Source organism: uncultured Dysosmobacter sp., from assembly GCF_947631635.1.
GTDB lineage: Bacteria > Bacillota > Clostridia > Oscillospirales > Oscillospiraceae > Oscillibacter.
Map to the genome: position 1 here is coordinate 1 of NZ_CANRMB010000004.1, position 55,894 is coordinate 55,894.

At 59.6% G+C, this 55,894-nt stretch carries 53 protein-coding genes and 1 riboswitch (1 of these 54 cut by a window edge); of the genes, 26 read left to right on the plus strand and 27 right to left on the minus strand.

Annotated elements, in window-relative coordinates; genetic code table 11:
• Positions 1-424 precede the first annotated feature (424 nt).
• Positions 425-1,081: an AAA family ATPase gene (locus Q0Z71_RS03310; RefSeq protein WP_298018207.1), complete on the plus strand. Its 657-nt coding sequence runs from the start codon at positions 425-427 to the stop codon at positions 1,079-1,081.
• Between the two features lie 262 nt (positions 1,082-1,343).
• Positions 1,344-1,502 carry a hypothetical protein gene (locus Q0Z71_RS03315; RefSeq protein ID WP_298018210.1) on the plus strand — a complete coding sequence of 53 codons (159 nt, stop codon included), beginning with the start codon at positions 1,344-1,346 and terminating at the stop codon, positions 1,500-1,502.
• Between the two features lie 321 nt (positions 1,503-1,823).
• Here the strand turns inward: Q0Z71_RS03315 and Q0Z71_RS03320 are convergent, their stop codons facing one another.
• Positions 1,824-2,288 (minus strand): DUF4304 domain-containing protein, encoded by a 465-nt coding sequence (locus Q0Z71_RS03320; RefSeq protein ID WP_298018213.1) that lies wholly within the window; start codon positions 2,286-2,288, stop codon positions 1,824-1,826.
• Between the two features lie 810 nt (positions 2,289-3,098).
• On the minus strand, positions 3,099-3,473 hold the full coding sequence (locus tag Q0Z71_RS03325) for a winged helix-turn-helix domain-containing protein (RefSeq protein ID WP_298018216.1): 375 nt from the start codon (positions 3,471-3,473) through the stop codon (positions 3,099-3,101).
• Between the two features lie 225 nt (positions 3,474-3,698).
• Here Q0Z71_RS03325 and Q0Z71_RS03330 point away from each other — a divergent pair, with 225 nt between their 5' ends.
• Entirely contained in the window at positions 3,699-4,136 is a 438-nt protein-coding gene (locus Q0Z71_RS03330) for a hypothetical protein (protein ID WP_298018218.1), read from the plus strand.
• A gap of 38 nt (positions 4,137-4,174) precedes the next feature.
• Here the strand turns inward: Q0Z71_RS03330 and Q0Z71_RS03335 are convergent, their stop codons facing one another.
• The 4 genes from Q0Z71_RS03335 to rsmA form a co-directional block, all read right to left on the minus strand.
• Positions 4,175-4,840, minus strand: a complete 666-nt coding sequence (locus Q0Z71_RS03335) for a manganese catalase family protein (RefSeq protein ID WP_298018222.1) — start codon at positions 4,838-4,840, stop codon at positions 4,175-4,177.
• Between the two features lie 55 nt (positions 4,841-4,895).
• Positions 4,896-5,414, minus strand: a complete 519-nt coding sequence (locus Q0Z71_RS03340; protein ID WP_298018225.1) for a hypothetical protein — start codon at positions 5,412-5,414, stop codon at positions 4,896-4,898.
• A gap of 91 nt (positions 5,415-5,505) precedes the next feature.
• The gene (gene pckA, locus Q0Z71_RS03345; RefSeq protein ID WP_298018228.1) at positions 5,506-7,074 is read right to left on the minus strand and encodes a phosphoenolpyruvate carboxykinase (ATP); all 1,569 of its coding nucleotides are present in this window, start codon (positions 7,072-7,074) and stop codon (positions 5,506-5,508) included.
• 177 nt (positions 7,075-7,251) lie between these two features.
• Complete coding sequence (rsmA, locus tag Q0Z71_RS03350) at positions 7,252-8,112, minus strand: 16S rRNA (adenine(1518)-N(6)/adenine(1519)-N(6))-dimethyltransferase RsmA (protein ID WP_298018231.1); 861 nt, start codon at positions 8,110-8,112, stop codon at positions 7,252-7,254.
• Between the two features lie 116 nt (positions 8,113-8,228).
• Here rsmA and Q0Z71_RS03355 point away from each other — a divergent pair, with 116 nt between their 5' ends.
• The gene (locus Q0Z71_RS03355; RefSeq protein ID WP_298018234.1) at positions 8,229-8,918 is read left to right on the plus strand and encodes a YjjG family noncanonical pyrimidine nucleotidase; all 690 of its coding nucleotides are present in this window, start codon (positions 8,229-8,231) and stop codon (positions 8,916-8,918) included.
• 104 nt (positions 8,919-9,022) lie between these two features.
• Here the strand turns inward: Q0Z71_RS03355 and Q0Z71_RS03360 are convergent, their stop codons facing one another.
• A complete protein-coding gene (locus Q0Z71_RS03360) occupies positions 9,023-10,054 on the minus strand; it encodes a G5 and 3D domain-containing protein (RefSeq protein WP_298018237.1) in 1,032 nt (343 codons plus the stop codon).
• A gap of 563 nt (positions 10,055-10,617) precedes the next feature.
• Between Q0Z71_RS03360 and dpaL the strand changes: the two genes are divergently transcribed.
• Entirely contained in the window at positions 10,618-11,832 is a 1,215-nt protein-coding gene (gene dpaL / locus Q0Z71_RS03365; RefSeq protein ID WP_298018239.1) for a diaminopropionate ammonia-lyase, read from the plus strand.
• Between the two features lie 278 nt (positions 11,833-12,110).
• Here the strand turns inward: dpaL and Q0Z71_RS03370 are convergent, their stop codons facing one another.
• From Q0Z71_RS03370 to Q0Z71_RS03390, 5 genes are all read right to left on the minus strand, one after another.
• A complete protein-coding gene (locus Q0Z71_RS03370; protein WP_298018242.1) occupies positions 12,111-13,325 on the minus strand; it encodes an alanine racemase in 1,215 nt (404 codons plus the stop codon).
• A gap of 93 nt (positions 13,326-13,418) precedes the next feature.
• On the minus strand, positions 13,419-14,453 hold the full coding sequence (locus tag Q0Z71_RS03375) for a DUF4179 domain-containing protein (RefSeq protein ID WP_298018243.1): 1,035 nt from the start codon (positions 14,451-14,453) through the stop codon (positions 13,419-13,421).
• On the minus strand, positions 14,453-14,917 hold the full coding sequence (locus Q0Z71_RS03380; RefSeq protein ID WP_298018246.1) for an RNA polymerase sigma factor: 465 nt from the start codon (positions 14,915-14,917) through the stop codon (positions 14,453-14,455). Before Q0Z71_RS03380 ends, Q0Z71_RS03375 begins: the two co-directional genes overlap by 1 nt.
• Positions 14,918-14,921: 4 nt before the next feature.
• Positions 14,922-15,251: a hypothetical protein gene (locus Q0Z71_RS03385; RefSeq protein WP_298018249.1), complete on the minus strand. Its 330-nt coding sequence runs from the start codon at positions 15,249-15,251 to the stop codon at positions 14,922-14,924.
• A gap of 109 nt (positions 15,252-15,360) precedes the next feature.
• On the minus strand, positions 15,361-16,722 hold the full coding sequence (locus Q0Z71_RS03390) for an MATE family efflux transporter (RefSeq protein WP_298018252.1): 1,362 nt from the start codon (positions 16,720-16,722) through the stop codon (positions 15,361-15,363).
• A 178-nt stretch (positions 16,723-16,900) separates the two neighbouring features.
• On the opposite strand from Q0Z71_RS03390, the gene Q0Z71_RS03395 reads away from it, so the two are divergent.
• From Q0Z71_RS03395 to Q0Z71_RS03405, 3 genes are all read left to right on the plus strand, one after another.
• Positions 16,901-17,236, plus strand: coding sequence for a hypothetical protein (locus Q0Z71_RS03395; protein WP_298018255.1), 336 nt, complete (start codon positions 16,901-16,903; stop codon positions 17,234-17,236).
• Positions 17,237-17,386: 150 nt separating this feature from the next.
• A complete protein-coding gene (locus tag Q0Z71_RS03400) occupies positions 17,387-18,670 on the plus strand; it encodes an aminotransferase class I/II-fold pyridoxal phosphate-dependent enzyme (RefSeq protein WP_298018559.1) in 1,284 nt (427 codons plus the stop codon).
• On the plus strand, positions 18,667-19,536 hold the full coding sequence (locus Q0Z71_RS03405; protein ID WP_298018260.1) for a radical SAM protein: 870 nt from the start codon (positions 18,667-18,669) through the stop codon (positions 19,534-19,536). Before Q0Z71_RS03400 ends, Q0Z71_RS03405 begins: the two co-directional genes overlap by 4 nt.
• A gap of 535 nt (positions 19,537-20,071) precedes the next feature.
• On the opposite strand, the gene Q0Z71_RS03410 is transcribed toward Q0Z71_RS03405, so the two are convergent.
• The 10 genes from Q0Z71_RS03410 to Q0Z71_RS03455 form a co-directional block, all read right to left on the minus strand.
• Positions 20,072-20,500, minus strand: a complete 429-nt coding sequence (locus Q0Z71_RS03410; protein WP_298018263.1) for an aspartate carbamoyltransferase regulatory subunit — start codon at positions 20,498-20,500, stop codon at positions 20,072-20,074.
• 13 nt (positions 20,501-20,513) lie between these two features.
• Positions 20,514-21,434: an aspartate carbamoyltransferase gene (pyrB, locus tag Q0Z71_RS03415; RefSeq protein ID WP_298018266.1), complete on the minus strand. Its 921-nt coding sequence runs from the start codon at positions 21,432-21,434 to the stop codon at positions 20,514-20,516.
• Positions 21,435-21,866: 432 nt separating this feature from the next.
• On the minus strand, positions 21,867-22,508 hold the full coding sequence (gene pyrE, locus Q0Z71_RS03420) for an orotate phosphoribosyltransferase (RefSeq protein WP_298018270.1): 642 nt from the start codon (positions 22,506-22,508) through the stop codon (positions 21,867-21,869).
• Between the two features lie 46 nt (positions 22,509-22,554).
• On the minus strand, positions 22,555-23,388 hold the full coding sequence (locus tag Q0Z71_RS03425) for a hypothetical protein (RefSeq protein WP_298018273.1): 834 nt from the start codon (positions 23,386-23,388) through the stop codon (positions 22,555-22,557).
• Between the two features lie 35 nt (positions 23,389-23,423).
• Positions 23,424-24,170 carry a TraX family protein gene (locus tag Q0Z71_RS03430; protein WP_298018277.1) on the minus strand — a complete coding sequence of 249 codons (747 nt, stop codon included), beginning with the start codon at positions 24,168-24,170 and terminating at the stop codon, positions 23,424-23,426.
• Between the two features lie 3 nt (positions 24,171-24,173).
• Positions 24,174-24,878 (minus strand): orotidine-5'-phosphate decarboxylase, encoded by a 705-nt coding sequence (pyrF, locus tag Q0Z71_RS03435; RefSeq protein WP_298018280.1) that lies wholly within the window; start codon positions 24,876-24,878, stop codon positions 24,174-24,176.
• Positions 24,879-24,928: 50 nt separating this feature from the next.
• Positions 24,929-25,846 (minus strand): dihydroorotate dehydrogenase, encoded by a 918-nt coding sequence (locus tag Q0Z71_RS03440; RefSeq protein WP_298018283.1) that lies wholly within the window; start codon positions 25,844-25,846, stop codon positions 24,929-24,931.
• Positions 25,840-26,577, minus strand: coding sequence for a dihydroorotate dehydrogenase electron transfer subunit (locus Q0Z71_RS03445; protein ID WP_298018287.1), 738 nt, complete (start codon positions 26,575-26,577; stop codon positions 25,840-25,842). Before Q0Z71_RS03445 ends, Q0Z71_RS03440 begins: the two co-directional genes overlap by 7 nt.
• The gene (locus tag Q0Z71_RS03450) at positions 26,574-27,860 is read right to left on the minus strand and encodes a dihydroorotase (RefSeq protein WP_298018292.1); all 1,287 of its coding nucleotides are present in this window, start codon (positions 27,858-27,860) and stop codon (positions 26,574-26,576) included. The genes Q0Z71_RS03445 and Q0Z71_RS03450 overlap by 4 nt, the downstream gene beginning before the upstream one ends.
• A gap of 126 nt (positions 27,861-27,986) precedes the next feature.
• Positions 27,987-28,631, minus strand: a complete 645-nt coding sequence (locus Q0Z71_RS03455; RefSeq protein ID WP_298018294.1) for a superoxide dismutase — start codon at positions 28,629-28,631, stop codon at positions 27,987-27,989.
• Positions 28,632-28,918: 287 nt separating this feature from the next.
• A riboswitch (FMN riboswitch) is annotated at positions 28,919-29,035 on the plus strand.
• Between the two features lie 148 nt (positions 29,036-29,183).
• Here Q0Z71_RS03455 and Q0Z71_RS03460 point away from each other — a divergent pair.
• Positions 29,184-29,831 (plus strand): ECF transporter S component, encoded by a 648-nt coding sequence (locus tag Q0Z71_RS03460; protein WP_298018297.1) that lies wholly within the window; start codon positions 29,184-29,186, stop codon positions 29,829-29,831.
• Positions 29,832-30,135: 304 nt separating this feature from the next.
• Here Q0Z71_RS03460 and ygfK read toward each other — a convergent pair whose 3' ends face one another.
• On the minus strand, positions 30,136-33,087 hold the full coding sequence (gene ygfK / locus Q0Z71_RS03465) for a putative selenate reductase subunit YgfK (protein ID WP_298018300.1): 2,952 nt from the start codon (positions 33,085-33,087) through the stop codon (positions 30,136-30,138).
• Positions 33,088-33,263: 176 nt separating this feature from the next.
• On the minus strand, positions 33,264-34,607 hold the full coding sequence (ssnA, locus tag Q0Z71_RS03470; RefSeq protein ID WP_298018303.1) for a putative aminohydrolase SsnA: 1,344 nt from the start codon (positions 34,605-34,607) through the stop codon (positions 33,264-33,266).
• Positions 34,608-34,906: 299 nt separating this feature from the next.
• Here ssnA and Q0Z71_RS03475 point away from each other — a divergent pair, with 299 nt between their 5' ends.
• The 4 genes from Q0Z71_RS03475 to Q0Z71_RS03490 all read left to right on the plus strand — a co-directional run bounded on the left by Q0Z71_RS03475 (position 34,907) and on the right by Q0Z71_RS03490 (position 38,864).
• Positions 34,907-36,130, plus strand: coding sequence for an immunoglobulin-like domain-containing protein (locus Q0Z71_RS03475; protein ID WP_298018306.1), 1,224 nt, complete (start codon positions 34,907-34,909; stop codon positions 36,128-36,130).
• Positions 36,131-36,564: 434 nt separating this feature from the next.
• On the plus strand, positions 36,565-37,257 hold the full coding sequence (locus Q0Z71_RS03480) for a hemolysin III family protein (RefSeq protein ID WP_298018309.1): 693 nt from the start codon (positions 36,565-36,567) through the stop codon (positions 37,255-37,257).
• A gap of 220 nt (positions 37,258-37,477) precedes the next feature.
• Complete coding sequence (locus Q0Z71_RS03485; protein WP_298018312.1) at positions 37,478-37,891, plus strand: DUF3788 domain-containing protein; 414 nt, start codon at positions 37,478-37,480, stop codon at positions 37,889-37,891.
• An 88-nt stretch (positions 37,892-37,979) separates the two neighbouring features.
• Complete coding sequence (locus tag Q0Z71_RS03490; protein WP_298018316.1) at positions 37,980-38,864, plus strand: hypothetical protein; 885 nt, start codon at positions 37,980-37,982, stop codon at positions 38,862-38,864.
• Positions 38,865-38,979: 115 nt separating this feature from the next.
• On the opposite strand, the gene upp is transcribed toward Q0Z71_RS03490, so the two are convergent.
• From upp to tsaE, 3 genes are read right to left on the minus strand one after another with little or no spacing between them, the layout of a single operon-like run.
• Positions 38,980-39,612: a uracil phosphoribosyltransferase gene (gene upp / locus Q0Z71_RS03495; protein ID WP_298018319.1), complete on the minus strand. Its 633-nt coding sequence runs from the start codon at positions 39,610-39,612 to the stop codon at positions 38,980-38,982.
• A gap of 36 nt (positions 39,613-39,648) precedes the next feature.
• Complete coding sequence (tsaB, locus tag Q0Z71_RS03500; protein ID WP_298018322.1) at positions 39,649-40,338, minus strand: tRNA (adenosine(37)-N6)-threonylcarbamoyltransferase complex dimerization subunit type 1 TsaB; 690 nt, start codon at positions 40,336-40,338, stop codon at positions 39,649-39,651.
• Positions 40,335-40,778 (minus strand): tRNA (adenosine(37)-N6)-threonylcarbamoyltransferase complex ATPase subunit type 1 TsaE, encoded by a 444-nt coding sequence (gene tsaE, locus Q0Z71_RS03505; RefSeq protein ID WP_298018562.1) that lies wholly within the window; start codon positions 40,776-40,778, stop codon positions 40,335-40,337. Before tsaE ends, tsaB begins: the two co-directional genes overlap by 4 nt.
• Positions 40,779-41,022: 244 nt before the next feature.
• Here tsaE and Q0Z71_RS03510 point away from each other — a divergent pair, with 244 nt between their 5' ends.
• From Q0Z71_RS03510 to Q0Z71_RS03570, 13 genes are all read left to right on the plus strand, one after another.
• A complete protein-coding gene (locus Q0Z71_RS03510) occupies positions 41,023-42,222 on the plus strand; it encodes an FtsW/RodA/SpoVE family cell cycle protein (RefSeq protein ID WP_298018325.1) in 1,200 nt (399 codons plus the stop codon).
• A gap of 106 nt (positions 42,223-42,328) precedes the next feature.
• Positions 42,329-43,309, plus strand: a complete 981-nt coding sequence (locus Q0Z71_RS03515) for an Ig-like domain-containing protein (protein ID WP_298018566.1) — start codon at positions 42,329-42,331, stop codon at positions 43,307-43,309.
• A 167-nt stretch (positions 43,310-43,476) separates the two neighbouring features.
• Positions 43,477-44,532 carry a D-alanine--D-alanine ligase gene (locus Q0Z71_RS03520; protein WP_298018329.1) on the plus strand — a complete coding sequence of 352 codons (1,056 nt, stop codon included), beginning with the start codon at positions 43,477-43,479 and terminating at the stop codon, positions 44,530-44,532.
• A gap of 4 nt (positions 44,533-44,536) precedes the next feature.
• Positions 44,537-45,910, plus strand: coding sequence for a UDP-N-acetylmuramoyl-tripeptide--D-alanyl-D-alanine ligase (gene murF / locus Q0Z71_RS03525; RefSeq protein WP_298018335.1), 1,374 nt, complete (start codon positions 44,537-44,539; stop codon positions 45,908-45,910).
• Entirely contained in the window at positions 45,903-47,804 is a 1,902-nt protein-coding gene (locus tag Q0Z71_RS03530; RefSeq protein WP_298018338.1) for an ABC-F family ATP-binding cassette domain-containing protein, read from the plus strand. Before murF ends, Q0Z71_RS03530 begins: the two co-directional genes overlap by 8 nt.
• Before the next feature lie 30 nt (positions 47,805-47,834).
• A complete protein-coding gene (locus tag Q0Z71_RS03535; protein ID WP_298018341.1) occupies positions 47,835-48,626 on the plus strand; it encodes a YdcF family protein in 792 nt (263 codons plus the stop codon).
• Between the two features lie 12 nt (positions 48,627-48,638).
• Positions 48,639-49,127 (plus strand): hypothetical protein, encoded by a 489-nt coding sequence (locus Q0Z71_RS03540; RefSeq protein ID WP_298018344.1) that lies wholly within the window; start codon positions 48,639-48,641, stop codon positions 49,125-49,127.
• 38 nt (positions 49,128-49,165) lie between these two features.
• A complete protein-coding gene (gene prfA / locus Q0Z71_RS03545) occupies positions 49,166-50,233 on the plus strand; it encodes a peptide chain release factor 1 (protein ID WP_298018347.1) in 1,068 nt (355 codons plus the stop codon).
• 92 nt (positions 50,234-50,325) lie between these two features.
• Positions 50,326-51,996: an L-threonylcarbamoyladenylate synthase gene (locus tag Q0Z71_RS03550; protein ID WP_298018350.1), complete on the plus strand. Its 1,671-nt coding sequence runs from the start codon at positions 50,326-50,328 to the stop codon at positions 51,994-51,996.
• A gap of 41 nt (positions 51,997-52,037) precedes the next feature.
• On the plus strand, positions 52,038-53,441 hold the full coding sequence (locus tag Q0Z71_RS03555; protein ID WP_298018353.1) for an aminopeptidase: 1,404 nt from the start codon (positions 52,038-52,040) through the stop codon (positions 53,439-53,441).
• A gap of 544 nt (positions 53,442-53,985) precedes the next feature.
• Complete coding sequence (locus Q0Z71_RS03560; RefSeq protein WP_298018356.1) at positions 53,986-54,903, plus strand: carbon-nitrogen hydrolase family protein; 918 nt, start codon at positions 53,986-53,988, stop codon at positions 54,901-54,903.
• A 300-nt stretch (positions 54,904-55,203) separates the two neighbouring features.
• Positions 55,204-55,644 carry an ACT domain-containing protein gene (locus tag Q0Z71_RS03565; protein WP_298018361.1) on the plus strand — a complete coding sequence of 147 codons (441 nt, stop codon included), beginning with the start codon at positions 55,204-55,206 and terminating at the stop codon, positions 55,642-55,644.
• Positions 55,645-55,662: 18 nt separating this feature from the next.
• Positions 55,663-55,894 carry the beginning of a homoserine dehydrogenase gene (locus tag Q0Z71_RS03570; RefSeq protein ID WP_298018363.1) on the plus strand. Its footprint extends 962 nt past the window's final position, so 232 of the gene's 1,194 nt are visible here — the first part of the coding sequence; the start codon lies at positions 55,663-55,665; the stop codon falls past the right edge of the window.

A 55,894-nucleotide genomic window follows, 5' to 3' on the forward strand; every position in this document is an offset into this window, starting at 1 on the left:
CCGCGCCTTGAGGCGCGGCAAATATCACGCCCTTATAGGGCGAGTGCAGGCCACCCGTTATACGGGTGGTCCTGACTGACTGCACCCTGATTTGCATATGAACTGTTTACATAAAGCAGATGCCTCAGGCTGAATGCGAAAGGATCGCCTGGGAATGGGAAGTACAGGTTCGTATTGCTGGATCCAGAATCACAGTTTCTCGCAAAAACTGCTGTCCCAAAAGCTGGGAGCGGGAAAGAGACGGGCGGCAAAGGAAGGGAGGACCGCCATGACACACTGGATCTATGCAGAGGGAAATCAGGCCGCTGTCCGGCAGGTGCTGCCGCTGAAGGGATTGAGGGCGTTTCAGCACAAAGCCCCGCTTTCATTTGACGCTTTTGCCAAAGTATGTTATTATATAAACACAAAGAGAGGAGGAATCTCTATGAAGACCATCATCACCATCGGACGGCAGTTCGGGAGCGGCGGCAAGGAGGTCGGCATCCGGGTCGCCAAGGAACTGGGTATCCCGTTTTATGATAAGGAGCTCTTGCAGGAGGCGGCCAAGAAGAGCGGCCTGTGCGAGAAGATCTTTGAGAATTTTGACGAGCGGCCCAAGAGCCTGCTGTATTCCATCGCCATGGACTCCTATATGTTCGCCCTGCCGGGCACCGGCGCCGGCGATTCTCTGGAACAGCAGGTGTATCTGGCCACCTTTGACACCATCCGCCACATTGCTGAACAGGGCCCCTGTGTCATGATCGGCCGCTGCGCGGACTACGCGCTGGCGGACAATCCCGACCACCTGAGCCTGTTTATCCACGCGCCCATGAACGTGCGGATCGAGCGGGTCGCCAAGCGCCAGAAGGTGACGCCTGAGGAGGCCCGCAAGCTCATCATCAAAACCGATAAGCGCCGCGCCTCCTATTATGAGTACTACTCCTCCCAGAAATGGGGCGCGGTGGAGAGCTATGACTTCTGCCTGGATTCCAGCTATCTGGGCCTGGGCGGCACTGTGGAGCTGATCCGTGCCATGGTGGAGCACAAGGAGCACCCCGTCCCAAGCCCCACCGAGATCGATCCCACCCAGCCCAACGGATAAAGATCCGGTATCGGAAATGTGCGATGGCGGCAGAGGCAGGTGGCTGCGGTGGTGCGGTTCCTGTGGCTGCTCCCGCTGATGTGTGCGGATATAATTAAATAATTTGAAAAGTGGCAAATCCACTTTTCAAGTGTCACAGCGCATGTGCGCTGTGACAGGCCGCGGACCGCGGCCTTGATTTGAATTTCATAGTCAATCACTGTGCGCTTTACGCACAGCGGGCATCGCCCGCTTGAAAAATCGCACACGATTTTTCAAGTGAATGGACTATATCATCGGCCACATGACCTGCCAGCGGCACCTGATCCCAGACTGCCTCCATACAGGACTGCTGCCGGAGGTTTACCTGCCGGAGATCCTGTTTGCCGCCGAGACCCTGGGCCTTCCACTCACTACGGATAAAGAAGCAGCAAGAGATTAAGAGCCTATCCCGAAATTGTGTGCACACCGCTTGCACCTCTAATTCCGGGATAGGCTCTAAAATTTTTTGCTGCTCCCCTCCTCGGTGGGGGCGGCGCCGCAACACCGGCGCTCTGCGCCGGTCAATCCTGTTGGGGCTGCAGCCCCAACAGGATTGACCGGGGGAACAAATGAGCAGGAAGGGAAATGTTAATTGGAAGTTATAAGATTATCCATATAATTATCTACTAACGAAAAGTCCATATTGGAATTTTCAGTTTGATAAATTGAAAAATATCTTTTTGCAGTTATCTTATCTCTCTCCATCAATGCACAATAGCTTTTAAGCAACCAAAACTCTTTTCTCCATATGATAGGAGCTGCTGAAAATAATTTGGATATTTAACGGTAAATCAGCAGACAAAATCGTTCTGTATGAACCCCATTTACTTAGCCAAGCCTCCATATCGGGCATAACAGAAAAAAGCAGTCCCTTTAATGTTTCGATTTCTTCCATATAACCAATTTCCTTTTTAAATGAGCCTGCTTTAATTGAAATTTGCTCCGCTCTTTCTCGCAGCACGCACTGGCTTTCTTTGGGCCTTTCTAATAAACAAAGTTGTTTGGTGCAAAGTATTGACAATCCATTGGGATGCAATCCAACATTGATAAAGAAATAGTTTCCGTATGTACCCTTTTGAAAATTGATTAGTTTATAAAAACCATTTTCGCTTTTCCAAAAAGAATTGCCGCTCTTTTTGTATCCATATTGGGCCAGCATTGGTCTGACTTCGCTTAATATTTTCATGCGGAACACCTTTCAGGTCTTGTTACAAAATAGGTAATATGCCCAAACAGCGGAAAAAAGCCCCGCTGTTTGGGCGTGTTGACTATTTTTTAAACAAGGCCTAATATCTCACCAGTTTTCACTTTGGAACATTTCAGGTTTTTCACTCTGATTATAATAATAACAAAGCTGATGTCCCCGTTTCACCCCAATTATAAATTGCCTTTGCGCTTTTTTCAAGCAGTCGGAATAGTGTGGGGGGCGGCCGTCACTTCGACAAAGTTTTCCTGTGATACGTTACCGCACATGAGTATTTCTGCTGGTCCTGCCACGCCCGAAAGGAGGGGCGCCTGCTCCCCAGCCGGCAGTGGCTGCCGCCCTGCCGGCTCCTGATTCTATATGGCCTGTTTCTCCAGGCGAGTGGTTTCAGGACGCAATGGGCATCTGAGTCAGGACCACCCGTATAACGGGTGGCCTGCACTCGCCCCTATAAGGGGCTTTTACTGGCAAAGCCTAAAGGCTTTCGAATTTTATTTCTACTGCATCTGTGCCCTGCTGCCGATTTTTATCGGCGGTGGGGTGCAGTCTTTTTCGTCTCTCCGAGACTTTTTCTTGCTTGGGTTCTTTTCATTTAGTTCCAATGTCTATATTCGTGCTTGTACTCAACCTGGTTGCTTTCTTTGGTCTCTTTTCTTCTCATTTTTCTCCGCATAGGCTTAGCCTTTTTAGAACCACGGGCATAGCCCGTGGTTTTCATTTATACAATGAAAACAGACCGCCGCATGGTATCACCATGCGGCGGTCTGTTTTTCAATCCGGTATAGATGCTTTTCAGAGCTTGTGGTGGTCCAGCTCCCGGTAGAATCCGAAGCTCTCCTCAAATTTTCCCTGGCAGTATGCCTCCACATCGGCGACATACGCTTCATAGGCCGCCAGGATCTGTTCCGCCTCCGCCGTCAGCACCGCGCCGCCGCCGTGCTGGCCGCCGATGGTGGAGTCCAGCAGCTTGCAGCCAAAGACGTCTTCCGCGGTGCGGATGATGCGCCAGGCTTTGGAATAGGCCATCTCCATGGATGCCGCCGCGGCCCGCAGGGATTTGTGCTCCCGTATACGGACCAGCAGGGTGGCAATGCCGGGGCCAAAACAGCGCCGGTTATCGTCCGTGAAAAGCCGCACCGTCAGTTTTAAATGCAGTTCCTTGTCCATTTCGTCCCTCCGTCCAGCGGGCCGCCCCCGGAGGAGACAGCCGCGTAAAATTCCGGCGATACGAGCGTGGTCCGTCCCAAAGGACGGTTTCCCGGAAATTTTCTTTATTTTACCACACTTGCCCGCATTTGCAAACAGGAGAAAGTGTGCTACAATGGCTTCGGAAGAAAAAATTTCGTGATGTCCGGCAAAAACAGGAGACCATCACGGAGAGGGAGCGACGATATGCTGTTTCAAAACGAGGAGTCCAGCCTGAAGCTGGACATTGTGAACTATGAGCTGCCCGCCGACGGCGGCGATCCCGCCAGCGACGACCGGAATTGGCTGGTCCTGCGGTGCACCTGGGTCAACGAGGACGGGGTGATCGTCAAGGACACCAACAGCTGTCTCTTGACCTATGAGCTGAAGGAGATGACCGCGGGGCTGAAGGTCCTGAACGCGGGCATCAGGGACTCCTACGAAAGCGATTTCGCGGAGCCTTATTTTGCGCTGTCCGCCTGGGCGGCGGGAGAGGATTTTCAGGTGGGGGTGTCCTTCTTCCTGCCCAACACCATGGACGGCGACGACATCGCCGAGGTGTCCTGCACCATGACCAAGGCGGACCTCACCGCCCTCATCGGCGAGCTGGACCAGCTCTGCGCCAGATTTCCGGACCGCGCCTGACATGCGAAGCGCCCGCCATTCCCGGCGGGCGCTCTGCGTTATTTGGAAAAAGAGGGGGCTTTGACGTCGTTCCCGGCAAAGGTGTTGGGGCCGGGATTGGACATGGAGAAATACATTTTGGCGGCCTTGGTGGTGCCGAAGTCCCGGTTGGACCCGCTGTCCTGCACCTTGTTGAAGGCGTCCCGGAACATCTGGTTGTGGGCCTCCTCCCGGTTCAGCAGGAAGTCGATGGTCTCCCGGACCTTTTTATCGTCGATCTGGCGGTAGAGATACTCATACACCACCTTGGCCCGCTGTTCGGAGGCGATGTTGCTGAGGAGGTCGGCGCACAGGTCCCCGGTGACGGTGACGTAATCGCCGGTCCAGGAGTAGCCGGAGGCGTTGATGAGGCCGGGATTCAGGCCCAGGATGACGTGGCTCTGGATCTCCCCGGCTTTGACATTTTCAGCGTCCACATCGTGGCCGTTCAGCAGGTTGATGGTCTGGGCCACCATCTCCATGTGGCCCAGCTCCTCGGCGGCGATATCCAGAAACAGGTCCTTGATCTCCGGGTCCTTGACGCGGAAGCTCTGGGACATATACTGCATGGCGGCCTTCAGCTCGCCGTTGCCGCCGCCCAGCTGCTCTTGAAGCAGCGCCGCGTACTGGGGATTGGGCTTCTCCACACCCACAGGATGGAACAGCATTTTTTCGTGTTTGAACATCAGCGGGACACTCCTTTGGCTGGATTTGCCATTAGAGTGTCCCGCTTTTGCGATTTTATACGGCCTCTTCAACGGCTCCGACCTGCCGGGAGCCGCGCTTCCCCAGCAGCAGATACAGATAGGGAACGAACAGACTGGGAAGGACCACCGGAACGGACACCGTGTCAAATATCCGGATCAGGATCTGCGTGGCCCACATGTTGGCCTCTGTGGTGGCATAGAAGCGATAACACCATAGGGAATACCCGCCCAGCTTCTGACTGAGCTGTTCCCAGATCAGCAGTGCGGTGCACCAGACCACCATGATGGTGGCGGAGAAAAAGATCGTTTTCCGCTCCAGTCCCCGCACGAATTTCCAGCCAGCCGCCCAGAACACCACAAAAGAGATGACGGCCATGATCTCCGTCACATATCCGCTGCTGATGCTGTAAGCCCCGGTGACCGGGTCCGGCCCCTGAGCCGTTTGGAGCCGCACGGAGATGAAGGCGGCGATGTAGGTCAGGAACCGAAGGACGATCCCTGCGATGCCCAGCACCAAAGGTACCCGCAGCAGCGGTTTTTTCAACAATTCCATACATTCCTCCTTTTTATTGCCGGTATGGCAGGACCGGGGGAGATCATCGCAAAACATGCGCCGGCAGGGGCGCCTTTCGCATCGCTTAAACTTATTCGGCCTTGGGACCGGCCGCCACCACCTCGGCGCCCATGTGGGCGTACTTCTTGAAATTCTCCGTAAAGCCGGCCGCCAGCTTCTTGCAGCTTGCCTTGTAGGCCGCCTTGTCCGCCCAGGTGTTCTCGGGGATCAGCAGCTCGGAGGGCACGCCCTCGATGGAGGTGGGCACCTGGACGCCGAAGGTGGGATCGGTGACGAATTCGCCTTTCTCGATCTCGCCGGTGAGGGCGGCAGTGACCATGGCCCGGGTGTAGCGCAGCTTCATGCGCTTGCCGGTGCCGTTCCAGCCGGTGTTCACCAGGTACACATTGGCGCCGGACTTCTCCACCTTTTCCGCAAGCATCCCGGCGTAGACGGAGGGGTCCAGGGGCAGGAAGGGCTCTCCGAAGCAGGTGGAGAAGGTGGGGACCGGTTCGGTGATGCCGATCTCCGTACCGGCCACCTTGCTGGTGAAGCCGGACACGAAGTAGTACATGGCCTGGTTCTTATCCAGCTTGGAGATGGGGGGCAGGACGCCGTAGGCGTCGGCGGTGAGGAAGATGACGGTCTTAGGCACGCTGGGGCTCATGCCGGACAGCTCCGCATTGGGGATATACTCCACGGGATAGCCCACCCGGCTGTTGACGGCCAGAGAGTCGTCGTCAAAGTCGAATTCCCGGGTCTCCTCGTCCATCACCACATTTTCCACCAGCGCGCCGAACTTGATGGCGTTGTAGATCTCCGGCTCCCCCTCGGGGCTGAGGTTGATGCACTTGGCATAGCAGCCGCCCTCAAAGTTGAACACGGAGTCGTCGGCCCAGCCGTGCTCGTCGTCGCCGATGAGCATCCGGCCAGGGTCGGCGGAGAGGGTGGTCTTGCCGGTGCCGGACAGGCCGAAGAACACAGCGGAATCACCGTCTTTGCCGATGTTGGCGGAGCAGTGCATGGGAAACACGCCCATCTTGGGCAGGACGTAGTTCATGACGGAGAAGACGGACTTCTTGATCTCACCGGCATACTGGGTGCCGCAGATGACCACCAGCTTGGCCTCATAGTCCACCAGAATGGCGGCCTCGGACCGGGTGCCGTCCACCTCCGGGACGCACTGGAAGCCGGGGGCGGCGATGATGGTGTAGTCGGCCTTGAAATCCTTCAGCTGTTCCGCAGTGGGACGGCGCAGAAGCTGATGGATGAACAGATTCTGAGAGGCCAGTTCATTGACGATACGGAAAGACTGGGTGTATTTGGGGTCCGCACCGGCAAAACCGTCAAAAATAAACAGCTCCCGGTTTTGCAGATAGGCGGTGACCTTGCTCCTGATGGCCTCGAATTTTGCCTTTTCAATGGGGCGGTTCACCTTGCCCCAGGCGATCTCATCGTGGACGGCGGGGGTGTCCACGATAAATTTGTCGTTGGCGCTGCGGCCGGTGTATTTGCCGGTCTTGACCACCAGGGCGCCGGTGCTGGAGAGCTTTCCCTCACCACGGCGAAGAGCGTGTTCCGTCAATTGGGCGGGAGTCAGGTTCCGGTATACGGCAGAGGCATTGGTGATGCCAAGTGCTTCCAAATCATAGGTTTCCATTATAAAGTTCCTCCTTTGCTGCCGCAGGGCCAGATGTACGATCCCATGCGGTGTGTGGCCTCACAGCCGGACTACTCCGACTGAAAAAGAAATTACCAAATATTTTACGCCGCTTTTCGGGAAAAGGCAAGAAAATTTACGTAAATTGCGCAAAAAACAGAAAGCGGCCTGAGGAGATCAGGCCATTTTCGCAAGCAGGGCGTGGGACAGCCGGGCAAAATCTTGAAGCGTCAGCCGCTCGCCCCGCAGGTCTGGAGAGAGGCCGCAGTCCGCCATGGCGGACTGGATGGCAGCTTTGTCAAAGTCCGGCAGCGCGGCGGCAAGACTGTTGGACAAGGTCTTTCGCCGCAGCAGAAAGGCGCCCCGCACCACCTGAAAGAAAAACGCCTCGTCGTCCACCTGGACCGCGGGCTGCTTCCGGCGGACGCACCGCAGCACGGCGGAGGTCACCTTGGGGGCGGGCAGGAACTTCTCCCGGGGCACGTCAAAGAGATATGCCGTCTCCATATAGTATTGCAGAAACAGAGAAAAGGAACCGCCGTCCGGGGAGCCCTGGGCGGCGGAGAGCCGCTGGGCCACCTCCTTTTGAATGAGGACCGTGATGGTCTCAAAGCAGGGGGATTCGATGAGCCTTGTCAGAACCGGGGTGGTGATGTTGTAGGGCAGGTTGGCGCAGACGATGGGGGTCAGTCCCTGGAATTTCTCCGCCGCCAGGGCGTTCAGGTCCAGCTTCATCACATCGCCGGAAATGATCTCCACATTGGGATAGGGGGCCATGGTCTCGGCCAGCACCGGGAGCAGGGAACGGTCCAGCTCAATGGACACCACCTTGCCCGCCCGCTGGGCCAGCTCCGCCGTCAGGGGGCCGATGCCGGGGCCGATCTCCAGCACGCCGCACCCCGCGTCCGCCTGGGAGGCGTCCGCGATCCTGGCGGGGACCTGGGCGTCGATCAGAAAATTCTGCCCCATGGATTTGGAGAAATGAAATCCGTGCCGCCCCAGCAGGTCCCGGATGGTATCGTAATCACAGAGATTCATGGAAATTCCGCCTTTTCAAGAAATGCCAATAGTATACCAAAAAAAAGAATATTTGAAAACCCCCGGCAGATACGATATGATAGATCTATCCTATTTGGCAGGAGAGGAGCACCCTTATGCTGAAAACGATCTTTCTTGATCTGGACGATACCATTCTGGATTTCCGGGGCGGCGAGGCCCACGCCCTGGGCCGGGCTTTGCAGGAGATCGGCGTGGAGCCCACAGCCGCCGTTTTGGAGCGGTATCATGTCATCAACATGCGCCAATGGGAGCTGCTGGAGGAGGGGAAACTCACCCGGGACCAGGTGTTGGAGAGCCGGTTTCAAATCCTCTTTGGAGAGCTGGGCGTGGACCATTCCGGCAGGGAGGTCTGTGACCGCTATGAATCCTATCTGGCGGAGGAGCACGGCTTCGTCCCCGGCGCGCCGGAGCTGCTGAAAGCGCTGTCGGCCCGGTATGCGCTGTACATCGCCTCCAACGGCTCCGCCGCAGTGCAGCACCGCCGTCTGGAGGATGCGGGCATCCTTCCGTATTTCCGGGGGATCTTCATCTCGGAGGAGCTGGGGGCCGATAAACCCAGTCCGGTATTTTTCCAGCGGTGCTTTGATGCCATTCCCGGCTTTTCCCGGGAAACGGCCCTGATGGTGGGGGACAGCCTGACCTCCGACGTCCGGGGCGGCATCAACGCCGGAATGCGGACCTGCTGGCTCCGTCATCCGGGCAGGATGCCCCGTCCGGACATCGTGCCGGACTATGAGATCAGCGCGCTGGACCAGCTTCCCGCCCTGCTGGCGGCACTGGCATAAAACATGATCCCCCGGCGGCCGTCAGACCACCGGGGGATTCCATAGGAGCGGTGAAAAACTCCCCGGCGCGGATGCGCCGGGGAGAAACGTTGCATACGAAAGGCTTATTTCAGAATATAGACCGTGCAGCTCCGGCGGCCGAAATTGATACACTGCTGATAGGTATCATAATATAGATCGACCTTGTTGCCCCGAACGCCGGTGTCCTCCGCCGTAGCCAGGCCGTAGACCACGCCGTCGTCGGTGACGATATACATCTTGGTCCCCAGAGGGATGACGTTTTTGTCCACGGCCACAGTGCCCACCCGGACAAAGGTGCCCGTGGCGGTGGTATAGTCCGCGCCGTCATAGCCGGCGGTATAGGCGGTGGCGGTCATGGACTTTGCGCCGGAGAACTCCAGCGTGGTGCCGGACTGGAACACCAGGGTGCCGCTGCCGTCCCCGTTTTTCACAACGTTGACAATGCGGTCCGTGTCATCCATGAGCACAGGCTCCGTGGCCGTGCCGTACTCCACGACCTGATCCACGGCGGTGCTGTCCACCTCTTCCACGAACTGGCGGGAGACCTGTTCGCCGTTGGACCAGACGACCTCGTAGATCGAGGTCCGCACGCCGTCGGCTCCCTCCTGGACCACCTTTTCGGTGCCCTTTTCCATATTGGGATTGGCCACCCGAAGGGTCTCAAAGGTGACGGTCTCCGTCACCTTGTCATAGTAGGTGATATCGGAGGAGACCGTCAGCTCCACGCTGGAGCCGGACAGGTCCACTGCCACCATTTCCAGGGGACTGGGAACGATGTGCAGGCGGTTCAGCAGCTTGGAGATGCTCTCCCGCTTGGAGTGGACCGATGTGGTGGCGCCGTCGTGATGGACGGTAACGGTTTGTCCGGCGGACAGGACCACGTCGTAGCCCTTGCTGCCGGAGGAGACATAGAGAAGCTGGGAGGACAGGTCCGGCGCGCTGGAGCCCTCCTCCAAGACAATGGCGTCGTCCTCCACGCCGGTGAGGATATACAGGGCGTCGGCCCAGGTGGTCGCGGAGAGGCTGGTGATCACCACGAACAGCAGGGAACAGACAAAGGTGGCGCGGTGATTCCAGATCGTATGCAGTTTTTTTCGCAGGTCATGTGTTTTCAAAACCATACCTCCTGAAAAAGGTTTTTCAGCCCCACGGGGGGAACGTTGCGCGGTCGTTTTTCACAGGAAAAACAACTTGTAACTTTTGTTACCAACTGAAAAACTGGGCTTAGTATACACCGTGGTCCCACTTTTGTCAAGTTTTCAGCTTGAAAACGGTGTTATGTCTCCCACTTTAGACGAAAAAGGACAAAATAAAATTGGAAATAACTGTAATGAAAAACAAAAAGAAACAAAATGGTAACAAATTTTAAGACTTCAAAAAACATGTATGAATTTGGCACATATAGGACGCTTTTTTCTTGAAAATTGGATATGTAGAAATTTTTTAAGAATTTTGAGATGTGGGAAACGGACGGCGGACGGCCTGTGGGTCCGGTGTTGAGCAGCAGGCGCCGCTGATCGAAATGGGGCGGCCCGGTTCCGCTCCGCATTTCAGAGAAAAGAACGGGATCTTATGAAAATTTGGGAAAATGCCTTGACTTCCGCATAAACTGTGATATGATGGCAATAGGAACTAACAAAAAATTTGATAAACTAAAAATTTTTGTATGGTGAGGGCTATGAAAGAGACGATCAAATGGGTCAAGAACCGTATGCCGGCCAGCGAGGACCGGCAGCTGCGCGTAATGTCTTTGGACCATGTGGCAAAGGCGCGCGCCTTTCACAACAGCTTTCCGCAGTATTCCATTACGCCTTTGGCGCGGCTGGACGGCATGGCGGAGCACCTGGGTCTGGGCGGCCTTTTTGTGAAGGATGAATCCTACCGCTTTGGACTGAATGCGTTCAAGGTGCTGGGCGGCTCCTTTGCCATGGCCCGCTACATCGCCCAGCAGATGGGCCGGGATGTCTCCGAGATGACATATGACTATCTGACCAGCGAGGCCTTCCGCAAGGAATTCGGCCAGGCGACGTTCTTTACCGCCACCGACGGCAACCATGGCCGCGGCGTGGCCTGGGCGGCCAACAAACTGGGGCAGAAGGCCGTGGTCCACATGCCCAAGGGCAGCAGCCGGTCCCGGTACGACAACATCGCCAAGGAGGGCGCCAAGGTCACCATCGAAGAGGTGAACTACGACGACTGCGTCCGCATGGCGGCGGCGGAGGCCGCCGGGACGGAGCACGGCGTGGTGGTGCAGGACACCGCATGGGAGGGCTATGAGGAGATCCCCGCCTGGATCATGCAGGGCTACGGCACCATGGCCAGCGAGGCTGCGGAGCAGCTGCGGCAGCTGAGCGTGAACCGTCCCACCCACGTGTTCGTGCAGGCGGGCGTGGGCAGTCTGGCCGGCGCGGTGGTGGGCTATTTTGTCAACCGCTTCCCCAACGATCCCCCAAAGTTTGTGGTGATGGAGGCCGGTGCGGCGGACTGCCTGTACCAGGGCGCTCTGGCGGGCGACGGCGCGTCCCGCACCGTGGGCGGCGACCTCCAGACCATCATGGCGGGTCTGGCCTGCGGCGAGCCCAACATCATCTCCTGGGATATCCTGCGCAACCATGTGTCCGCCTTTGTCTCCTGCCCGGACTGGGTCAGCGCCAAGGGGATGCGGATGCTAGGCGCTCCTGTGAAGGGCGATCCCCGGGTCATCTCCGGCGAGTCCGGCGCGGTGGGCATGGGCCTGATCGCAGCGCTGATGGAGGACGGCGAGTACCGGGAGCTGCGGGAGGCTATCGGTCTGGACCGTTTCAGCAAGGTGCTGATGTTCTCCACGGAGGGAGACACGGACCCTGCCAAGTACCGGCGGATCCTGTGGGACGGCGAATATCCCACGGTTTAAAAATTTTCTGCCTGAAAGGCCGCGGGACACCGCGGCCTTTCAGCATCTGTTGGACATATCTATCACAGAAGAGACAAAAGTCCCGGCGGAGCAATGCTCCGCCGGGACTTTTTTAGCCGGTCCGCTCTATATGTTTGTGAAAGCCCGGACAGGTGTGTTCCGGCGAGACGTCCCGCCGGGGACAGGCAGCATGTACCGTCGTTTGAGTGTGGATGCGCCATGACCACCGCGCCTTTTACAGGCGCTTCATCACAGCAGCTGCCGTGTGCGAGACAGGATCAGGCGTTCACCACCCGGCCGTCCATGGTCAAAAGCAGTTGGGCCGGAGGCGTCAGAGAGGCGAACTGCATGGGGGTCATCACAGCGGCGTAGCATCCGGCATTGGTCAGCGCCAGACCGTCCCCGATCTCCATCCGGGGCAGGGTGATGTCCTGGGCGATGATATCCGCGGCCGTGCAGAGGTTTCCGGCCAGGGTGACGGTCTCCTGCTCCGCCCGGTCCGTGAGAGGGATCAGCGCCTCCGACCAGGGGCAGGTGAACAGCGGCTCACAGGGGGCGGGGGAGTCCGTGTAGCTCCGGACCATCCGGCTGACAGCAGGGCGGGCGAAGGCGTTCAGGGTGCCGCACAGCAGGAGGAAGGTCTTGCCGCGGGAGACCTTCTTGTCCAGGACCGTGGTGACATAGGTCCCGCTCTTGCCCACCACATAGCGGCCTGTCTCAATCAAGATCCGGGTGTCCGGCGCGGTCTTGCGGAAGTCCGCCAAGGCGGCGCGGAAGCTGGCGCCCACGGTCTCCAGGTCCAGCGGCGCGTCGCCTGCGGCAAAGGGGATGCCCAGACCGGAGCCGAAGTTCACAAATTGCAGCGGCGTGCCCAGCAGCGTCTGGACCTGCTCCGCAAGGCGGAACATCTTCCTATGGTAACCGGCCAGCGCGGCGGCGTCCAGCTCCTGGCTCTTGGCGTGGACGTGGATGCCCACGAGCCTGATGCCGGGAAGGGCGGCCAGAGCGGGGGCCTGGGCAAAGAAGGCCTCCTGGTCGATGCCGAATTTTCCGGGAACGCCCTGGTCTGCCGTGAAGGTGAAGTCCGGGTTCAGCCGGACGCCTACCTCCGCCGCATCGCCCCGTTCCGCGGCGATGCGGGAGATCATCTCCAATTCGTGAAGACTGTCGGCGATCAGGACGCAGCGGCCCCAGACACGGCGGAAGTCCGCCTCCGTCCGGCCGGGGGCGGAGAAATAGATGCGGTCTTTGGGGACGCCCCGCTGCCAGGCGAAATCCACCTCGGCGGCGCTGGCGGCGTCGGCTCCCAGGCCCTGGGAAAATACGGTGTCCAGCACCCGTCCGGCGGGGTTGCATTTCACGGAGTATAGAAACTGCGCGCTGGGGAACTGGGTATGCAGGGCTTGAATGGCGTCGCGGATGACGGACTCCTCATAGAGATAGAAATTGTGATGGAACCGCAATTGCTCCATCAGGATCGAGCGGTCTGCCATTTCGGATACCTCCTTAGTCATGTGATCAAGACCATCATACCATATCTGGACAAAATAACAAGGCCCCGGAGCGATTCTCCAGGGCCTTGTGTGTCAGGTGTTTTCCAGAGGGAAGGTGATGCGCCAGCTCCCCTCCGTCAGGGTAGAGGCGGTGTAGAAATCCCCGTGGAGCGTGCAGCGTGCCAGCTTCTCCGGAGCGATGTCGAATACATCCTCGGTGTAGTCCAGGCGGCTGGTGTTTTCAGCGAAATTGGAGAATCCCGCACTGTATAAGGAGTCCAGACGCTCCCCGTTCTCATCCACCAGCCACAACTGACAGTGGTTGTCCAGCTTCGCGGCGTCGCCCCGGCATGTCTGCACATGGAACAGTCCACCGGCATAGCCCATGGCGGTGATGGAGAGCCCTTCCACAGGGACGGCGATGGGAACGTCCGGGCGGAGCATGGGAGAGGCGTGCATGAGGGCTTCCCCGGCCTCATCCGAAGCCCCGCCGCCGGTGCGGGCATACGCGTCCGACGGCGCTCCCGCAGGGACGGTCTCCGCCTCCAGAGCATAGTCCGCCAGGGACAGGTCTACCGCCAGGTCCTTGGCGACCTCTTTGCCGGAGAGGAAGCATCCCAGGGAGAAGGTCATCTTTCCGCCTGTGGGGATGGGGTTGCCGTCCATGGTCTCTGTGGAACAGAGGAAGGTGGCGGTGCGGGTCTCCGTGTCATAGTCCACCCGCTCACAATGGCTGATCTGGTCAAAGGGGAGGTGGAAGTTATAGCTGTCAAACAGGTCGCAGGTCTCGTCCACGGCATCCCCGGTGAGGGTGATATACGCCTGGGCGGCGCTGCCCGCCACTTGGACAGCCACCACCTCCATGGTCACGCCGCTGTCGGTGCAGGACCGCTGCACGGGCTGGAAAAACTGGGCGGCGGCGGGGGACAGGGCATACAGGAGCTGGTAGCCCGGCTCTGTTTGCGCCGCCAGGACCGGAGTGGCGATGCACAGGACCGCCGCGGCGGCGACAGCGGCTGCGCGGCGCAGGGGAAAGCGGCGCCGCCCTGTCTGGGCCAGGGTCTGCTCCACCAGAGCAGGGGAGGGAGTGATAGCGTCGTTCATCTTGCGATAAGTATCAGAAAACATCAGAGTTCCTCCTTCAGCAATTCCTTCAGTTTCTGCCGGGCACGGGTCAGCTGTGCCCGGACGGTAGAGGGAGGCCGGTTTAAGATCTCTGCGATCTCATCCGTGCCATAGCCTTCGTAGTAATAGAGATGGATGACAGACCGGTATTTTCCAGACAGCCGGGCCAGCGCCATGTCCACCGCCGACGCCTCCGGGTCGGTGCAGGCATAGACGTCCTCCAGCGGTACGGCCCTCTGCCGCCAGGGGGCTGTGAACAGGCTTCGGGCGCGGTTGACGGTGACGCGCAGCAGCCAGGCCTTCCGGTGCTCCTCGCTTTCAAAGACCGGGGCGGAACGGTGATAGCGGAGGAAAACGTCCTGAAAGATGTCGTCGGCGTCCTGCCGGGAGCGGGTCTGGGCGCAGGCCATACGGTAGACCACGGCGCCGTATCGGTCCACAGCGTCCGCGGTGTCTGCTGGGATCATGTGATCACCTCCTTCTATCAGGAATACTTTTCAGAAGGGCGGATCGCTTCAGGGAGGAAAAATTTTTTTGAAATTTTATGCCGCTGGAAGCACAGCGGGCCTTTTGGGCAACAGAACAGCACAAAGCCCGCGCTTCTGCCAAAACGCGGGCTTTGTGCCATAGAAGGAAAGGAGAAACAGAAACGCAAAAAGATGCGTTGCGGGGGAACATGATAACGCAAACGTTTTCGATAGAATTTGAAAGAAAAGGTCCAGGATTTTCACTTGGACTGCTTATACTATGAATTATAAAAGCAAAGATGTCAAGAGGCACTGAAAAACTTCGTTGTTTCATACAGTTTTATCCTTTTAAAATATATATTTTCACGAAACAAAAGACAAACGTTTGCGTAAAAGGAGAGAAAAAGCCGCTCCCAGGCTGTGCCGGGAGCGGCTCTGGACTGTCAGGCCGAGGCCTTTGGCGGCGCGGACATCTCCCGCAGGACTTTCATTTGGATGGGAATGGCGCAGGCCAATGTCAGGATGTCGGAGACCATCTGCGTCATCTGGACGCCCAGCATCCCCAGGGAGGCGGACAGGATCCAGACCAGCGGGATGAAGAAGATGCCCTGCCGGGCCATGGCCAGGAAGGTGGCGGGAATGGTGCGGCCGATGGTTTGGAGCATCATATTGCTCATGACCACCCAGCCCTGGAAGCAGAAGGTGATGCATTGGAACCGCAGAGCGGCGGCGCCATAGGCGATGACGTCCGGATCGTCCCGGAACAGGGACACCAGCTGGGGCGCGAAGGCAAAGCCCACAGCGGCCACCGCAAACAGAAAGACCGTGGAGGTCTTGACGCAGAACCAGAATCCCTCCTTCACCCGGTGGTAGAGCTTGGCCCCATAGTTGAAGCCGCAGACGGGCTGGAAGCCCTGGCCGAAGCCGATCATAGCGGAGCCGCCGAACATCATGATGCGCTGCACGATGCTCATAGCGGCGATGGCGGCATCTCCAAAGGGGCCGGCGGCCTGGTTCAGGCAGATGGTGGCCACAGAGGCCAGCCCCTGCCGGGCCAGGGAGGGCAGGCCGCCTTTGATGATCATCTTGTAATAGGACCACTTCAGCTGGACCCGGGAGATGTGGATGTGCAGGTTGCCGCCCTTGCTGCAGCCCACCAGCAGCAGGCAGAAGCTGACGAACTGGCTGATGATGGTAGCCCAGGCCGCACCGGCCACGCCCATATCGAATACAAAGATCAAAAGCGGGTCCAGGCCGATGTTCAGCACCGCGCCGCTGGCAATGCCCACCATGGCATAGGCGGCGCTGCCCTGAAACCGCAGCTGGTTGTTCAGCACCAGGGAGGAGGTCATCCAGGGCGCGCCGAAGAGGATGACCCGCAGATAGGCCTTGGCATAGGGCAGAATGGTGTCGGTGGAGCCCAGAAGATAGGCCAGCGGCTCCAGAAAGACCTGTCCCAGAACACAGATCAGAAGTCCCGCGCCCAGCGCGGAGAAAAAGCCGGTGGCGGCCATGTTGGAGGCATCCTCAAAGTTCTGCCTGCCCAGCTCCCGGGAGATGAAATTGCCGCTGCCGTGGCCGAAGAAAAAGCCCACCGCCTGGATGATGGCCATCAGGGAAAAGACCACACCCACGGCGCCGGTGGCGCTGTTGCTCTTCAGCATCCCCACAAAAAAGGTGTCCGCCATGTTGTAAAAGGCGGTGACCAGCATACTGATGATGCAGGGGAGCGCCAGACGGCCGATCAGATGGCTGACAGGCTCCTCCGTCATTTGATGAAATTTTTGTTCCTGCTTTTCGTCCATGATGCATTCCTCAAAATCTTCATAATTTTAACAAAATTATAACATGCTTGGACGAAAAGGAAAAGCTCCTTTTTCAAAATTGCTGTCCGGCGGCAGGCGGACCAGAACGGCCCCGCCTGCATAGGATGGATTGTATCCGGTGTACTGGATACAATCTCATAGAAATGAGGGAACTGTTTTGCATATCAGTGCGGCCTACGAGCATGAACCGATCCTGCCCTATCAGGCGGAGGACGCCTGCCAGCTGAATGGCTGCAATAAAGTTGGTACACAGTGCGTAGATGTCACCGCCCCCATGACGCTGACGCCCACCGCGGCGGTGGGGACCGTCACCGTGGCCTGCCAGGGCGTGCCGGACATCACCTGCGTCACAGACGCCAGCGGCACCAGCTGCACCGTGACCATGACCCAGCAGGTCCGCGTATCCGTGCCCATCCGCTATGGCGTGACCTTGACCTCCGGCGAGCCCACCATCGCCTGTGCCGACAATTGCGTCGGCCGCGGCTGCTGCTGAGGCGCGCCGGCCCGCCTCCACCGGGAACAAAGGTGGGGGCGGGCTTTTTGCGATGTTTATATATTTATACAAGGGATTTGCCCTTGCAAGCGGCGGGAAAACTGGGTATACTGTATGCAACAAAATTTGCGGAAGATCACAGTGGAAAGGATGATGGTTGTGACCGCTTATCCCAAAATGACCGCGGAGGAGCGCACCGCGGCATATGCCTGCCTGCAAAAGGAATTTGATGCGCTGAAAGCCAAGGACATGAAGCTGAATATTGCCCGGGGCAAGCCCGGTAAGACCCAGCTGGACCTGTCCAGCGATATCTTCCAGCTGATGCAGGATCCGGAGGACTATGTGTCCGACGGCATCGATGTCCGCAACTACGGAGAGCTGACAGGTCTGCCCGCCGCAAAGCGCCTCTTTGCCGAGCTTTTGGGCTGCAGGCCGGAGCAGGTATTCGTGGGCGGAAATGCCAGCCTTCAGCTGATGTACGACACCATCTCCCACGCATATACCCATGGCATGCTCCACAGTGAGCGCCCCTGGTGTAAGGAGGAGAAGGTGAAGTGGCTGTGCCCGGTCCCCGGATATGACCGCCACTTCAAGATCACGGAGTTCTTCGGCTTTGAGCTGGTCGCGGTCCCCATGACTGACAACGGCCCGGACATGGACGCGGTGGAACAGGCCATTCAGGACCCCGCGGTCAAGGGGATGTGGAACGTGCCCAAGTACTCCAACCCCGACGGCATCATTTACACCGATGAGACCGTCCGCCGGATCGCGGCCATGAAGCCCGCCGCGCCGGACTTCCTGCTGATGTGGGATAACGCCTACTGCCTCCATGAATTCGAGGGCGAGCACGTGCCCTTCCTGGATATCATCAGCGAGTGCGAAAAGCGCGGCAACGCCGACATGCCCATCGAGTTCTTCTCCACCAGCAAGATCACCCTGCCGGGGGCCGGTGTGTCCTGCTTTGCCTGCTCCGAGGCCAATATGGCGTATATGGAGAAGTTCCTGACCGTGCAGACCATCGGCTTTGACAAGGTGAACCAGCAGCGGCATGTCCTGTACCTGAAGAATAAAGCCCACACGCTGGAGCTGATGCGCCAGCGGGCCGCGATTATGGGCCCCAAGTTCCGCACCGTGGCGGATGTCCTGGACCGTGAGGTGGGCGCGCTGGATATCGCCTCCTGGCGGCGGCCCAAGGGCGGCTACTTCGTGTCCCTGAACGCCATGCCGGGCACCGCCAAGCGGACGCTGGAGCTGTGCAAAGAGGCGGGGGTCACCATGACCGGCGCCGGCGCCACCTTCCCCTATGGCAGGGACCCTGCGGACAGCAACATCCGCATCGCCCCGTCCCTGCCTCCCGTGGAGGAACTGGAACAGGCCATGACCATATTCTGCACCTGCCTGAAAATGGCGGCGCTGGAGAAGCTGGGCGTATGAGATACTTCGGAAGCGTTTACCGCCCGCCCTCCGAGGCGTACAGCCTGATCATCCAGGTGACCTATGGGTGCAGCCACAATACCTGCGCCTTTTGCAGCATGTATAAAGAGAAGCGGTTCGCCCTCCGCCCGCTGGACGAGATCTTAGAGGATTTCCGCATGGCCCGGCAGACCTACCGCCATGTTGACAAGGTGTTTCTGGCGGATGGCGACGCATTGGTCAGGAAAGCATCTGAGCTTTACATCATCCTGGATACCGTGCGGGAGCTGTTCCCGGAGTGCCAGCGTGTCACCAGCTACGCATCTCCCGCCAGCATCCGCATCCGCACGGATGAGGAACTGCGGACCCTGCGGGAAAAGGGACTGACCATGGTCTATATGGGCCTGGAATCCGGCTGCGACGAAGTCCTGAAGCTGATGCGCAAGGGCCATCCGGCGGCGGAGATCATCGAGATGGGCCAGAAGGTGCGCCAAAACGGCATCGCCCTGTCCGTCACCGCCATCACCGGCCTGGGTGGACCGGACCTTTTGGAGCAGCACGCCGTGGATACCGCCAAGGCCTTCAACGCCATGAATCCGGAGTATATCGGCATGCTGACGCTGATGGTGGAACCGGAGACGCCGCTGTACGACTGGGTGCATGCGGGGAAGTTCCGGCTTTTAAACCAGTCCCAGGTGCTGGAGGAGACCCGCCTGCTGGTGGAGAATCTGGACAGTCCCGGCAGCGTGTTCCGCATGAACCACGCCAGCAATTATCTGGTGCTGAAGGGCACCCTCAACGGCGACCGGCAGGCCATGCTGCGGACCATCGACGCGGCGGAACACGATTTGAGCCGCCTGCGTCCGGAGTCCTGGCGGGGCCTGTAAAAAGGGGAGGCGCGGGATGCGAAAAAGCGGAAAGGTGATCGCTGCGGCGGTCCTGCTGCTGGCATTGGCGGCTGGCGTATTCCTGTACCAGCGGGACCGGGCAGCCCACTATCCGTTTGATTTTACCCGGGATGAGATCGTGTCCGCCGTCATCAGCACGCCGGCTGAGCGTTTGACCTTGAGAGGGCCAGAGGAGATCGACACCCTGTGGAAGGCCCTGACCCGGATGCGGATCAAGGGGGAGGCGGAGACCGCGGGCGGCGAGCGGAACCTGAAATTAGGCGGCGCCCGCTATACGCTGGAGATCGAACTGACGGATGACCGCAGCCGGACCTTTCAGGTCAACAGCGACGTTTTTTTCCAGCAGCGGCCATCCGGCCTATACCGTGCGCAATCTGGACTTGACAGAGCTCTGGTGGTCCATCACCGGCGCGTATCCCGAAGCAGTCTGCTGAAAATGAAAGATACCGGGACATGTTCGATCGAACATGTCCCGGTATTTTTGCTATCCGGCAGCCCATGTGAAAGGGAGAGGTCAAAACTTCTTCTTGTCCTTTGCCGTCTCGCAGTAAGCGCAGCGGTAGGTGTGCTTCGCCGGGTCGCTCAGCAGGAAGATGGCGTCCAGCTGGGGTTCTGCCACGGTGATGCACCGGGGATTTTTGCAGTGGATGATGTTCACCAGCTTTTGGGGCAGCTCCACATGCTTTTTCTCCACCCGCACGCCGTTTCGAATGACGTTGACGGTGATGTTGGAGTCGATGTAGCCCAGCACGTCCAGATCCACCTCCATGGGGGAGTCGATCTTGATGATGTCCTTTTTGCCCATGCTGCCGCTGCGGGCATTTTTGATGATAGCCACGGAGCAGTCCAGCTGGTCCAGGTGCAAATATTTATAGATTTCCATGCTCTTGCCGGCCTGGATATGGTCCAGGACCACACCGTTTTGGATGCTGTCGATATTCATACGTCGTTCCTCCTTAAACCTCGATGCCCAGCAGCTTCATGATAAGGGCCATGCGGATGAACTTGCCGTTTTTCACCTGCTTCCAGTAGGCGGCCCGGGGGTCCTTGTCCACCGCCACGGCGATCTCATTGACACGGGGCAGGGGATGGAGGATGGACAGGCTCTCCTTGGCGTTCACCAGCTTCTCCGGCGTCAGGATATAGCTGTCCTTCAGGCGGAGGTAGTCCTCCTCATTGAAGAACCGTTCCTTCTGGACGCGGGTCATGTAGAGAATGTCCAGCTGGGGGATGACGGACTCCAGGTCCGTGGTCTGGGTGTAGGGGATGCCCTTCTTTTTCAGGGCCTCTTCCTTCACATAGCGGGGCAGCTTCAGCTCCAGCGGGGAGATCAGAACGAAGTTGATGTTCTGATAGCGGCTGAGGGCGTTCACCAGGGAGTGGACCGTGCGGCCGAATTTCAGGTCGCCGCAGAAGCCGATGGTGAAGTTGTCCAGACGGCCTTTTTCCCGGTGGATGGTCAGCAGGTCCGTTAGCGTTTGGGTGGGGTGGTTGTGGCCGCCGTCTCCGGCGTTGATGATGGGCACCTCGCTGAACTGGGCGGCGGCATAGGGCGCGCCCTCCTTGGGGTGGCGCATGGCGATGATGTCGGCATAGCAGCTGACGGTGTGGATGGTGTCGCCCACGGTCTCACCCTTGGCGGTGGAGCTGGAATTGGCCTCAGAGAAGCCCAGCACGCTGCCGCCGAGAGAGAGCATAGCGGATTCAAAAGACAGCCGGGTGCGGGTGGAGGGTTCAAAGAACAGCGTGGCCAGCTGCTTGTGGGCACAGGCGCTCTGGTATTTGGCGGGATCTGCGATGATGTCCTCCGCCGTGGCGATCAGCTGGTCGATCTCCTCCACGGAGAGATCAACGACATCGATGATATTTCTTGGCATGATGCGACTCCTTTCGGAAGAAAGATACTGGGGGATCCCCGCCGTGCCCCGCACGGTGGGGAAAGGAGAAATGAATGGAGCGGGCGAAGCTTTCGGCGATAGCCGGAAGCGGAGCAGAGCGGAATTTATATAAGGGGGCCCCCGCCGTGCCCTGCACGGTGGGGAAAGGAGAAATGAATGGAGCGGGCGGAGCTTTCGGCGATAGCCGGAAGCGGAGCAGAGCGGAATTTATACAAGGGGCCCCCGCCGTGTCCCGCACGGTGGGGAAAGGAGAAATGAATGGAGCGGGCGGAGCTTTCGGCGATAGCCGGAAGCGGAGCAGAGCGGAATTTATACAAGGGGCCCCCGCCGTGTCCCGCACGGTGGGGAAAGGAGAAATGAATGGAGCGGGCGGAGCTTTCGGCGATAGCCGGAAGCGGAGCAGAGCGAAATTTATTTCGACGCTATCCAGGATTCATCACTGGGATCGGCCCGGAATTTTTTCAGCCGGTCGATGTCCTCGGGCTGGATCCTGCCCTCGCTGGCGGCCACCTCGCACACGGCGTCGAAATTGGACAGGCTGAAATTGGTGACTTTGGCGGCGGCCATGCGGTCCAGGCCCTTTTGCAGGCCATAGGTGAAGATGGACACGATGCCCAGCACCTCGGCGCCGGCCTCCCGCAGGGCCTCGACCACCTCGATGCAGCTGCCGCCGGTGGAGATCAGATCCTCCACCACCACGACCTTCTGGCCGGGGAGCAGCTTGCCCTCGATGCGGTTCTGGCGGCCGTGGTCCTTGCTGCCGGAGCGGACGTAGCCCATGGGAAGGCCCATGAGGTGGCCCACGATGGCGGCGTGGGCGATGCCGGCGGTGGAGGTCCCCATCAGGACCTCCGCATTGGGATAGTGCTTGCAGATGAGGTCCACCAGGCCCTCCTCCACATGGGTGCGGACGGCGGGAGCCGTCAGGGTCAGGCGGTTGTCGCAGTAAATGGGGCTTTTGATGCCGCTGGCCCAGGTGAAGGGCTGGTCGGGCCGCAGAAAGACGGCGCCGATGGACAGCAGGTCATAGGCGATGGTGCGTTCGAGAGACATATCTTAATTCCTCCTTGGTGATTTGATAAGCAGATTTAGATGCAGTTCAATGGACCGGCAGAGCAAAGTCGGTATTGATCCCCCGGGTGTAAACAGCCAGGGAGATGTCACGGTCCGCTGGGGCGCCTTCCTCCCAACCGATCTGGGTACCGGATTCATCGTACAGGCCCTCCGTCCAAAGGGCGGTGGGGTCAAAGAACAGCCCGGCGGATTCCTGCTCCCAGCCGTCAACAAAAACAGAGACAGAGAGACCGATATAACTCTCCTGCCGGATACCATCCTTGGAGGGCTGGTCCCATTGCAGGCAGAGCAGGTAGTTTTTTCCCTCCCAGGAAATAAACATCGGAAGACTCATGCAGTTTTCTGTAAAATAGGCGCTTTCATAAGTTCCGTCTGAAAGGCCCCTGTAAAATGAAGAACGGAACATTCCCATACTGCCCATTCCCATCCGGCGGTGCACATAGATATCCTCAATGCCGTCATTATCGAAGTCCACGGCATAGTAGGTACTGTAAATGGCATGTTCCGCATAGACACTGGTCAAAAGCTCCGGAGCCAATGCGGCAGTCTCCTCTTCAGAGAGCTCCCGCTCTGCCAGCAGGGGTTCAAAATCCTCATAGGTATCGGTACCGTTCAGCATGCGGGTGTACAGATCTTGAATCAGGCTTTCCGGCAGGTAAGTGACTGTTTCCAACGGACCGCTTTCCAAATCATCCGCCGCAGCCTCTTCTTCCGGCAGGGGCGCTTCTGCTGGGAGGATTTCTTCCGCCGAAGCTGTTTCTTCTCTGGAACTGGCAGCTGCCTGTTCCGGGAGTACCTCCCGGATAATCCCGCAGCCGGACAAGAGGAGCAAAAGCCGCTCTGGATGCATCGTTGACATATCAGCTTTCTCCTTTCAGGAGTGGCATATGGATGTCAGAGCAGGGAAAACAGCAGGTACAGGACCAGCATGTGCACTGGATAGAAGGCGTAAGCGCCATATTGCAGGATGCGGCTTTTGCGGCCCAGATGGCCGTTGTACAGCCAGATGGGAAGCAGGGCAAATACCGCGAAGCCCTGGGCAGGGACCTCCCAGCCCAGCAGAGGCAGCAAAAGGCCCCGGAAGCCCACGATATTCAGCAGCACCATGGCGGCCAGCTGGGCCAGCCACGCGCCGGGGAAGCCCCGCAGGGCATAAAACGCCGCAATGGTCAGCACACCCCGCCAGCCATAGTCCACCATGCCAATAACAGCCAGCAGCAGCGTCCCCAGAAGAGCCAGGCCCGCCAGCAAAACGGACTTGGCCGTCCGCTCCCGCCGGGCCCGGTCTATGGCGGAGACCGCCAGCAGGCCCAGCAGCAGGGTGAACATCACGTTCTGGTGGAAGGGGTAGAACACGGTGCTGCCGTACATGAGGTCAAAGGGAATTTCGGAGATTAAGGCGAACAGCAGCAGCCGCCTGGCGTAGCGCCTGCGGTCGGCGGTGTGGAAAAATCCCTCGGAGATCTGGAAGGCGAAAATGGGGAAGGCCAGCCGTCCCGCGCAGGTCATCCAGAAATTTCCGGGTATCAGGGTGGCCCACAGGTGGTCCAGGAGCATAAAGAACAGGGCGAGGCACCGGAGCTGGTTGGCATTGATGCCGCCGAAGGGCTTGCGTTTCAGGGGGGAGGGGATATCGTACATGGCTTATCCCAGGAAGTCCTTCACCGCCCGGCGGTAAGCGGCCACAGGGTCCGCCGACTGGGTGATGGGGCGGCCTACCACGATGTAGTCGCAGCCGGACTTGCCCGCCTTTTCCGGGGTCATGATGCGCTTCTGGTCGCCTGCGGCGCTGTCCGCAAAGCGGATGCCGGGGGTGACAGTGACGAAGTTCCCGCCGCAGCGCTCTTTGACGAGGGCCGCCTCCAGGGGAGAGCAGACCACACCGACCAGGCCGGAGCCGGCGGCGTTTTTGGCGTAGGCCATGACGGTCTCCGCCATGGGGGTGTCGATGAGCAGTTCATTTTTCAGAGCCGCCGCGTCGGTGCTGGTCAGCTGGGTGACGGCGATCAGCAGGGGTCTGGTGCCGTCTGGCCGGGTCAGGCCCTCCAGGGCAGCTTTCATCATCTCGGACGCGCCGGCGGCGTGGAGGTTCACCATGTCCACGTCCAGCCGGGAGAGGACCGCCATGGCCCGCTTCACGGTGTTGGGGATGTCGTGGAGTTTCAGGTCCAGGAAGATCTTGTGTCCCCGGGCCTTGATCTGGCGCACCACGTCGGGGCCTTCGGCGTAGAACAGCTCCATGCCGATCTTCACAAAGGGCTTTTCCCCGGCGGGGAACTGGTCCAGAAACCGCAGGGTCTCCTCTTGGGTGGGGAAGTCCAGAGCAATGATCACGTCTTTTGCGCTCATAGTAAAAACAGTCCTTTCTGTTGAGTTTCCAAAGCAGGGTCCGGATCGCGCTATGATCTGTGGGCCGCGCCGGTCAGGTCGGCGATGCGCTCCACGCCCATCCGCTCACACACGGCGGGCAGGCTTTCCACGATGGTCTTGCAGGCGTAGGGGTCCTTCAGATTGGCGGCGCCCACCTCCACGGCGGAGGCGCCTGCCAGCATCATCTCCGCGGCGTCCTCGGCAGAGGATACGCCGCCGCAGCCGATGATGGGGATGTCCACGGCCTCATACACATCCCACACCATCCGCAGCGCCACCGGAAACACGGCGGGGCCGGAGACGCCGCCGGTGCGGTTGGCGATAACGGGCTTCCGGGACTTCAGATCGATGCGCATTCCCAGCAGGGTGTTGATGAGGCACAGACCGTCGGCCCCCGCGTCGGCGCAGGCCCGGGCGATCTCGGCGATGTCGGTGACATTGGGGGTCAGCTTCATGAACACCGGCTTTTTCGTGACGGCCTTCACCGCCTTGGTGACCTCCGCCGCGGCCCTGGGGTCGCAGCCGAAATTTTTGCCGCCCGCGTGAACGTTGGGGCAGGAGATATTCACTTCCAAAATGGCCACCTGGTCGATCTCATTCAGCTTCCGGCAGTTCTCGGCGTATTCCCCCATGGAAAAGCCGCCCACATTGGCGATGACGGGCCCCTGGAAGAGCTTGGCGATGTTGGGGACCTCATTGGCGATCACCGCGTCGATGCCGGGGTTCTGTAAGCCCACGGCGTTCAGCATCCCGCCGGTCATCTCCGCGATGCGGGGCTGGGGATTGCCCAACCGGGCCTGGCCGGTGGTGCCCTTCCAGGAGAAGCTGCCCAGAATATTCAGGTCGTACAGCTCCGCGTACTCCCGGCCGTAGCCAAAGGTGCCGGAGGCAGGGATGATGGGATTTTTCAGTTCCACGCCCGCCAGGGAAACAGACAGGTTCACCATACGATCTCCTCCTTGTAAAGGACCGGGCCATCCTTACAGACCCGCTTATATCCGTCCTTTGTGGGCACTGTGCAGCCCATACAGGCGCCGAAGCCGCAGCCCATCCGGGCCTCGAAGCTGAACTGTCCGCCCTGCAGCTGGGGCAGGGCGTGAACGGCTTTCAGCATGGGCAGGGGACCGCAGGCCAGCACGTAATCACATGCGGGGACCGCTTTGATGCAGTCCGTGACAAAGCCCCTGCTGCCAAGGCTCCCGTCCTCGGTAGCTGTCAGCAGGCGGCAGCCGAGGGCCGCGAATTCATCCAGATAGAAGGCGTCCCGCGCGGTGCGGAAGCCCAGGGCCACGGTGGGCGTTTGCCCCAGCGCCAGCATCCGCCGGGCCAGGCCGTACAGCGGCGCGATGCCAATGCCGCCGCCCGCCAGAACAGCGTGTGCTCTGGCAGAGGACAGGTCAAATCCGTTGCCCAGGCCGCTCAAAACGTCCAGCTGTGTGCCGGGGGCGCAGCGCACCAGTTGATCGGTGCCGCCGCCCACCACCTTCACCAGCAGCGTCAGAGTGTCCGGGCCCCAGTCGCAGATGGAGATGGGCCGCCGCAGGAATTTTCCCGGCAGCTCGATGTTCACGAACTGCCCCGGCGCAGTGACGGCAGAGGTGTCGCCGGAGAGGGTCAGCTCATAGATGTCGCCCGTCAGCTGCCGGACGCGCTCTATGGTAAAGAGGGATTTCTTCATACTTCCTCCTGTTCCCGCAGGTCGGCGTGGACGATCCCGCCGCCGCAGATGGTCATGGCGACGGCGGCGGAGACGCCCCAGCCGTCAAAGGGGGTGGCCCGGCCCAGGGAGCGGAAGGTGCCGCTGTCGATGACATGGGGCCGTTCCAGGTCCAGTACCGCCAGGTCGGCGGGCTGGTCTGGAGCGATCTCGCCGCCGGGAAGGCCAAACAGCCTCCGGGGATTCAAGCACAGGGCCTTCAAAATGGTCTCCAGAGGCACGGCGCCGGTCTGGACCAGATTCGTATAGAGGATGGGGAAGGCTGTCTCCAGGCCCACGATGCCGTTGAGGCTGCCCCGCAGTCCCCTGGATTTCTCTTCCGCACTGTGGGGGGCGTGATCTGTGGCGATGCAGTCCACGGTGCCGTCCAGCAGGCCCTCGACCAGGGCCGCCCGGTCCGCGGCGGAGCGGATGGGGGGATTCATTTTGAAGCGTCCCTCGTCCTGTAGATCCTCGTCGCAGAGCACCAGGTAGTGGGGGCCGGTCTCACAGCTGACCGGCAGGCCCTCCGCCTTGGCGGCGCGGATGAGGGCCACGGACTCTTTGGTGGAGATGTGGCACACGTGGTAGCGGCACCCGGTCTCCCGGACCAGTTGGAGATCCCGCTCCACCTGCCGCCACTCGCTGGCGGGATCGTTGCCGGGAAGGCCGTGACTGCGGGCGAAGCTGCCGTCATGGACGGCCCAGCCCCTGGCCAGCAGGGACTCCTCCTCACAGTGGGCCACAATGGGCCTGTCCAGCGTTTTGGCAAGAGTCATGGCCTCGCGCATCCGCTCTGCAGACTGCACGCCCCGGCCGTCGTCGGAGAATCCGGCCACATAGGGCGCCACGGCGGCAAGGTCCGCCAGGGCCTCGCCCCTCTCCCCGCAGGTGATGGCGCCGTAAGGATAGACATGGACCTTGGCGTTTTTGCGGATCAGGTCCAGCTGGATCTGCAGGTGTTCCAGGGAGTCCGGCACCGGAGACAGGTTGGGCATGGCGCACACCGCCGTATAGCCGCCTGCCGCGGCGGCGGCGGTGCCGGAGAAGATCGTCTCCTTATAAGAAAAACCAGGCTCTCGAAGATGAACATGCACATCAACGAAACCTGGAACGATCAACTGGTTATGCAATTCAATGACGGAAAAACCTTCCTGGGGAAGAGAAGGGGCAACAGAAACAATACGGCCCTCGGAAATAGCGACGTCCATATTGTGAAAACTGCCGTTCAAGAAAACGGCTCCGCCGGTCAACAGCAGATTCATGTGATCTCTCCTTCCTCTGCGATTCATTCAACATCATATATTATCGAAAAAACGGGTGGTTGTCAATGCCGCCGGATGCACAAAAAGCGGGCCGTTTTTTTGGCCCGCTTCTGCATCATCAACAATTTATGGCTGGGGACACCGGGGGCGGCAGGACAGACATTTGGCGTAGGCCTGGGAGACCTGAGGCCAGTCCACCAGAAGCCACCAGCTCTCAAAGTAATCGGCCCGGCGGTTTTGGTATTGGAGGTAGTAGGCGTGCTCCCATACGTCACAGCACAGCAGGGGACGCAGGGGCAGGGGCGTGTCCTGATTGGCGGTCTTGTGGACGGCCAGCCTTCCGTCGCAGTCGCTGACCAGCCAGGCCCAGCCGGAGCCGAACTGCCCCAGGGCGGCGGTCTTCATGGCGGATTTCAGGGCGGAGAGGCCGCCGAAGTCCCGGGCGATGGCGCCTTCCAGCTCGTGAGAGGGCGTGGTGGCCGGTGTGGGGGCCAGCGTCTGGAAATACAGGTCATGGTTGTAAACGCCGCCCGCGTTGTTGCGGATGCCCTGGCGGACCTCCTCCGGCATCTCCGGCCACCGCTGGCAGAGCTGCTCCAGAGACAGGCTCTGGTACTCCGGGCGGCTTTCCAGCAGTTTGTTCAGATTGTCCACATAGGCGGCGAAGTGCTTGTCGTGGTGGAAGTGCATGGTGCGCTCGTCCAGCTCCGGCAGCAGGGCGTCATAGCCAAAGGGCAGAGGCGGCAGGGTAAAGGGATAATGGGCTTCCATGGTGCGTCATCCTTTCCAGTCGGGTTCATAGAGTGCCGTCTCTAGTATATGCGGGCCGCCTGGAATTATCAGAAGATGCGGGGGTGAAAAGGCCATAACTGGACCGGATTCCGCAAAGAAGGGCATGCGCCCAAGAACAAGCACCCAAGAGGAGGCAATTTCCCGCTTCTTAATACGGAGAAGATTGAAAATGCCAAGCGGCGTTATTGACAATCGAGAAAAAACACCTTATACTTGTGGAAGCTGGTAAATAGATTTTGCCGGCCACAGAAACAACTGAATAGGAATGATGTCTTCAGGGCAGGGTGAAATTCCCGATCGGCGGTAAAGTCCGCGAGCATGAACATGCTGATTTGGTGAAAGTCCAAAACCGACAGTATAGTCTGGATTTGAAGAAGGTGTGTTGAAAATGTTAGGGGAACCCTAACTTTATGCACTCTTTTTCTGTCGATTTGCAGGCTGCCCTGGTGACATTTTCAATACACCTAAAATTCAAACACCTAAAGGCATTTCATTGCGTTTAGGTGTTCATTTTTTTAGGAGGTATTGCAAATGAATCGTAAGACAAAAGAAATCACAACCGTAGGTATGTTATGCGCCGGTGCTTATGCGGCAGTAGTTGTTGGCCGCATTCCGCTGATCCTCTTCCTGAAATACGACCCCAAAGATATTGTTATCGCAATGGGCGGCTTGATTTTTGGCCCCCTCACCTCGTTTGCAGTCGCGCTTATCGTGTCCTTGGCAGAAGTGTTTACGATCAGTGAAAACGGCGTTCTGGGATTTATCATGAATGTTATTTCAAGCTGCTCCTTTGCGTGCACAGCCGCGCTTATCTACAAAAAGAAACCCAGGCCGTCCGGGGCGATGATCGGACTTTTTTGCGGCTGGGGATGCATGGTCTGCGTCATGCTGCTTTGGAATTATCTGATCACGCCGATTTATATGAGCTGTCCAAGGGAAGCCGTTGTCAAGCTGCTGCTCCCCGCGTTCCTTCCTTTCAATTTCATCAAGGGCGGACTGAATACAGCGATCACGATGCTGCTCTACAAACCTGTTATTACAGCACTCAGACATTCTTACCTCATAGAACCGACCCAAGCGGCGGGAAAAGGCCGTATAAATATCGGCGTTATATTAGCTGCTTTACTCATAATCACGACTTGTATCCTGCTGATTTTATCTCTGAAAGGCATATTGTGAATATGAATAAAATCTGATGAGATCAGAAAACCGCTGCCCGTTTACGGGAAAAAACGCTATGCGGGCAGTGGACAGTGGAGAATGAGGGAAAAGGGCTATAAAGCGTATTGGTATTCACATAAGAGACTGGATAAATCAAGTCGAAGCATACCAGTTTTTTGAAAAAATAAGCGAGTGTATCATTTGACAATTGAAATGATACACTCGCTTTTGCAGCCGCGTTTACCAGCCGTAAAGACAATGTGTTTCCAGCACGTTCTTATCGGCAGTTATCCAGCGATGCACGCCAATCTTGTTGGGATTCTTACCCGATCAGATAGCTGTACTTGGTCAGCACGGTGAGGATGAACACCTCCACATCCGCGGGGAGGTCGTTGGGCTGGTCCAGGTCCACGTTCAGGACCTTGCCGTTCAGCCGCACCAGGACCTTGTGTCCACCCAGAGGCAGGAACCCGGCGTTTTGCTCGCTCTCGGAGAAGCCGTTGCCGTCCAGGAACAGGGTGAACTTATCCCGGTAGGGGGCGGAGTCATAGGGGCAGAAGATGGCGCAGTTGCCGCACTCGTTGCACATGCGGTCCACGTGCAGGATCTGGTGCCGCCCGTCGGGCAGCTCGATGACCACGTTGGCCCGGTTGGGGCACACGTCGGCGCAGACCTGGCACACCACATTGCAGGTGAGGCAGCGGTCGCCCTCGCACTTGGCGGACTCGCACAGGATGCCCTTCTTGGCAATGGCCGCCTCCCGGGCGGCCTTGGCGTGGCCGGGAATGGCGAACTTGTGGGCCTCGCCGATGACGGCGTTGGCAAAGCCCTGGGCGTCGGCAATGCCCTCCACCACGGTGGCGGGACCCCGCATGGCGTCGCCGCCCACATAGACATTCTCCAGGTTGGTCTTGAAATCGGGGATGCCCCGGGCGCCCACTTCGATGCCGTTGGCGGTGAACAGCTCGGACTCCACCTTCTCGCCCACGGCGGAGATGACGGTGTCGCAGGGGATCTCCACGAACTCACCGGTGGGAACGGGCTTGCGGCGGCCCTTCTCGTCAGGCTCGCCCAGCGCCATCTTTTCGCACCGCAGCACGCCGTCCTTCTGCTCCGCGGGAGCCACCAGCTCCAGGAACGCCACGCCGTCGGCGATGGCCAGCTCCAGCTCCTCCGCGTCGGCGGGCATGTATTTCTTGGTGCGGCGGTAGACCAGGGTGCTGGACTTCGCTCCGGCCCGCAGGGCGGCCCTGGCGGCGTCCATGGCGGTGTTGCCGCCGCCCACCACAGCCACATGGCCCAGGGAAACAGCCTTTCCGGCCTTCAGATCCTTCAGCCAGCTGATGACGGGCACCACGTTTCCGGGGATATCCAGCTTCCCGGCTTTCCAGGCGCCCACGGCAAAGAAAATGTGGGTGTAGCCCTGGGCTTTCAGCTCGGGCACAGAGGGCGCCAAGGTGTTCAGCTTTACATCCACACCCATCTTCTCCATCAGGGCCACGTCCTTGTCGATGGCCTCGTCGCTGATGCGGAAAGCGGGGATGACCTGCCGGACGATGCCGCCCAGCTTGCCGGACCGTTCAAAGATGGTGACGGGGATGCCGGCCCTGCCCAGGAAGTAGGCCGCCGCCATGCCGGTGGGGCCGCCGCCGATGACGGCCGCCCTCCGCCCGTCGGTGACGGGGACGGGAGCCCTGAGCTTTGCCATGTAGGCATCATAGCCCTTTTCGGCGGCCACCAGCTTGGTGGCACGGATCTGCACGGACTGGTCGTAGAAATTCCGGGTGCACTTGGTCTGGCACCGGTGGGCGCAGATGGTGCCGGTGATGAAGGGCAGGGGGTTTTTCTCCGTGATAAGGCGCAGGGCGGAGGCGTACTGGCCCTTGCGGCACAGCTCGATATACTCGGGGATGTCCTGCTGGATGGGGCAGCCTCCCTTGCAGGGGGCGGTGAAGCAGTCCATCAGGGGCACCTTTTCATAGAGCTTCCGGCGGGGCAGAGGCTTCACGGACTTGACGTGGTATTTGTCGGACCGGGCGGAGAGGGCCAGGGCCTCGACGGCGTCCACATCCACGCCGGTGAAGGGCTTGAAGTCCATCGCGTCCAGCTTGTCGCCGATCTGGACGAACCGCTGATAGCCGCCGGGCTTCAGCTCCGTGGTGGCCATGGTGATGGGCCAGATGCCGCAGGCGAACAGCTTGTCGATGTTGAAGGCGTCGGCGCCGCCGGCATAGGAGATGCGCAGCCGGCCGCCAAACTCCCTGGAGATGCGGGCCGCCATGGCGGTGGTCAGGGGGAAGAGGGACTTGCCCGCCATGTACATCTCCTCGCTGGGCAGCTCCCCGGCCTTCACGTCCACAGGGAAGGTGTTGGAGAGCTTCAGGCCGAATTCCAGGCCGTTGGCATCCGCCAGAGCCTGCAGGCGGCGGAACATGGGCACCGCGTCCTCGTACTGGAGATCCTCCTTGAAGTGGTGGTCGTCGAAGGCGATGTAGTCATAGCCCATGCTGTCCAGAATGGAGCGGGCGGTCTCATAGCCCAGAATGGTGGGGTTGCACTTGACGAAGGTGTGCAGGTGCTTCTTCTCAAGGAGGTAGCTGGCGATGCGCTCGATCTCGTCCGGCGGGCAGCCGTGGAGGGTGGACACCGTAACGCTGCCGGAGACATGAGGCGTGATGGTGTCGATGTAGGCGCTCTCTTGGGGGAAGAACTCCTTCAGCACCCGGATGCACTCCCGGAAGATGGGCGTGGCGGAGGCGTCCGCCATGCCGTTCAGGAAGGCGTCGATCTTCTCGCCCTGGATGCCCGCCAGGTCATAGCCCACGGACATGTTGAACACGAACCCGTTGGGGTCGCCCAGGCCGTAGACCCTGGACATGATCTTCAGGGCACACCAGGCCTTGACGTATTCCTCGAAGGCCTGCTGGACGTACAGCTCCGTGGACCACTCGCAGTTGTAGCACTCGTCGTTTGCCAGGATGCAGGGGCGGCTGATACAGGCGGCCAGCTCCGCGCCGTCCATCTTTTGGACGGTTTTCAGCTCAAAGAACCGGGCACCGCCGAAGTATCCGGCCACGATGTTCTGGGCCAGCTGGGTGTTGGGGCCGGCAGCGGGGCCGAAGGGGGTTTCGATGGTCTCGCCGAAGATGGGCAGCTTTTTCGTGCCCGCCTTGTAGGGCTTGTGGACGCCGAACACGGAGCCGTCCCGCTGGTACTCGGTGGTGATCCAGGTCATCAATTCCCGGAAGGGAATGGGGGTCATCAGTTCAGACATGTTGTTTCCTCCTCAAAATAACTCCTTGCCTGTGCAGGCATTTACGCTGATAGAAAATAAGAGACTTTCTGTTTACGCCAATCATTTCATAGAGAATGCCTTTTGTTCTCTTCATCGCGCGTCCAGCGCTGAAAGCGGCTTGCCGCGATCACGCGGCATCTTCCAATAGAATCCAATCAATATTCACAGTGGTTCAGTTTGCCCCACAGCTTCTTGGAGGCTTCCAGGATGTGGGCGTTGACGGCCTCCTCATCGATGCTGACCAGTTCCCGGTCCTTCATCAGGATCTTGCCGTTGATCATGGTGGTCTGGCACTGGCGGCCGGTCATGCCGAAGAGCATATGGCCGTCGATATTGGTGTCGCTGAACGGGGTGAAGGGCTTGTAGTCCATGACGATCACGTCCGCCGCCGCGCCGGGCTTCAGCACGCCCAGGGTGGGGAATCCGGCCCGCTCCGCCATTTTGGCGTTGTTTTTGAACAGCATGTCGGTGACCTCGCACCAGCCCACGCCGGGCAGGCAGGCGTTGTGCCGCTGGGAGCACAGGGCCACCTTGATGGATTCCAGCATGTCGTTGGTGTAGGCGTCGGTGCCCATGCCGATGAGGATGCCCCTCTTGTAGAGCTGGAGGACAGGGGAGATGCCCACGGCGTTGCCCATGTTGCTCTCCGGGTTGTTGACGCACATGGTGTCGGTGGCCTTGATGATGTCCATCTCGGCGGTGTTCACATGGATGCAGTGGCCCAGAATGGTCCTGGGGCCCAGGATGCCGTGGTCCTGGAGCCGCTGGACAGGACGGCGGCCGTAGTTCTGGAGGCTGTCGTACACGTCGTTCATGCCCTCGGACACGTGGATGTGGTAGCCCACCCGGCCGCTGTTGGCGGCCGCCATGCGGTCAAAGGTCCTGTCGGAGATGGTGAACAGGGCGTGGCCGCCGAACATGGGTTTCAGCATGTCGCTGGGGTTCTTCACGCACCAGTCGATAAAGTCCTTGTTCTCCTGGACGGACTGGATGGACTTCTCCTCGCCGTCCCGGTCGCTGACCTCATAGCACAGGCTGGCCCGCATCCCGAATTCCCGGGTGACCTCGGCGATCTTCATCAGGGAGCCGGGGATCTCGCAGAAGGAGGCGTGATGGTCGAAGATGGTGGTGACGCCCTGCTTGATGCTGTCGATGACCAGAGCCTGGGCGCTGGCGCGGGTGGCCTCCAGGTCCAGATTGCGGTCGATGTACCACCACTGGCCGTCCAGCACCTCGTAGAAGTTGGTGGGGGCGTAGCCGTTGATGGAGAGGCCCCGGGCCAGAGCGGAGTAGATGTGGGTGTGGGCGTTGATGAGGCCGGGCATGATGACGCCGCCCCTGGCGTCCACGAATTCCGCCTGGGGGTACTTGGCCTTCAGACCGGCGGTGGTGCCGACCTCCACGATCTTGCCGCCGTCGGTGACGACGCCGCCGTCCGGCAGGTAGCCCGTGCCGCCGGGATCGCGGGTGATGACTTTGCCATTTGCCAACAGGATCATATGAGAACCTCCTTGTATATTTCTAAAAATTCATTCAAGAGTCGAATAAAAAGAAAAGGCGCTCCAAACCGCACTTGGTTTGAAACACCTATCGACGGCAAAGGAAGATAGGTGTCAGCCCGTGCGCACAGCACTACGTTGCAGCTATCCATCTTTGCTTGTACTTGTATTGTAACGGATGGCGTGCTAAAATGCAAGCAGGCACCCTGAAAAAATTTCAGGGTGATTTTGTGCAAAGCGCCAAATGCTGGGGAACCTTTTTTGGCGCGGACCGTCTAAAGGAGCAGGAGGTGACGGGGATGAAGAAAATTTTGACGTGTGTTCTGTGCGCCCTGCTGCTGGCGGGGTGCGGTGCGAAGGAAGCGGGAGAGCTGCCGGAGGCGGAGAACGTCCCTCCCGCCGAAGAGACAGCCTTGGAGAAGAGCGATCTCCAGCCGGCGGCGGATACCGGCAGCTATGTGCTTTCCACGGAGTGGCCGGAGTACGATCCCTCCGTGGAAACGATCTGGTTCACCCTGGAGAACAACAGCGGAGCGGACATTGAGACCGGTGTGGACTACGGCCTGGAGGCGATGGGGGAGAACGGGAGCTGGTATCAAATTCCTCTGGTGGAAAGCGCCGCCTGGACCGCCCAGGCCCTCTGTGTGCCGGACGGAGAGACCATCGCCCTGCCCTGTGCGCTGGGGACGTTCGACTATGACTTCTCCGGCGGCGGCATCTATCGCGTGACGAAGGAAGTGGAGGGACAGACCTGCGCGGCGAAGTTCCAGTTGAAGGCCGGCGCTGCTGTCTCAGCGAAGACGCCCTACGGGAAAGCGCCCCTGGAGGAGGCTCCGGAGGACGGTTCCGGCGCGGATGTGACCTTCACGGAGAACGGCCCGGACAGCCTGGAACCGGTGGGCGTGTTTCTGGAAAAGGTCCGGCTGGGCATTCCCTGCCAGCTGCGGACGGCGCAGGTATACAGCGAGAGCTGGCCCATGGTCATCGATGTGATCTATGAAAACGGCCATTTTCTCTGGCGGATGTTGACCGGCGGCGAGATCGCGGAGCAGCGGTTCTCCTACATCGTGACAGACGGCACGGATTTCTATCTCTCCAACGGCGCGGATTGGCCAACGGCGGAGCAGTTCATGAACAAGGAGCTGACCTGGCTGATCCCGCCGGGCTATGGCGGCGGCTTCGTGGAGACGGTGGAGGACATGACGGCAAAACGGCTGGCGGGCAACTCCGCCCGGTACCGGGTTTGGTCCGACGACGGCTGCTATGACGCCATGCTGACGGAGACGCCCACGGAGTTCGGCGTGGGCTGGCAGAAGCCCAGCCAGGGCGGCTGGGGCCAGTTGTTCGACATCCAGAACTGGGACGGGTTGGAGACCGCCATCCACAGCCTGGACTGGCAGGCGGACGGCAAACTGCTGCTGGTCTGCGGGACGGCGGACGGCGGCGCGTCCCGCCTGCTGTTCGATCCGGAGACCAAAACACTGCAAGCGGAGCTTTGCGGCCTGCCCAGAGCGGATGGCTGATCGACATCCTGTGGAGGACCCGCGAGGCGCTGAAGGGCGTGCCCTACGTACAGGCGGTGCTGGGCGGGATCTTCGGCGGCTATGGGAGCTAGTAGTGCATCACCGGAGCCATCCTGCTGCTCTGCAAGCCGATTCTGCTGGCGCTGAAGGATTACCAGCGGCAGAAGGATGACAGGGAAGCCCCGGTGTTCCGGGCGGCGAAGATCGGCCTGGAGGGAGAGACAGAATTCTGGAGATGAGAAAGAGGACGCGAAAGCGTCCTCTTTTTTAGCGGTCTGCACGGAGTGGAAAACTTTTTTTGAGAAAACCACTTGAAATTTTCTAAGATATCGTATAATATAGTTTTGAAAATCATATTATACGATATGAGCCTTTTCTGACGCTTAAAAAAGCGTGTGGCGGCATCAGCAATGTGCCGCAAAGGAGGAAGGACAATGGAGATGGCGCTGTCGGCGAAGCAATATGCCCGGATCAGACGCAAGGTTCGGACCAGAAAATTGAATGAGCCTCCCCGGCTGACAGTGGGGGAGGAGGTTTTCAACGCGGTTTCCCACGGGGTCGGTACGGCGCTGGCGATTACGGGGCTGGTGCTGTTGCTGCTGCGGTCGGACACGCCGCTGGAGATCATGGCGTCCTGTTTTTACGGCATCAGCATGGTGGTGATGATGTCCATGAGCAGCGTGTACCACGCCATGCCGGCAGGTTCCAGGGTAAAACGGCTGTGGCGACGGTTTGACTACACGTCCATTTACCTGCTGATCGGCGGGACCTTTGCCCCTATCCTGCTGGTCCACTATGGAACCAGCCTGTGCATCGCCCTGTTCTGCCTGCAGTGGGGCGTTATCCTGTTTGGCGTGTCGCTGCTACTGGCCTTTGGGCCGGGGCGCTGGAGGCCGCTGCACTTTACGCTGTATTTTCTGATCGGCTGGAGCGGCCTGATGTTCCTGCCGGACCTGTACCAAAACGGCAGGACGCTGCTGTGGTTCATTCTGGCGGGCGGCGTGGTGTATACCCTGGGGATGATCCCCTTTGCCAAAAAGGGAAAGTACAACCACTGCGTCTGGCATGTGTTCGTGCTGGCGGCGGCTGTGCTCCACTGGATGGGCATCTATACGCAGATCTATTGAGAGATATGAACGGCAGCCGGGAGCGCAGGCTCCCGGCTGCTGAACTGCCTGCGGAAAGAGAGGGGCGGCATTTTCGGCAGGCGCGCGGGAAATGCCGCCCCCTTTCTGATATGGATCTCCGGAATAGACGCTGCCGCTTTTGCCAAAGCCCATATTGCGGGCGGTCTGGCAGTGTGATACAATGAAGTGGATCGACCGGAAGTTATATAGGAGGGCCAATATGCTGGATAGGATCCCTGACGAAGAAGAAATGACAGTTTTGCTTGGGAAAGCCCTGTATGATGTATGGAATCAGCTATGCGCTTTCATTGAGGAAGCATATGATATGGATTGTCTGTGGGATAAGGGTGGTAAAGCATGGAAATATGAATATAAATATCGCCGGGGCGGGAAAACGCTGTGCGCATTGTATGCAAGAGAAAACTGCGTGGGCTTTATGGTGATCCTGGGGAAAGACGAGCGGTTAAAATTTGAGGCAGATAGAGAAAATTACGCAAAAGAAGTTCAAGAAATATATGACAAAGCTCAAACTTACCACGATGGGAAATGGATCATGTTTGAGCCGGTGGATACTTCTTTGTTTCATGATTTCATTAGACTGTTGAGAATCAAAAGAAAGCCAAACAGAAAGTAAAGTTATTATCGGATCATACAACTCCCGGTTTGTATGGGTGCCGGATTTTCTTCTGTCTGAACATATTAAGATTAGGGTGGCGCTAAGGATGAGTGCTTTTTTTGAAAATAAAATAAAAGACTATCGATGCAATTTTGAGTTTTTAGAAGGATTAGTAAGCAGCCAAGCTGAAGCAAGTGATTATTACGCATGGGTCAGAGATACATATAAGCAGTACTATGCAGCGGCAGATGAAGAACAAAAGAGTACATTTATCATAAGATATTATAGGGCCAAAAAACTGATGTATTCCTCTGCGCAGATGTTTGTAGAAGCACGGTATGCAAAAAACGATGCATGCGTAGTTGCGTACTACTATCTCATGTATTATGCGCTGTTTCAGGCCATGCAGGCGAATTTGATCGTGTGTACCGCATATGATGACAAAAAAGTATTGATGCTGTCACATGAACATGTAAAAAACTACTTTGACGAGCAATTTTGCAAACCGAGGAAATGCCCTTTGGATGGGGGCATTATGATTCAGCTGGAAAACCTTCGGAAGTACAGGGAATACTATTCCTATGCAATGCCGTTTAACCTTTCCAAGAACGCATTGATTGAAGAAAGTGTCGTAGAGAGATATATCAAAACATGCTATCAGCTCTTGAATTTCAGGCTGTTTATATTCGCCCAAGAAGTGTGTAGGAGCATCCCCCTGTTTGATTCATGCATGGATAACGTGAAAGCGTACATGCATGAGTCTTGCGGCAGAATGGATGATACGGATGCCTTTCAAGATGATGCTGATGAAAATTTTTGGAATGAACTCGTGAGATATGGCGGTGCGGATATTATGCCAATTTCGCTGACTTTTGAGCATGATTTCGATGAATACGGAACATATGACCAGGATGTATATAAAAAGATGAACATGCCGCGAACCCGCCGCATTGCAGCGGAAGCGCTGTCATTGGTATATTCGGCACTATAAATATATAAAAGTTTCGATTTATTGTGGGGCTTTGCCCCGCGGCGGGGGAGGCAGCAAAAGGGTCCGGGCATTTGCCCGGACCCTTTTGCTGGAAGGGAAGTGTGTTTCCCCGCAATCATTTTGTACCGAAGATACGGTCGCCCGCATCGCCCAGACCGGGAACGATGTAGCCGTTCTCGTTCAGGTGGTCGTCCACGGCGCCGCAGTAGATATCCACGTCAGGATGGGTCTTCTGGATGTGCTCAATGCCCTCGGGGGCGGCCAGCAGGACCATCAGCTTGATGTTGACGCAGCCCCGCTTCTTCATCTCGGAGATGGCGGCCTCGGCGCTGCCGCCGGTGGCCAGCATGGGGTCCACGATCATGATATCCCGCTCCGCGATATCCTTGGGCATCTTGCAGAAATAGACATGGGGCTCCAGCGTCTCCTCATCGCGGAACATGCCGATGTGGCCCACACGGGCGCCGGGCACCATCCGCAGCACGCCGTCCACCAGGCCCAGGCCCGCCCGGAGGATGGGCACTACGGCGAATTTCTTGCCCTTCAGGGTGGGGACCGTGGCCTTGCAGATGGGAGTCTCCACCTCCTTGGTGGTCAGGGGCAGGTCCCGGGTGGCCTCATAGGTGATCAGCATGCCGATCTCGGAGACGATCTCCCGGAAGTCCTTGACGCTGGTGTGCTTGTCACGCAGGATGGTCAGCTTGTGGGCGACCAGGGGGTGGTCCATGATATGCACTTTTCCGTTCATAATGGTTCTCCTTTATCTCAAAAAATAAAATCGGATTTATTTTTGCCGCAGGCGGTCCGCCTGTGCGGGACGAAGATAGACAGGCTCCAACGCCTGGGGGGAGGTCAGCTTTCCATCAGCGGCCAGGGCCTCCGCCTCCAGCGCCACGCTCATGGCGTTCTGCATGACCAGATGGGGCGGGGCGAGCCGGCAGGGGATGCCGGCCTCTGTGAGGGCGTTGAAGCACAGCCGGGCGCCGTCGCCCACCACGATCTTGGGGCGGGGATCGTCCTTCAGCTCCGCCGCCAGGTCCGCCAGGGCGATGGCCCGGTCGGGCGTCAGGCGGGCGGGACGGCCATCCTGGGCCTCAAAGAGCGCGTTGTAAATCTGACTGCGCCGGGCGTCCATGGCGCAGATGATGAGACCGCCGCAAAAGGCCGCGTTCCGGGCCATGGCAGCCAGGGTGGACACCCCCACCACGGGCTTGTCCGCGGCAAAGGCCAGTCCCTTGGCGGCGGAGACGCCGATGCGGATGCCGGTGAAGGAGCCGGGGCCGGCGGCCACGGCCACCGCGCCGATATCCGCCATGGTCAGGCCGGTGTTTTGCAGGATGTGCTCCACGATGGGCATCAGCGTGCGGCTGTGGGTCAGGCCCGTGTCCTGATAACCGGAGCACAGGATCTTTCCACCCTCCGAAACGGCGGCGGAGACCGCCTTGGCGGAGGTCTCCAAAGCTAAGATCTTCATGGGAGTTCCACTCCTTCGATGGTGATGGTGCGCCAGCCGTCCGCCTCGGGACAGCGCTCCAGCCGCACCCAGACGGTGTCGGGGGGCAGGGCCTCCGTCACCTGCTCGCTCCACTCCACGGCGCAGACGCCGTCCCGGTCCAGATAGTCCTCCCAGCCGATGTCAAACAGCGCGTCGGCGTTTTCCAGACGGTACATGTCAAAGTGGAACAGGGGCAGGCGGCCGCCCTCATATTCGTTGACGATGGTGAAGGTGGGGCTGGTGACCCGGCCAGAATAGCCCAGGCCTTTGGCGAGCCCGCGGGTGAAGGCGGTCTTTCCCATGCCCAGTCCGCCCCGATAGGCCACAACGGCGCCGGGGATGAGGCGTTTGGCGAGCCGCGCGCCCAGGGCTTCCGTCTCCGATTCGCTGTGGGAGATATATGAAACATATGGTGTCATGGTGGACAAAAGGATACCGCCTTTCCAGCTTGTCAAAAATAGCCGCAAACAGTATACCATAGTTTGAATAAACTGTAAAAAGAAATTTGCGCCGTTTACACGTTTTTTTTATTGTGGTACAATAACCGCAAAGCGGTTATTGTACAGGATTCCGGCGATATACCACAACGCCCCTTCGAGGCTGTGGTATAATACCACAAAATTGCAAACGATTTTCTACAGGGGATCGATGGAGTTATCAGATATGCTGAACCGACTGAAAGCCATTCTCGCGGACTTCTTCCAGCAGGCCGACCTGGTGCTGCTGGGGCTTTGCTGCGTCTCCACGCTGTATGGCATGGTGCTGATCGCCAGCGCCACCCACTATAAGGGCACGGCGGGGATGATCCGCTATGTGGGCGTGCAGGGCGTGGCCATGGCGCTGGGCATCTGCGCCTATATCTTCATGTCCATGGTGGATGTGGAGATCCTCATCAAAAAGTGGAAGTGGCTGGTGGTGTTCAACGTCGTCTTTATCGGCCTGCTGCTGACGCCCTTTGGCGTCGGCGGAGAGACCACCGGCAACCAGGCCTGGCTGAAATTCCCCGGCATCCCCTTTCAGATCGGCCCGGCGGAGGTGGTGAAGATCACCTTCACGCTGCTGCTGGCTAAGCAGCTGGAATGGCTGCGGGAGGAGAAGCGGGATCTGAAGTCCTTCCCGGCCGCGTTCATGGTGGCGGGGCACACCATCGCCCTGATGGGCTGGTATGTGGTCATCTCCGGGGACATGGGCAACGCCCTGACCTTTTTCTTCATCTTCCTGTGCATGGCCTTTGCGGCGGGGTTCGCCCTGCGGTGGTTCGCCCTGCTGTTCGCAGGTATGGGGGCCGGCGTGGCCGCGGTGATCCTCTTGGATCAGGCGCAGAAGATCCCGGAGAGCATGTCCTATATGCTGGAGCGTTTCAAGGTCCTGTTTGACCACAGCTACGATTCCCTGGGCGTCGGCTGGCATCAGACCCGGAGCCTGCTGGCCCTGGGCTCCGGCGGCGTGTTCGGACAGGGGTATATGAACGGCACCCAGACCCAGAGCAGCTACTCCAGCTCGCTGCCCTACCGGTGGACGGACTTTATTTTCTCCGCCTGTGGTGAGGAGCTGGGGATGGTGGGGTGTGTGGTCATTATCCTGCTGCTGGCGGCTGTCATCGTCCGTGTGCTGCTGGTGGCGAAAAACAGCCAGACCCAGTTCCACCGCTATGTATGTGTGGGCGTGGCCGCCATGCTGATCTACCAGACCATCGTCAATATCGGCATGTGCCTCTTTGTGATGCCGACCATCGGCATCACGCTGCCCTTTTTCAGCTATGGCGGTTCGTCGCTTCTGACGCTGTACGCTGCCATGGGCGTGGTGTCCGGCATCAAAAAACGCTCGCCCACCATGGGGCGACCAGGCCGCCCCATGCGCTGAACGGCAAAAAGCAGCCGATGATTCGGCTGCTTTTTTGCATATTTTTGACGGCTGGGAAAACACTACTCCCGTACCAAATCATACGGGAGGTTCGATTGCCTTGAAAATGAGTTCCATGAAACGAGCCGCCGCCATGGCGCTGGCGGCAGCGCTGATGCTGGCGGGGAGCGCCTCGGCCCTGTTCGGTAAAAAGCAGGCGGAGACAGTGCCGGAGGAGGGGGCCCCCGTGGCCCGTGAGATCGAGATCCGCACCTACCGCGGCATCCCCTACCAGACCCAGTTCCTGGCTGCGGACAGCGAAGGGGACGACATGACCTTTGCCGTGGTGGACCAGCCCAGGAAGGGAACCGTCACCATCGACGGCGCCAACTTCACCTATACCCCGGAAGAGGGCGTCACCGGCGGCGACAGCTTCACCTACGCCGCCACCGACAGCGCGGGCCATGTGTCCCAGCCCGCCACGGTCACGGTGACCATTGAAAAGACCAAGTCCGGCGTGACCTACGCCGACACCCAGGACAGCGCCGCCGCCACCGCGGCCCAGCACTTGGCGGAGGCCGGGATTTTCACCGGCGCGAAGATCGGGGACCAGTACTATTTTGAGCCGGACAAGAGCGTGTCCCGCAGCGAATTCCTGGCTATGGTGATGGAGACCGCCGGACGGGACGTCACCGGCGTCACCATGACCGGCTTCTGCGACGATGAGAGCATCCCCACCTGGGCCAAGGCCTATGCCGCCGCGGGCGTGGCGGACGGCATCGTCCAGGGCAGGACCACCGCCGAGGGCGTGGCTTTCCAGGGGGAGAGGCCCATCTCCTTCAATGAGGCCGCCACGGTCCTGGACCGGGTGCTGGATTTGGGCGATGTGGAGCTGGACGTCTGGTACGCAGACCGGGAGGAGGTGCCCTCCTGGGCGGCCCAGGCCGTGGGAAACATGGAGGCGGTCAGCGTGCTGTCCGCGGGCAGCTTCGGCAGTGAGACCATGGAACGGGCGGTGACCCGCGCCGACGCGGCGCAGATGCTGTCCGCGGCCAAGACGCTGCTGGACGGCGAGGAGCCGGGCGGCTTGTTTGGCTGGCTGAAATAATTCGTGGATTTTGCCAGTCCTCCGAAAGGGTGCTTTCACTTTTTCGGAGGACTGGTCTTTGTTTTCGCAGTTGTATTCGGTCCCGATTTGTGCTAGACTGTTACGAAGTATAATAGAATTCGTATGTACATTGGCCATGGATGTTATGGCGGAAGGGATCGGTTGCGATGAAGATCGTTGTATTGGCTGGCGGATTATCCACGGAGCGGGACGTCTCGCTGATGTCCGGCGCGGGCATCTGCAAGGCCCTGCGGGAGAATGGGCATCAGGCCATTTTGGTGGACCTGTTTTTGGGATTGGAGGAAGTGCCGGAGGACTTGGCGGAACTGTTCGACGCGCCGGATGGGCTTTGCACCGACGCGCAGATCCAGGTCCAGGCGCCGGATATAGAGGCTGTGCGCAGGAGCAGGAAGGACCGGAGTGCCCGGCTGTTCGGCCCCCATGTGCTGGAGCTGTGCCAGCTGGCGGACGTCGTGTTCCTAGGCCTTCACGGGCAGGACGGCGAGGACGGCCGGGTGCAGGCCACTCTGGACCTGTTCGGCGTCCCCTACACCGGAAGCGGCTATCTGGCCTCCGGCCTTGCCATGGACAAGGCCATGAGCAAGCGGCTCATGGACGCCGCCGGCATCCCGACGCCCAAGTGGCGGCTGCTCCGTTACGACGCGGCGGACGTGGACCGTCTGGCGCAGGAGCTGCCCATGCCCTGTGTCATCAAGACCACCGCAGGCGGCTCTTCTCTGGGGGTGTTCCTGCCGGAGGACCGTGTGGATTTGCGGAAGGTCCTGGTGGATGTGCTGGATTTCAAGGGGGAGGTCCTGCTGGAGGAGCGCATCTTCGGCCGGGAGATGACCGTGGCGGTCCTGGGGGACCGGGCGCTGCCCGCGGTGGAGATTTTGCCCGCTGAAAAGGGCTTTGACTACGTGGCAAAGTATCAGAACGGCGGCGCCCGGGAGCTCTGCCCGGCGCCCATCACCGAGGCGGAGCAGCAGGAGATGGGCGAACTGGCGCTGAAATTACATCACACCCTGGGCCTGGAGGTCTACTCCCGGACGGACTTCATTCTGGATGAGGTGGGCCGGCCCTGGTGCCTGGAGGTCAACTCCCTGCCGGGCATGACGCCAAACAGCCTGGTGCCCAAGGAGGCCCGGGCGGTGGGCATGACCTACAATCAGCTGTGCGAGGAGATCGTGCAGCGGTCCTATCGTTTGAAGAGAAGAGGTTGAGCTTATGCAGCCGATGACTATACAGGAGATCGCCGCGGCTGTCAGCGGCATCTGGTGGAACCCGAAAGAGGGGCTTCCCGCAGTATCCGCCGTCTCCACGGACAGCCGGAAGCTGGTCCCGGGCTGTCTGTTCATCCCCTGGGTGGGGGAGCGCTTCAACGGACATGACTTCATCGACGCGGCGCTGGACGGCGGCGCGGTGGGATGCCTGTGCGCCAAGCTGCCCACGAATATCCGGGACGACAAGTTCTACATCAAGGTGGACGACACCCGGCTGGCCCTGCGGGCGCTGGCGTCCGCGTACCGGGACAAATTCCGCATCCCCTTTGTCCAGATCACCGGCAGCGTGGGAAAGACCACCACCAAGGAGATGGTCGCCGCTGTGCTGGGAGCGAAGTACCGCTGCCTGAAAACGCCGGAGAATTTCAACAACGACATCGGCACGCCCCTGACGCTGCTGGGCCTGAGTCCGGAGCATCAGGCGGCGGTCATCGAGACGGGCATGAACCACTTCGGGGAGATCGAATATCTGGGACAGATGGTGCGGCCGGACGTGGCTGTCATCTCCAATATCGGCGACGCCCATATCGAATACCTGGGCAGCCGCCAGGGGATCCTGCGGGCAAAGTCCGAGATCTTCGACCATCTGAACAAGGACGGCCTGGTGGTCCTGAACGGGGACGACGCCCTGCTGGACACGGTGAACGTGCCCTTCCGCACGGTGCGCTGCGGCCAGTCCGAGCACTGCCAGGCCCGCATCACGGAGATTGCGGACCACGGTGTGGAGGGCATCACCTGCACCGTGACGACGGAGCGGGACCGCTATGCCCTGACCATTCCGGCCCCCGGCGCCTATATGGCCTATTCCGCATCCATCGCCGTGGCGGTGGGCGAGGAGCTGGGCCTGAGCCGGGAGGAGATCATCCGGGGCGTGGCGGCCTATGAGCCGGCCGGCTCCCGGATGCGGATCGTCCGCCTGCCGGAGGGACGCATCATTCTGGACGACTGCTACAACGCCAACCCCCAGTCCGTCACCGCGGCACTGGAGGTGCTGGCCAAGACGGAGTGCGACCGGCGGGTGGCGGTGCTGGGCGACATGGGCGAGCTGGGCAGCCTGACGGAGCAGGCCCACTACAATATGGGTGCGCTGGCGTCCATGCTGGGCATCGACTTTGTGGTGGCCATCGGCACAAAGGCCATCAAGATCGCGGACGGCACCGCACAGAGCGGCGGCGGCGTCCTGCACTTTGCGACCAAGGAGGAGGCCATCGGCTCTCTGAAGGAGCAGCTGGGACCCGGTACCGCCATGCTGGTGAAGGCGTCCCACGCCATGCACTTTGGCCAGCTGGTGGACCAATTGCGAAAGACATATGATTGAGATACAGGTAAACGGCCTGGTCAAATCCTTTGAGGTGGGGAAGAACGTCCTGGACGGCCTCACCTTCCAGATCGACCAGGGCGAGCGGGTGGGCCTGTTGGGCCGGAACGGCGCCGGCAAGACCACGCTGTTTAAAATCCTGACCGGGGAGATCGACTACGACGAGGGTCAGGTGACGGTGGGCCAGGGCCGCCGGGTGGGCCTGATCTCCCAGATCCCGGTCTATCCCGCGGGTTATACGGTGGAGGACGTGCTGCGCTCCGCTTTCGCGCGGCTCCACAGGCTGGCGGAGGAGATGGAGGACCTGACGGCCCGCATGGCGGGCGGCGAGAGCGACCCGGCCATCCTGCGGCGGTACGGCGCGCTGAACGAAAGATTTGAGGCCTTCGGCGGCTACGACACCGACGTGGCGGTGAACAAGATCGCCAGCGGCCTGTCCATTTCCCGGGAGATGCGGGGCCAGCTGTTCGACAGCCTGTCCGGCGGGGAAAAGACCCGGGTGAATCTGGGCCGCCTGATCCTGGAGGACACGGATATCCTGCTGCTGGACGAACCCACCAACCATCTGGACCTCCACGCCACGGAGTGGCTGGAGGAGTACGTCCGGGGCTTTCGCGGGACGGTGGTGGCCATTTCCCATGACCGCTACTTTCTGGACCGCATCGTGACCCGCGTCATTGAGATCCAGGACGGCAAGGCGGAGTTTTACAGCGGCAATTACAGCTTCTACGCCGTGGAGAAAGAGCGCCGCTTCCAGGAGCGGATGAAGCAGTACGAGAAGGAGCAGGCCAAGATCGAGCAGCTGGAAAAGGCGGCGGAGCAGCTGCGGATGTGGGCCTTCCAGGGCATGGACAAGACCTACCGCCGGGCCATCTCCATGGAGCGGCGCATCGAGCGGATGCGGACCACCTCCAAGCCCACCAAGGCCCGGAAAATGGACGCCCGCTTCAACGCCGCCGAGTTCCACGGGGACGAGGTGCTGGGCCTGCGGAACCTGTCCAAGTCCTATGGGGACAAGCACCTCTTCCAGGGCATCAGCCTGAAGGTGGAGGGGGGCGAGCGCATCGCCCTGATCGGTGACAACGGCACGGGCAAATCCACCCTGATCAAGATGATCATGGGGGAGCTGTACCCCGACGACGGGCGCATCAAGACCGGGCCTCAGGTGCGGGCGGCCTATCTGCCCCAGATCATCCACTTTGACCATCCGGACTGGAACCTGGTGGAGAATATGATGGCGGCAAAAAAGGGCCTCTCGGCCCAGTCCGCCCGAAACCGCCTGGCGGCCTATGATTTCCGGGGCGAGGACGTGATGAAGCCTGTCTCCGTCCTCTCCGGCGGCGAGCAGAGCCGCCTGCGGCTGTGCATGCTGATGGACGACGAGACCAACTTTTTGATCCTGGACGAGCCCACCAACCACCTGGATATTGCCTCCCGGGAGTGGATCGAGGAGGCGGTGGAGGCCTATGACGGGACGCTGCTGTTCGTCAGCCACGACCGCTATTTCATCAACCGCTTTGCCACCCGCATCTGGGAACTGGCAAACGGCACCATCACGGACTATCCCATGGGCTTCGCCCAGTACCGGCAGGTGAAGGCCCAGGAGGAAGCGGAAAAGGCGGAAGCTCCAAAACCTGTAAAGGAAAAATCCATCACAGAACGGCCGGCCCGCGGCAACAAGGCCCAGCAGGCCGCCCGGCGGCAGCTGACCATCTGCGAGCGGGACATTGCCAAGGCGGAAGAGCGGCTGGCAGCGTTGGACACCGATATGGAGGCCGCCGCCTGCGATTATGAGAAGCTGAACGAGCTGATGAAGGAAAAAGAGACAGTCCAGGCAGAGCTGGACGCCCTGTACGGGCGCTGGGAGCAGCTCAGCGAGGAAGCGGGAGAGTAAAGGAAATCGCCATTACAGAAAGGAACGCATATGACATACCGGGGAAAGAGACGGGAGAGATGGGGCGAGCAGATCCAATGGGGCATATCCGCCCTGCTGGCATTGGCGGGATTTGTTTTCCTGGCAGTCCGCCCCTGGGGAATGCGCTTTTCCGGATTTTTGCTGGTGGGTCTGGCAGCGATCCTGTGCTTGGAAGTGTTTTTAGACCGCTGGGCAAAACAGGCGAAAGCGGGCTGGTGGTGCCGGCTGGCCTGGCGGACCGTTCTGTCGCTGGTGGTGGTATCGCTGGCTGTGACCGAGGGCATTGTGATGCAGGAGGGAAAGGCGGACCTGTCGGATATCCCGGCCGATGCGGTGGTGGTCCTGGGGGCCGGGGTCAATGGAACGGAACCGTCCCTGTCTCTGCGGACCCGGCTGGACGCGGCCCTGACGTATCTGGAGGACAATCCGGATATCCCGGTGGTGCTCACCGGCGGCACGGGCTACGGCGAGGAGATCAGCGAGGCCCAGTGCATGTATGACTACCTGACAGCCCACGGCGTGGACAGCGGCCGCCTGATTTTAGAGGACCAGGCGGGAAATACAGCGGAGAATTTCGCATTTTCCAAAGAATTGCTGGCCCAACGGGGCGTAGACCCGGCAAGAGACCGAATAGCGGTGGTCACCAATGACTTCCACATCGCCCGGTCGCGCCTCATTGCGGCCCGGCAGGGCTACGGATACGCCTTTGGTATTCCGGCGAAGCTGCCCTGGCGGCATTTGGAGATCAACTATTACCTGCGAGAGGCATTTGCTATGGTAAAGACCTTTCTCTTTGACTGACACGGAGGCATTATGAAAGACGTACTATGTATGTATTACTCCCGGACGGGCCATACCAAAAGGACCATGGAGGAGATCGCCCAGGCGCTGGACGCCGAGCTGGTGGAGCTCCAGGACGGGGTGTCCCGCAGCGGCTTTGGCGGCTGGCTCCGCTGCGGCCTGGACGCCATGCGCCGGACCACCAAGCCCATCCGGCCTTTCAAGACGGCGCATCCCGTCCGGGACTACCGGCTGGTGATCGTCGGCTCCCCGGTCTGGGCGGGGCGGTGCAGCTCCGTGGTCCGGGACTTTTTGAAGCGGTATGGCAAGGACCTGCAAAACGCCGCCTATGTCATCACCCGGGGCAGCGAGGACCGAAACGAGGAGGTCTTTGAGCAGATGGACCTGTATACGCCCTGCGGCCACCAGGCGGCGGTGTCCCTGCGGACGGACTCCGTGGGCTACGCCTTCTGGGAGGAGGAATTTCTGCGCCAGGTGCGGGACTTTTTGGGACAGAAGTAGGGACGCTTTCTTTCCAATTTTGAGAGAGGAGCGGCACCATGCTGGAAAAACTGAGAGAACTGGCCCTGCGCTATGAGGACCTGGAGGCCCAGCTGGCGGACCCGGCGGTCTACGGCGACGCTGGCCACCTGCGCACCATCAACCGGGAATTGAAGGAGCTGGGGCCTATCGTGGAAGCCTGGCACGCCTGGGAACAGGCGGAACAGCGGCGGACCGGGGCGGAGGCCCTGCTCCGGGACCCGGATCTCCGGGAGTTGGCCCAGGAGGAGCTTTCCGCCGCCAAGGCGGAGCTGGAGCGCCTCCGGGAAGAACTGAAAATTTTACTGCTGCCGAAGGACCCCAACGACAGCCGCAACGTCATCATGGAGCTGCGAAGCGGCGTCGGCGGGGAGGAGGGAGCGCTGTTCGCGGCCTCTCTCCTGCGGATGTACACCATGTACGCCCAAAACCACGGCTGGAAGATGGACATCGTAAACCTGAACGAGACGGAGCTTGGCGGCGTGAAGGAGTGCAGCGTCCTCATCGAGGGCGAGGGTGCCTTCTCCCGGCTGAAATTCGAGAGCGGCGTCCACCGGGTCCAGCGGGTGCCGGAGACGGAGTCCGGCGGGCGTATCCATACCAGCGCCGCCACGGTGGCGGTGCTGCCGGAGGCGGACGAGGTGGACGTGGAAATCAATCCCGCCGATATCGAGATGCAGGTCTACCGGGCCAGCGGCGCCGGCGGCCAGCACGTCAACAAGACCTCCTCTGCCGTGCGGCTGATCCACAGGCCCACCGGCGTGGTGGTGGAGTGCCAGCAGGAGCGGAGCCAGTTCCAGAACCGGGACAAGGCCATGCGGCTCCTGGCCTCCCGGCTTTACGAGATGGAGCAGGCCAAACAGGACGCCGACATCGCCAGCCGGCGGAAAAGCCAGGTGGGCAGCGGCGACCGCAGCGAGCGCATCCGGACCTACAACTTTCCCCAGGGCCGGGTGACGGACCACCGCATCGGCCTGACGCTGTATAAGCTCGACGCCGTCATGGACGGCGATCTGGACGAGCTGATCGACGCCCTGGTGACGGCGGACCAGGCGGAGAAGCTGAAAAGCGGGGGAGAGCAGGCATGAAGCGGGTGCGGCGCTGTCACATACGGCCTTTGGAAGAAGAGAGACGTAAGTACCGGGCAGACGCCCGATGAAGAGAGATAGAGGCGAACGATATGCAAACGATCTATTATGATTTGCGGGACACCAAGGGGCAGCAGAAGGAGATCGAGGACAAGATCTCCGCTGCCGCCAAGATCCTGCGGGAGGGCGGCCTTGTGGGCATTCCCACGGAGACAGTCTACGGTCTGGGCGCCAACGGACTGGACAAAAACGCGGTAAAGCGCATTTTTGAGGCCAAGGGGCGTCCCCAGGACAACCCCCTGATCCTCCATGTCACCGGACCCCAGTGGCTGCCCCGGTACTGTACGGACATCCCGCCCATGGCCTATGTGCTGGCCCGGAAGTTCTGGCCCGGCCCGCTGACCATGATCCTGAAGCGGCAGCCCATCGTGCCGGACGAGACCACGGCGGGGTTGAACACCGTCGCCATGCGGTGTCCCAACCATCCTGTGACATTGGCCATCATTCGGGAGGCGGGAGTGCCCATCGCGGCGCCCAGCGCCAACACCTCGGGCCGTCCCAGCTGCACCACGGCCCAGGATGTGCTGGAGGACATGGACGGCAAGATCGAGGGCGTGGTGGACGGCGGCCCCTGCACCGTGGGCGTGGAGTCCACCATCCTGGACCTGACCTGCGATCCGCCCCGCCTGCTGCGTCCCGGCGGACTGCCTCTGGAGGACCTGGAGCGCCTGATCGGCCATGTCGATGTGGACAAGGCCGTCACCAGCGCTCTGAAAGAGGGGGAGAAGCCTAAGGCTCCCGGCATGAAGTACCGCCACTACGCCCCCAAGGCGCCGGTCACAGTGGTCACCGGCGCGCCGGAGGCCTCCGCCCGGGAGATCGAGCGCCGGGTGGGACCCGCCTCCGGCGTGATCTGCTTTGACGAGTATGCCCACCTGTTCCCGAAGCAGGTGGTCCAGACCCTGGGGCCCAGCGGGGATAAGCTGATGCAGGCCCAGCGGGTGTTTGACGCCCTGCGGTTCTTTGACACCAGCAGCGTCACGGAGATCTACGCCCAGTGCCCGGACAACCGGGGGTTGGGCCTGGCCATCGGCAACCGGCTGAAAAAGGCCGCCGGCTTCCACGTGGTGGAGGCGGACAGCCACCGGGTGGTGCTGGGGCTCACCGGCGGCACCGGCGCGGGAAAGACCAGCGCCCTCAAGGCCATCCAGGAGCTGGGCGGCACGGTCATCGACTGCGACGCGGTGTACCATGAGATGCTGGAACAGAGCCAGGAGATGCGGAACGCCATCAACGAAAAATTCCCAGGCGTATTCGGCAAGGACGGGAAGCTGGACCGGCAGAAGCTGGGGCAGGAGGTCTTTGCCAAAAAGGACCGGCTGGCCCAGCTGAACAGCATCGTGTTCCGTTACCTGATCCCGGAGCTGGAGCGGCGGATGGAGAGCGCGGGCGACGGCCTGTACGCCATCGACGCCATCAACCTGCTGGAGAGCGGGGCGGACCGGCTGTGCGACCGCACCGTTGCGGTGACGGCCCCCACAGAGCTGCGTGTCCGGCGCATCATGGCCCGGGACGGCATCACGGAGCAGTACGCCCGCCTGCGGATCTCCGCCCAGAAGGCGGACGAGTACTACCGGAGCAAGTGCGACTGTGAGCTGGCCAATGCCGCCGAGACGGCGGAGGCGTTCCAGGAGGAGGCCAAACTGCAGCTTGCAAAACTGATCGAGACGATCACAGAGGAAAAACGGCATAAGAGCCAGTGATATGCAGACCATAGAGACGATCAGAAATGGAGGAGATCGAGATGTCTGACGAGACCAAGGAATTGAAAAAACAGCTTCTTTCCACAAAGAAGAACGGCTATGACAGGGAAGGCGGGGTGGACACCGCTGCCATGGAGGCCTACTGCGACGGCTATAAGGCATTTCTGGACGCCGGAAAGACCGAGCGGCTCTGCGCCGCCGAGACAGTCCGCCTGGCCGAGGAGCAGGGGTACAGGGCCTATGTCCGGGGCATGGATGTGAAGCCGGGGGACAAGGTGTATGTCTGTAACCGGGGCAAGGCGGTGATGCTGGCCCATATCGGCCGAAAGAGCCTGGCGGAGGGCGCCCAGATCGCCGCCGCCCACATCGATTCCCCCCGGCTGGACCTGAAGCCCAATCCCCTGTATGAGGACAGCGAGCTGGCCTATTTCAAGACCCACTACTACGGCGGCATCCGGAAATACCAGTGGGTGACCATTCCGCTGGAGCTTCACGGCGTGGTGGCCCTGAAGGACGGCACCAGCGTGACGGTGAACATCGGCGCCGGCGCGGGGGACCCCCGGCTGGTCATCACGGACCTGCTGCCCCACCTGGGGGCGGAGCAGAGCAAGAAGCCCCTGGCCAGCGCCATCCCCGGCGAGACGCTGAACCTGCTGCTGGGCAGCCGCCCCATCGGGGACGAGGAGGACACCGGCCGGGTGAAGCTGGCGGTGATGAAGCTGCTGCATGAGAAGTACGGCATCACGGAGGACGACTTCACCTCCGCCGAGCTGGAGGCCGTCCCCGCCGTCAGCGCCATGGATATCGGCCTGGACCGCAGCATGATCGGCGCCTACGGCCACGATGACCGGGTGTGCGGCTACGCGGCCCTCAAGGCCCTGCTGGACCTGGAGGAGACTCCGGCCAAGACCGCCGTCTGCCTTCTGGCGGACAAGGAGGAGATCGGCTCCGACGGTGTGACCGGCATGCAGTCCGCCGCCTTCGACACCTTTATGGAGGACCTGTGCGAGGCGCAGGGCGTGCCTGTCCGGGTGTGCTTTGAGAAGTCCTTCTGCTTAAGCGCCGACGTGACGGCGGCCTATGACCCCGATTACGCGGACGTGTACGAAAAGCGCAATTCCGCCTTTGTCAACTACGGCATCGGCCTGTGCAAGTATACCGGCGCCCGGGGCAAATCCGGCTCCTCCGACGCCGACGCGGAGACGGTGGCCTACGTCCGGCGCCTGTTCGACGATGCGGACGTCGTCTGGCAGATCGCGGAGCTGGGCAAGGTGGACGCCGGCGGCGGCGGCACCGTGGCCATGTATATGGCGAACCGCAACATCACCACGCTGGACGCGGGCGTTCCCGTGCTCAGCATGCATGCCCCCTTTGAAACGGTGGCGAAGCTGGACTGCTACGAGACCTACAAGGGCATGAAGGCCGTTTACCAGGCGGAGGAATAAGCGGATCGGACAGAGCCTCCCAGGCTTTTGATATGGAGGCAGGCATTTGCTGAACAGGGCTGTCTCTTAGAGCCAGTTTAAAATCTCTCAATACGCTGTCTGCACCGATCTTTTCCCGCCATACTATGTCGTTTTTCCTCGACATACACAAAGTATGCCTTCGTCAAACCGCCTTCGTCTGGCGAAAAAATTCCGGCACATCCAGCATATTTCGAGATATGAAACAGGCTCTTAGAAAGGCGGCATTTTGATCAGCGCCATCGGCATAGAAGCTTGTCTGGATCTATACACGCCTTGAGAGTATCGGGTATGCTGGCGATAGCTGCGGGATGACATACTCTCGAGAGTATGCTATAATAATACCATCCTAAGAGAAAAGGGGAAAACGCTAAAGAGGCGTTCCCGGAGGCCGCGTAAAATATTTTATAGTTTTTTCGCATTAAATACTTGACATTTGCGGCTGCGGGATGCGAATATGATAATGCCCCTGACAGGACAGATAACGGCCATAGAGAATCAGAAATTTGAAGGAGAGCATGAGCAAATGAAAAGCATAAAAAATAGATGTAAGATTGCCGTTGTTCAGGCTGAACCGGTCATGTTTGATAAGACGGCGTGTATCGATAAAGCGCTGCTGCTGATCAATGATGCGTCAGCGCACGGAGCTGAACTTATCGTGTTTCCTGAGCTGTTTATTCCAGGATATCCATTCGGCATGAATTTTGGATTCCGTACGGGAAGCCGGAGCACATCCGGCAGGCAAGACTGGAAACGGTATTATGACAACTCGATTTTGGCTGATGGCCCGGAAATGCAGCAATTGGCAGAGGCGGCAGTGAAACAGGGAATATTCCTCAGTATAGGGTACTCTGAAAGGGATGCTGTGAACGGCACGCTCTACAACTCAAATGTGATGATCTCACCCGATGGGACTGTGCTTAATCATAGAAAGCTGAAGCCCACAGGAAGTGAGCGGGTCATTTGGGGAGATGCGGACAAAGATTTTTTCCCGATCATGGAAACGCCATGGGGACCAATGGGAAATCTGATATGTTGGGAGAGCTATATGCCGCTTGCAAGAGTTGCTCTCTATGAGAAGGGGATCTCTTTATATATCTCTCCGAATACCAATGATAATAAGGAGTGGCAGAACACGATTCGCCATATCGCAATCGAAGGACACTGCTATTTTATTAACTGCGATATGATCATCAGAAAATCATCTTACCCAAATGATCTGAATGAATATGCTGCGTTGTCAGATATTCCTGAAATCGCCTGTAGGGGCGGCAGTTGCATCATAGACCCGTTCGGACATCAAGTTGGAGACTGTATATGGGATGAAGAGGGCATCATATATGCAGACCTTGATATGCAGGAAGTTCCGGCAAGTAAAATGGAGCATGATGTCTGCGGACATTATGCAAGACCGGATGTTTTGCATTTTAAATTTGAGGATTGAAATAGCAGAACTCAATTTGCCGCTCTAGTCTGAATGGATTGGCGAAATAAAGTGTAAAACCGCCCGCCTCGTTTCAAGCGAGGCGGGCGGTTTTGTGCGTGCTTAAAATTTCAACGCATGGCGTTGGCCTGTTGGCGGCCCTTTTTCGGGTTTTGTCATTTTGCCCACCATGGGCGGACAAAGGCGGCTTAGTTTCCCTGATTCCGACAAAAGAAATTTGGCGTTTTCGGTTGCGGCTCCGGTGAAATTGTGGTACCATGAACGACGTGCAAAGACAAATGACCGTAAGAGGTGGACGAAATGGCAAGAGAAATTAAATATTACATTGTAGCGGCAGAGGCTCTGCCGGAGATCTTCATCAAGGTGGCGGAGGCCAAGCGCATGATGCAGACCGGCGAGGTGGACACGGTGGGCGCGGCCACCAAGCTGGCTGGGATCAGCCGCAGTGCGTTCTACAAATATAAGGATTCCGTGCAGCCCTTCAACGACATGAAATCGGAGCATATCATCACGTTCCAGGCCATGCTGAAGGACAACACCGGCGTCCTCTCCCGGGTGCTGGCGGTGTTCGCAAATTCCGGCGCCAACATTCTGACCATCAACCAGAGCATCCCCACCAACGGATGCGCGGCGGTGACGATCTCCGCGGAGACCTCCGAGATGGCGGAGAGCCTGGAGCAGCTGCTCACGGACGTATCCGCGCTGGAGGGTGTCATCAAGTTCGAGATCCTGGCAGGCTGATGGAAGAGGGAAATGGGTATGATACAGATCGCGATTATGGGCCTTGGCACGGTGGGGACCGGTGTTGCCAAGGTGGTGGAGGAAAATGCCGAGCAGATCCAGCATAAGCTGGGGGAGCCGCTGCGGGTAAAGACCGTCCTGGTCCGGCATTTGAAAGACGGCCCCTACCGCCATCTGATGACGGATGATTTTCAGAAGATCGAGGCGGACCCCGAGATCCGCGTGGTGGTGGAGACCATCGGCGGCGTGG

Excerpts from the sequence above, each read along its gene's own strand:
- Q0Z71_RS03310 (WP_298018207.1), top strand. The coding sequence starts at position 425 with ATGAAGACCATCATCACCATCGGACGGCAGTTCGGGAGCGGCGGCAAG.
- Q0Z71_RS03315 (WP_298018210.1), top strand. The coding sequence starts at position 1,344 with ATGGACTATATCATCGGCCACATGACCTGCCAGCGGCACCTGATCCCA.
- Q0Z71_RS03320 (WP_298018213.1), bottom strand. The coding sequence starts at position 2,288 with ATGAAAATATTAAGCGAAGTCAGACCAATGCTGGCCCAATATGGATAC.
- Q0Z71_RS03325 (WP_298018216.1), bottom strand. The coding sequence starts at position 3,473 with ATGGACAAGGAACTGCATTTAAAACTGACGGTGCGGCTTTTCACGGAC.
- Q0Z71_RS03330 (WP_298018218.1), top strand. The coding sequence starts at position 3,699 with ATGCTGTTTCAAAACGAGGAGTCCAGCCTGAAGCTGGACATTGTGAAC.
- Q0Z71_RS03335 (WP_298018222.1), bottom strand. The coding sequence starts at position 4,840 with ATGTTCAAACACGAAAAAATGCTGTTCCATCCTGTGGGTGTGGAGAAG.
- Q0Z71_RS03340 (WP_298018225.1), bottom strand. The coding sequence starts at position 5,414 with ATGGAATTGTTGAAAAAACCGCTGCTGCGGGTACCTTTGGTGCTGGGC.
- pckA (WP_298018228.1), bottom strand. The coding sequence starts at position 7,074 with ATGGAAACCTATGATTTGGAAGCACTTGGCATCACCAATGCCTCTGCC.
- rsmA (WP_298018231.1), bottom strand. The coding sequence starts at position 8,112 with ATGAATCTCTGTGATTACGATACCATCCGGGACCTGCTGGGGCGGCAC.
- Q0Z71_RS03355 (WP_298018234.1), top strand. The coding sequence starts at position 8,229 with ATGCTGAAAACGATCTTTCTTGATCTGGACGATACCATTCTGGATTTC.
- dpaL (WP_298018239.1), top strand. The coding sequence starts at position 10,618 with ATGAAAGAGACGATCAAATGGGTCAAGAACCGTATGCCGGCCAGCGAG.
- Q0Z71_RS03370 (WP_298018242.1), bottom strand. The coding sequence starts at position 13,325 with ATGGCAGACCGCTCGATCCTGATGGAGCAATTGCGGTTCCATCACAAT.
- Q0Z71_RS03375 (WP_298018243.1), bottom strand. The coding sequence starts at position 14,453 with ATGTTTTCTGATACTTATCGCAAGATGAACGACGCTATCACTCCCTCC.
- Q0Z71_RS03380 (WP_298018246.1), bottom strand. The coding sequence starts at position 14,917 with ATGATCCCAGCAGACACCGCGGACGCTGTGGACCGATACGGCGCCGTG.
- Q0Z71_RS03385 (WP_298018249.1), bottom strand. The coding sequence starts at position 15,251 with ATGAAACAACGAAGTTTTTCAGTGCCTCTTGACATCTTTGCTTTTATA.
- Q0Z71_RS03390 (WP_298018252.1), bottom strand. The coding sequence starts at position 16,722 with ATGGACGAAAAGCAGGAACAAAAATTTCATCAAATGACGGAGGAGCCT.
- Q0Z71_RS03400 (WP_298018559.1), top strand. The coding sequence starts at position 17,387 with ATGATGGTTGTGACCGCTTATCCCAAAATGACCGCGGAGGAGCGCACC.
- Q0Z71_RS03405 (WP_298018260.1), top strand. The coding sequence starts at position 18,667 with ATGAGATACTTCGGAAGCGTTTACCGCCCGCCCTCCGAGGCGTACAGC.
- Q0Z71_RS03410 (WP_298018263.1), bottom strand. The coding sequence starts at position 20,500 with ATGAATATCGACAGCATCCAAAACGGTGTGGTCCTGGACCATATCCAG.
- pyrB (WP_298018266.1), bottom strand. The coding sequence starts at position 21,434 with ATGCCAAGAAATATCATCGATGTCGTTGATCTCTCCGTGGAGGAGATC.
- pyrE (WP_298018270.1), bottom strand. The coding sequence starts at position 22,508 with ATGTCTCTCGAACGCACCATCGCCTATGACCTGCTGTCCATCGGCGCC.
- Q0Z71_RS03425 (WP_298018273.1), bottom strand. The coding sequence starts at position 23,388 with ATGTCAACGATGCATCCAGAGCGGCTTTTGCTCCTCTTGTCCGGCTGC.
- Q0Z71_RS03430 (WP_298018277.1), bottom strand. The coding sequence starts at position 24,170 with ATGTACGATATCCCCTCCCCCCTGAAACGCAAGCCCTTCGGCGGCATC.
- pyrF (WP_298018280.1), bottom strand. The coding sequence starts at position 24,878 with ATGAGCGCAAAAGACGTGATCATTGCTCTGGACTTCCCCACCCAAGAG.
- Q0Z71_RS03440 (WP_298018283.1), bottom strand. The coding sequence starts at position 25,846 with ATGGTGAACCTGTCTGTTTCCCTGGCGGGCGTGGAACTGAAAAATCCC.
- Q0Z71_RS03445 (WP_298018287.1), bottom strand. The coding sequence starts at position 26,577 with ATGAAGAAATCCCTCTTTACCATAGAGCGCGTCCGGCAGCTGACGGGC.
- Q0Z71_RS03450 (WP_298018292.1), bottom strand. The coding sequence starts at position 27,860 with ATGAATCTGCTGTTGACCGGCGGAGCCGTTTTCTTGAACGGCAGTTTT.
- Q0Z71_RS03455 (WP_298018294.1), bottom strand. The coding sequence starts at position 28,631 with ATGGAAGCCCATTATCCCTTTACCCTGCCGCCTCTGCCCTTTGGCTAT.
- Q0Z71_RS03460 (WP_298018297.1), top strand. The coding sequence starts at position 29,184 with ATGAATCGTAAGACAAAAGAAATCACAACCGTAGGTATGTTATGCGCC.
- ygfK (WP_298018300.1), bottom strand. The coding sequence starts at position 33,087 with ATGTCTGAACTGATGACCCCCATTCCCTTCCGGGAATTGATGACCTGG.
- ssnA (WP_298018303.1), bottom strand. The coding sequence starts at position 34,607 with ATGATCCTGTTGGCAAATGGCAAAGTCATCACCCGCGATCCCGGCGGC.
- Q0Z71_RS03475 (WP_298018306.1), top strand. The coding sequence starts at position 34,907 with ATGAAGAAAATTTTGACGTGTGTTCTGTGCGCCCTGCTGCTGGCGGGG.
- Q0Z71_RS03480 (WP_298018309.1), top strand. The coding sequence starts at position 36,565 with ATGGAGATGGCGCTGTCGGCGAAGCAATATGCCCGGATCAGACGCAAG.
- Q0Z71_RS03485 (WP_298018312.1), top strand. The coding sequence starts at position 37,478 with ATGCTGGATAGGATCCCTGACGAAGAAGAAATGACAGTTTTGCTTGGG.
- Q0Z71_RS03490 (WP_298018316.1), top strand. The coding sequence starts at position 37,980 with ATGAGTGCTTTTTTTGAAAATAAAATAAAAGACTATCGATGCAATTTT.
- upp (WP_298018319.1), bottom strand. The coding sequence starts at position 39,612 with ATGAACGGAAAAGTGCATATCATGGACCACCCCCTGGTCGCCCACAAG.
- tsaB (WP_298018322.1), bottom strand. The coding sequence starts at position 40,338 with ATGAAGATCTTAGCTTTGGAGACCTCCGCCAAGGCGGTCTCCGCCGCC.
- tsaE (WP_298018562.1), bottom strand. The coding sequence starts at position 40,778 with ATGACACCATATGTTTCATATATCTCCCACAGCGAATCGGAGACGGAA.
- Q0Z71_RS03510 (WP_298018325.1), top strand. The coding sequence starts at position 41,023 with ATGCTGAACCGACTGAAAGCCATTCTCGCGGACTTCTTCCAGCAGGCC.
- Q0Z71_RS03515 (WP_298018566.1), top strand. The coding sequence starts at position 42,329 with ATGAGTTCCATGAAACGAGCCGCCGCCATGGCGCTGGCGGCAGCGCTG.
- Q0Z71_RS03520 (WP_298018329.1), top strand. The coding sequence starts at position 43,477 with ATGAAGATCGTTGTATTGGCTGGCGGATTATCCACGGAGCGGGACGTC.
- murF (WP_298018335.1), top strand. The coding sequence starts at position 44,537 with ATGCAGCCGATGACTATACAGGAGATCGCCGCGGCTGTCAGCGGCATC.
- Q0Z71_RS03530 (WP_298018338.1), top strand. The coding sequence starts at position 45,903 with ATGATTGAGATACAGGTAAACGGCCTGGTCAAATCCTTTGAGGTGGGG.
- Q0Z71_RS03535 (WP_298018341.1), top strand. The coding sequence starts at position 47,835 with ATGACATACCGGGGAAAGAGACGGGAGAGATGGGGCGAGCAGATCCAA.
- Q0Z71_RS03540 (WP_298018344.1), top strand. The coding sequence starts at position 48,639 with ATGAAAGACGTACTATGTATGTATTACTCCCGGACGGGCCATACCAAA.
- prfA (WP_298018347.1), top strand. The coding sequence starts at position 49,166 with ATGCTGGAAAAACTGAGAGAACTGGCCCTGCGCTATGAGGACCTGGAG.
- Q0Z71_RS03550 (WP_298018350.1), top strand. The coding sequence starts at position 50,326 with ATGCAAACGATCTATTATGATTTGCGGGACACCAAGGGGCAGCAGAAG.
- Q0Z71_RS03555 (WP_298018353.1), top strand. The coding sequence starts at position 52,038 with ATGTCTGACGAGACCAAGGAATTGAAAAAACAGCTTCTTTCCACAAAG.
- Q0Z71_RS03560 (WP_298018356.1), top strand. The coding sequence starts at position 53,986 with ATGAAAAGCATAAAAAATAGATGTAAGATTGCCGTTGTTCAGGCTGAA.
- Q0Z71_RS03565 (WP_298018361.1), top strand. The coding sequence starts at position 55,204 with ATGGCAAGAGAAATTAAATATTACATTGTAGCGGCAGAGGCTCTGCCG.